Annotated in this window: 47 protein-coding genes and 1 riboswitch (1 of these 48 running past the window's edge); of the genes, 35 read left to right on the top strand and 12 right to left on the bottom strand. The window is 50.0% G+C overall.

Features of this window, described 5'->3' with window-relative positions; all coding sequences use genetic code 11:
• From GC097_RS23180 to GC097_RS23140, 9 genes are all read left to right on the top strand, one after another.
• Window positions 1–312: the 3' portion of a DUF402 domain-containing protein gene (locus GC097_RS23180; RefSeq protein WP_171685678.1), read on the top strand. The gene continues 243 nt to the left of window position 1, outside the view; 312 of the gene's 555 nt are visible here — the last part of the coding sequence; its start codon lies off the left edge, out of view; the stop codon is at window positions 310–312.
• A complete protein-coding gene (gene lepB, locus GC097_RS23175) occupies window positions 313–918 on the top strand; it encodes a signal peptidase I (RefSeq protein ID WP_171685677.1) in 606 nt (201 codons plus the stop codon). It abuts the gene before it with no gap.
• Window positions 919–2,109: a tRNA epoxyqueuosine(34) reductase QueG gene (gene queG / locus GC097_RS23170; RefSeq protein ID WP_171685676.1), complete on the top strand. Its 1,191-nt coding sequence runs from the start codon at window positions 919–921 to the stop codon at window positions 2,107–2,109.
• On the top strand, window positions 2,106–2,678 hold the full coding sequence (locus GC097_RS34795; RefSeq protein ID WP_281364329.1) for a methylated-DNA--[protein]-cysteine S-methyltransferase: 573 nt from the start codon (window positions 2,106–2,108) through the stop codon (window positions 2,676–2,678). The genes queG and GC097_RS34795 overlap by 4 nt, the downstream gene beginning before the upstream one ends.
• A 16-nt stretch (window positions 2,679–2,694) precedes the next feature.
• On the top strand, window positions 2,695–3,726 hold the full coding sequence (locus GC097_RS23160) for an HD-GYP domain-containing protein (protein ID WP_171685675.1): 1,032 nt from the start codon (window positions 2,695–2,697) through the stop codon (window positions 3,724–3,726).
• 91 nt (window positions 3,727–3,817) lie between these two features.
• Window positions 3,818–4,027 carry a YneF family protein gene (locus GC097_RS23155; protein ID WP_047687552.1) on the top strand — a complete coding sequence of 70 codons (210 nt, stop codon included), beginning with the start codon at window positions 3,818–3,820 and terminating at the stop codon, window positions 4,025–4,027.
• Between the two features lie 135 nt (window positions 4,028–4,162).
• Window positions 4,163–4,741 carry a TetR/AcrR family transcriptional regulator gene (locus GC097_RS23150; RefSeq protein ID WP_171685674.1) on the top strand — a complete coding sequence of 193 codons (579 nt, stop codon included), beginning with the start codon at window positions 4,163–4,165 and terminating at the stop codon, window positions 4,739–4,741.
• A gap of 27 nt (window positions 4,742–4,768) precedes the next feature.
• Window positions 4,769–5,359, top strand: a complete 591-nt coding sequence (gene folE, locus GC097_RS23145; RefSeq protein WP_171685673.1) for a GTP cyclohydrolase I FolE — start codon at window positions 4,769–4,771, stop codon at window positions 5,357–5,359.
• A gap of 248 nt (window positions 5,360–5,607) precedes the next feature.
• A complete protein-coding gene (locus GC097_RS23140) occupies window positions 5,608–6,927 on the top strand; it encodes a deoxyguanosinetriphosphate triphosphohydrolase family protein (protein WP_171685672.1) in 1,320 nt (439 codons plus the stop codon).
• A gap of 73 nt (window positions 6,928–7,000) precedes the next feature.
• On the opposite strand, the gene GC097_RS23135 is transcribed toward GC097_RS23140, so the two are convergent.
• Window positions 7,001–7,993 (bottom strand): alpha/beta hydrolase, encoded by a 993-nt coding sequence (locus tag GC097_RS23135; protein ID WP_171685671.1) that lies wholly within the window; start codon window positions 7,991–7,993, stop codon window positions 7,001–7,003.
• Between the two features lie 312 nt (window positions 7,994–8,305).
• Here GC097_RS23135 and GC097_RS23130 point away from each other — a divergent pair, with 312 nt between their 5' ends.
• Both GC097_RS23130 and GC097_RS23125 read left to right on the top strand, forming a co-directional pair.
• Window positions 8,306–9,049, top strand: a complete 744-nt coding sequence (locus tag GC097_RS23130; protein ID WP_171685670.1) for an IclR family transcriptional regulator — start codon at window positions 8,306–8,308, stop codon at window positions 9,047–9,049.
• 94 nt (window positions 9,050–9,143) lie between these two features.
• The gene (locus GC097_RS23125) at window positions 9,144–10,034 is read left to right on the top strand and encodes a cation diffusion facilitator family transporter (protein ID WP_171685669.1); all 891 of its coding nucleotides are present in this window, start codon (window positions 9,144–9,146) and stop codon (window positions 10,032–10,034) included.
• A gap of 86 nt (window positions 10,035–10,120) precedes the next feature.
• Here the strand turns inward: GC097_RS23125 and sleB are convergent, their stop codons facing one another.
• A complete protein-coding gene (gene sleB / locus GC097_RS23120; RefSeq protein WP_171685668.1) occupies window positions 10,121–10,780 on the bottom strand; it encodes a spore cortex-lytic enzyme in 660 nt (219 codons plus the stop codon).
• Window positions 10,781–10,965: 185 nt separating this feature from the next.
• Window positions 10,966–13,680 (bottom strand): aconitate hydratase AcnA, encoded by a 2,715-nt coding sequence (gene acnA / locus GC097_RS23115; RefSeq protein ID WP_171685667.1) that lies wholly within the window; start codon window positions 13,678–13,680, stop codon window positions 10,966–10,968.
• Between the two features lie 289 nt (window positions 13,681–13,969).
• On the opposite strand from acnA, the gene GC097_RS23110 reads away from it, so the two are divergent.
• The 11 genes from GC097_RS23110 (at window position 13,970) to helD (ending at window position 25,852) form a co-directional block, all read left to right on the top strand.
• Window positions 13,970–14,989 carry an amidase domain-containing protein gene (locus GC097_RS23110; protein ID WP_171685666.1) on the top strand — a complete coding sequence of 340 codons (1,020 nt, stop codon included), beginning with the start codon at window positions 13,970–13,972 and terminating at the stop codon, window positions 14,987–14,989.
• Between the two features lie 42 nt (window positions 14,990–15,031).
• On the top strand, window positions 15,032–16,174 hold the full coding sequence (locus GC097_RS23105; protein ID WP_171685665.1) for a D-alanine--D-alanine ligase: 1,143 nt from the start codon (window positions 15,032–15,034) through the stop codon (window positions 16,172–16,174).
• Between the two features lie 6 nt (window positions 16,175–16,180).
• Window positions 16,181–16,498: a hypothetical protein gene (locus GC097_RS23100; RefSeq protein ID WP_171685664.1), complete on the top strand. Its 318-nt coding sequence runs from the start codon at window positions 16,181–16,183 to the stop codon at window positions 16,496–16,498.
• 600 nt (window positions 16,499–17,098) lie between these two features.
• Window positions 17,099–17,401, top strand: coding sequence for a hypothetical protein (locus GC097_RS23095; RefSeq protein ID WP_171685663.1), 303 nt, complete (start codon window positions 17,099–17,101; stop codon window positions 17,399–17,401).
• 103 nt (window positions 17,402–17,504) lie between these two features.
• Window positions 17,505–18,515 carry a UV DNA damage repair endonuclease UvsE gene (uvsE, locus tag GC097_RS23090; protein ID WP_171685662.1) on the top strand — a complete coding sequence of 337 codons (1,011 nt, stop codon included), beginning with the start codon at window positions 17,505–17,507 and terminating at the stop codon, window positions 18,513–18,515.
• 101 nt (window positions 18,516–18,616) lie between these two features.
• Complete coding sequence (fabI, locus tag GC097_RS23085; protein ID WP_171685661.1) at window positions 18,617–19,387, top strand: enoyl-ACP reductase FabI; 771 nt, start codon at window positions 18,617–18,619, stop codon at window positions 19,385–19,387.
• 224 nt (window positions 19,388–19,611) lie between these two features.
• A complete protein-coding gene (locus GC097_RS23080; RefSeq protein ID WP_171685660.1) occupies window positions 19,612–20,472 on the top strand; it encodes an inositol monophosphatase family protein in 861 nt (286 codons plus the stop codon).
• 151 nt (window positions 20,473–20,623) lie between these two features.
• Window positions 20,624–21,601: a sugar kinase gene (locus GC097_RS23075; RefSeq protein ID WP_171685742.1), complete on the top strand. Its 978-nt coding sequence runs from the start codon at window positions 20,624–20,626 to the stop codon at window positions 21,599–21,601.
• A 32-nt stretch (window positions 21,602–21,633) separates the two neighbouring features.
• A complete protein-coding gene (locus tag GC097_RS23070) occupies window positions 21,634–22,296 on the top strand; it encodes a bifunctional 2-keto-4-hydroxyglutarate aldolase/2-keto-3-deoxy-6-phosphogluconate aldolase (RefSeq protein ID WP_171685659.1) in 663 nt (220 codons plus the stop codon).
• Window positions 22,297–22,300: 4 nt separating this feature from the next.
• Window positions 22,301–23,182, top strand: a complete 882-nt coding sequence (locus GC097_RS23065; protein WP_171685658.1) for a VOC family protein — start codon at window positions 22,301–22,303, stop codon at window positions 23,180–23,182.
• A 252-nt stretch (window positions 23,183–23,434) separates the two neighbouring features.
• On the top strand, window positions 23,435–25,852 hold the full coding sequence (gene helD / locus GC097_RS23060) for an RNA polymerase recycling motor HelD (protein WP_171685657.1): 2,418 nt from the start codon (window positions 23,435–23,437) through the stop codon (window positions 25,850–25,852).
• 271 nt (window positions 25,853–26,123) lie between these two features.
• Here the strand turns inward: helD and GC097_RS34435 are convergent, their stop codons facing one another.
• The 4 genes from GC097_RS34435 to GC097_RS23045 all read right to left on the bottom strand — a co-directional run bounded on the left by GC097_RS34435 (window position 26,124) and on the right by GC097_RS23045 (window position 34,690).
• Window positions 26,124–26,249 (bottom strand): DUF6254 family protein, encoded by a 126-nt coding sequence (locus tag GC097_RS34435; protein WP_246294416.1) that lies wholly within the window; start codon window positions 26,247–26,249, stop codon window positions 26,124–26,126.
• A gap of 167 nt (window positions 26,250–26,416) precedes the next feature.
• Window positions 26,417–30,955, bottom strand: coding sequence for a glutamate synthase-related protein (locus GC097_RS23055; RefSeq protein ID WP_171685741.1), 4,539 nt, complete (start codon window positions 30,953–30,955; stop codon window positions 26,417–26,419).
• An 879-nt stretch (window positions 30,956–31,834) separates the two neighbouring features.
• Complete coding sequence (locus GC097_RS23050) at window positions 31,835–33,175, bottom strand: glutamate-1-semialdehyde 2,1-aminomutase (RefSeq protein ID WP_171685656.1); 1,341 nt, start codon at window positions 33,173–33,175, stop codon at window positions 31,835–31,837.
• Between the two features lie 522 nt (window positions 33,176–33,697).
• Complete coding sequence (locus GC097_RS23045; RefSeq protein ID WP_246294421.1) at window positions 33,698–34,690, bottom strand: LCP family protein; 993 nt, start codon at window positions 34,688–34,690, stop codon at window positions 33,698–33,700.
• A 242-nt stretch (window positions 34,691–34,932) separates the two neighbouring features.
• On the opposite strand from GC097_RS23045, the gene GC097_RS23040 reads away from it, so the two are divergent.
• The 5 genes from GC097_RS23040 (at window position 34,933) to GC097_RS23020 (ending at window position 39,964) form a co-directional block, all read left to right on the top strand.
• The gene (locus GC097_RS23040) at window positions 34,933–35,988 is read left to right on the top strand and encodes an ABC transporter ATP-binding protein (RefSeq protein WP_171685654.1); all 1,056 of its coding nucleotides are present in this window, start codon (window positions 34,933–34,935) and stop codon (window positions 35,986–35,988) included.
• Window positions 35,981–36,775, top strand: coding sequence for an ABC transporter permease (locus GC097_RS23035; RefSeq protein WP_171685653.1), 795 nt, complete (start codon window positions 35,981–35,983; stop codon window positions 36,773–36,775). The genes GC097_RS23040 and GC097_RS23035 overlap by 8 nt, the downstream gene beginning before the upstream one ends.
• Window positions 36,776–36,781: 6 nt before the next feature.
• Window positions 36,782–37,567: an ABC transporter permease gene (locus GC097_RS23030; protein WP_171685652.1), complete on the top strand. Its 786-nt coding sequence runs from the start codon at window positions 36,782–36,784 to the stop codon at window positions 37,565–37,567.
• Between the two features lie 147 nt (window positions 37,568–37,714).
• Complete coding sequence (locus GC097_RS23025; protein ID WP_246294415.1) at window positions 37,715–39,019, top strand: phytoene desaturase family protein; 1,305 nt, start codon at window positions 37,715–37,717, stop codon at window positions 39,017–39,019.
• A gap of 27 nt (window positions 39,020–39,046) precedes the next feature.
• Complete coding sequence (locus GC097_RS23020) at window positions 39,047–39,964, top strand: RNA polymerase sigma-70 factor (RefSeq protein ID WP_171685651.1); 918 nt, start codon at window positions 39,047–39,049, stop codon at window positions 39,962–39,964.
• 35 nt (window positions 39,965–39,999) lie between these two features.
• On the opposite strand, the gene GC097_RS23015 is transcribed toward GC097_RS23020, so the two are convergent.
• From GC097_RS23015 to GC097_RS22995, 5 genes are all read right to left on the bottom strand, one after another.
• Window positions 40,000–41,946, bottom strand: coding sequence for an FtsX-like permease family protein (locus GC097_RS23015; RefSeq protein WP_171685650.1), 1,947 nt, complete (start codon window positions 41,944–41,946; stop codon window positions 40,000–40,002).
• On the bottom strand, window positions 41,936–42,697 hold the full coding sequence (locus tag GC097_RS23010) for an ABC transporter ATP-binding protein (RefSeq protein ID WP_171685649.1): 762 nt from the start codon (window positions 42,695–42,697) through the stop codon (window positions 41,936–41,938). The genes GC097_RS23015 and GC097_RS23010 overlap by 11 nt, the downstream gene beginning before the upstream one ends.
• Window positions 42,698–42,795: 98 nt before the next feature.
• On the bottom strand, window positions 42,796–43,806 hold the full coding sequence (locus GC097_RS23005; protein ID WP_171685648.1) for a sensor histidine kinase: 1,011 nt from the start codon (window positions 43,804–43,806) through the stop codon (window positions 42,796–42,798).
• A complete protein-coding gene (locus GC097_RS23000; protein WP_171685647.1) occupies window positions 43,799–44,494 on the bottom strand; it encodes a response regulator transcription factor in 696 nt (231 codons plus the stop codon). Before GC097_RS23000 ends, GC097_RS23005 begins: the two co-directional genes overlap by 8 nt.
• A gap of 145 nt (window positions 44,495–44,639) precedes the next feature.
• Window positions 44,640–45,884: an S-layer homology domain-containing protein gene (locus GC097_RS22995; protein ID WP_171685646.1), complete on the bottom strand. Its 1,245-nt coding sequence runs from the start codon at window positions 45,882–45,884 to the stop codon at window positions 44,640–44,642.
• 158 nt (window positions 45,885–46,042) lie between these two features.
• On the opposite strand from GC097_RS22995, the gene bcp reads away from it, so the two are divergent.
• From bcp to rodA, 8 genes are all read left to right on the top strand, one after another.
• Window positions 46,043–46,525, top strand: coding sequence for a thioredoxin-dependent thiol peroxidase (gene bcp, locus GC097_RS22990; RefSeq protein WP_171685645.1), 483 nt, complete (start codon window positions 46,043–46,045; stop codon window positions 46,523–46,525).
• 371 nt (window positions 46,526–46,896) lie between these two features.
• Window positions 46,897–48,345 (top strand): polysaccharide deacetylase family protein, encoded by a 1,449-nt coding sequence (locus tag GC097_RS22985; protein ID WP_171685644.1) that lies wholly within the window; start codon window positions 46,897–46,899, stop codon window positions 48,343–48,345.
• A gap of 65 nt (window positions 48,346–48,410) precedes the next feature.
• Window positions 48,411–49,388, top strand: coding sequence for an AAA family ATPase (locus tag GC097_RS22980; RefSeq protein ID WP_171685643.1), 978 nt, complete (start codon window positions 48,411–48,413; stop codon window positions 49,386–49,388).
• Window positions 49,389–49,399: 11 nt separating this feature from the next.
• Window positions 49,400–50,614 carry a DUF58 domain-containing protein gene (locus GC097_RS22975; protein WP_171685642.1) on the top strand — a complete coding sequence of 405 codons (1,215 nt, stop codon included), beginning with the start codon at window positions 49,400–49,402 and terminating at the stop codon, window positions 50,612–50,614.
• Complete coding sequence (locus tag GC097_RS22970; RefSeq protein WP_171685641.1) at window positions 50,601–52,967, top strand: transglutaminase-like domain-containing protein; 2,367 nt, start codon at window positions 50,601–50,603, stop codon at window positions 52,965–52,967. The genes GC097_RS22975 and GC097_RS22970 overlap by 14 nt, the downstream gene beginning before the upstream one ends.
• Window positions 52,968–53,077: 110 nt before the next feature.
• A complete protein-coding gene (guaA, locus tag GC097_RS22965; protein ID WP_171685640.1) occupies window positions 53,078–54,616 on the top strand; it encodes a glutamine-hydrolyzing GMP synthase in 1,539 nt (512 codons plus the stop codon).
• A gap of 88 nt (window positions 54,617–54,704) precedes the next feature.
• A riboswitch (purine riboswitch) is annotated at window positions 54,705–54,805 on the top strand.
• 142 nt (window positions 54,806–54,947) lie between these two features.
• Window positions 54,948–56,351: an NCS2 family permease gene (locus GC097_RS22960; protein ID WP_171685639.1), complete on the top strand. Its 1,404-nt coding sequence runs from the start codon at window positions 54,948–54,950 to the stop codon at window positions 56,349–56,351.
• 117 nt (window positions 56,352–56,468) lie between these two features.
• Window positions 56,469–57,593, top strand: a complete 1,125-nt coding sequence (rodA, locus tag GC097_RS22955) for a rod shape-determining protein RodA (protein ID WP_312875722.1) — start codon at window positions 56,469–56,471, stop codon at window positions 57,591–57,593.
• The last annotated feature ends 78 nt before the right edge of the window (window positions 57,594–57,671 follow it).

The following is a 57,671-nucleotide window of genomic DNA, read 5'->3' as shown; positions in this document are numbered from 1 at the left end:
ATTGAAGATACAGGCGTGAGATATTACTGCAACGTGGCGTCTCCCATGTATGTCACTCAGCAAGTGCTGACTTATATCGACTACGACCTTGATGTGATTCGAATGCCGGATCGCTCCGTGCATATCGTCGATCAAGATGAATATGAACGTCATAAGCTAAATTATCATTATTCGAACCTTGTCGAAACGAAGGTAAAGGATGGGCTTGCCGCTGTCTTGGAGCTGGTGAACACGGACAAGTCTCCTTTTCAAGACGATTTGGTTATGCATTATTATGAGCAGTGGGAAAAGCATAGGAACGGAGGAGCCTGAATGAGCTTCTTTGTAGGCCGAAATGAATCGAATCAAGCGGCTTCACAGCCCAAGCATGTTAATCAAACAGAGGTAAGAAGCCTGACCCATGAGCTGTGGGATTGGACGAAATCCATTCTCGTAGCTCTTCTTGTCGTTATTCTTGTGCATCAATTCGGTTTTAACTTGTCTACGGTTCGCGGTCATTCGATGGACCCTACACTTCAAGAGGGAGAATGGCTGTTTGTGAATAAGGCCATTACGTACTTTAAAGCGCCTCAGCGCGGAGAGATTGTCATTCTCAAGGAGACGGAGGAGTATGACTTTACGCACCACCCTTTTTTGGTGAAAAGGGTTGTCGCCGTCGGAGGCGACGAGGTACAGGGCCGAGGAGGCGCTCTGTATGTTAACGGCGAGAAGGTCGACGAGCCGTATACCGATTCGGCCATCGAGGACGGCGACTTTGGTCCGACGCGCGTCGGGGAGGGCCGCGTCTTCGTGATGGGCGATAACCGCCATGCGGCGGCAAGTGCCGATAGCCGCAGGTTCGGGGAAGTTCCGACTAGTCTGATCCAAGGCCGGGCCGAGTGTGTGCTATGGCCATTCTCGATGGCCGAGAAGCTCTAAATGAGAGAGGAGAGGTGTTTGGCGGTGGACATCAGCAAATTACAGCAAGAGATCGTGGAAGCCGCGCCATCTCTCGGTATTGATAAGATCGGCTTCACGAGTGCGGAGCCGTTCACGGAACTGAAAGACATCCTTCTCCGCCACCGCGAGAAGGGGTTTGAATCCGGCTTCGAGGAGCCGAATATCGAGAAGCGGGTGCGTCCCGAGCTGAGCTTCGACGCGCCGCGCTCGATCATCTCCATCGCGGTGGCGTACCCGTCGAAGCTGGCGAACCCGCCACGATCCGAGCCTGGGGCGTATCGGGGAATCATTTCGCGCTCCTCTTGGGGGAGCGATTACCATGATGTGCTTCGCGATCGGCTCGCGAAGCTGGAGGCTTTCATCGCGGAGCGCGTGCCTGAAGCGCGATTGCAAAGCATGGTCGACACCGGCGTGCTGGTCGACCGCGCTGTCGCGGAGCGGGCCGGCATCGGCTGGTCCGGCAAAAACTGCGCCGTCATTACCCCCGAATGGGGCTCGTGGGTCTATTTGGGCGAAATCATCACGAATATTCCGTTTAGACCTGATACGTCGATGATGGACCAATGCGGCGACTGCACGATATGTATCGACGCATGTCCTACAGGAGCGCTCGTCGGACCGGGACAATTGAATTCGTCCCGCTGCATCTCTTTTATCACCCAGACGAAGGGATATGTCGAAGACGAATATAAGCTCAAAATCGGCAACCGGCTCTACGGCTGTGACACCTGCCAGATCGTCTGCCCAAAGAACAAAGGGATGAATTGGACGCATCATCCGGAGTTCGAGCCCGACCCCGAGAAGGTCAAGCCGCTCCTGATTCCCTTGCTCACAATGACGAACAAGGATTTCAAAGAACAATACGGACGCATCGCGGCTTCCTGGAGGGGCAAAAAGCCCATCCAGCGCAATGCGATCATCGCGCTGGGGAATTTCAAGGACAGAACCGCCGTGCCGGTTCTCAGCGAGCTGCTGCGGACCGATCCGCGGCCAGAGATTAGGGCAACGGCAGCATGGGCGCTGGGGCGGATAGGCGGCGAAGACGCTGAGGCTGCGCTGGGCAAAGCCCAAGGAGCGGAGCAAGAGCCGGCTGTGCTGCAGGATATTGAGAAGGCTGTCGCAGCCATCCGTCAAGCAACTTCGGACACAGGGGAGAAGGAATCAACATGACACAAGATCAGCAGGCTGTTTCGAACGTCCTGTATTATACGGAGGTCGCTGCGCCCATTGGGGCGTTAGTCCTCGTCACGACATCCAAGGGACTGTGCCGTGTCGCTTTCGGTACCATGGCTCAGAATCAAGAGGGGCTGCTTGAATGGGCAGCACGCTGGTTCGGCAAGATGACCCGGCTGCAAGAGGATGTGTCAAGTCTGGCGCCGGTAGTAGCGCAGCTGGAGGAATATTTTCGAGGGGAACGGCTCGTCTTTGACGGGGAACTGGATTTGCAGGGCACGGAATTTCAGAAAAAAGTTTGGACAGCCCTGCTTTCCGTCCCTTACGGAGAGACAGCTTCTTATAAACATATTGCGGAAGCGATTCAGTCGCCGAAAGCCGTAAGAGCGGTTGGCGGCGCGAATAACAAGAATCCGGTTCCGGTCATTATTCCTTGTCATCGCATCATTGGCGCAAGCGGCGATCTTATTGGCTATGCCGGGGGTCTGAATATCAAAACATCGTTGCTTGATCTAGAACGATTAAATCGATTACAACGCCTGAATACGGATCCAAACAATAACTAACAGTGGAGTGAATCCTATGAAATACGTACATTTGGATTCCGTTGAGTCGGGTCAATATTTGGGGCGCACGATATTTGCCAGCAATGGTTCTATTTTGCTTTCTGAAGGCGTGCAGTTAACGGTTTTCATGATCAATACGCTCAATCGCATCGGTGTCACGATGATCTACATCAAAGACCCGACCATGGAGGATGTGGAAATTCCGGAAATTATTTCGGATGAGACGAAACGTGTCGTCATGCAGCAAATGGGGCAAACCTTCGCCGCGATCCAATCGGGCAAGGAATTTAACTCTCGAGCCATGAGCATTTCGATCAACACTTTATTGGACGAGGTTATGAAAAACCGTGACGTGCTCGTCCAACTGACCGATATCCGGACGAAGGATAACGAGATGTACGTCCACGCGACGAACGTCTGCATGATGGCGGTGCTCATCGGAATTAATATGGAGTTCAATCCGACGCAATTGAAAGAGCTGGCCGTCGGTGCTCTGCTGCATGATGTGGGGAAAGTCGAGCTTACTTATGACGACGAGTCGTCCGACAGAAGGATGCACCATACATGGCGCGGATTCGAGCTTCTGAAGACCAAGCGTGAATTCAGCTTGCTCATCGCTCATGTCGCCTTCCAGCATCATGAAGCGTTAGACGGCGGGGGCATTCCCAGGGGCTTGACCAGCGACGAAATTCATATTTATGCCAAAATTACAGCAGTTGCGAATATGTACGACAACTTGCTTTTCGATACTTCCTTAGGGCGTCGGATGCTGCCGTATGAGGCTTGCGAGCATATGATGGCGCTGGCGGGAACGAAGCTGGACCGGGAGGTTTTGATTCATTTTCTGAAAACCGTCTCCATCTACCCCACAGGGGCTTCGGTTCGCTTATCGAACCGGGAAACCGGCGTCGTCGTCGGCCAGCACCGCGGGCTGCCAAGCCGTCCAATCGTAAGAATCGTCAAGCAGGATCAGGACGACAAGGAGCTTGATATCAAGGAGATAGATTTGGCTAAACATACGACGGTTTTCATTGAGCAGGTCCTTTGATTTCGTCGTAAAGTCATTTGTAAAGCCGTAAGCAGAAATGGTATGATAAGGCAAGCAATCTAACCAATTAACACTTGCAGGGGGCAACTTTATGTGGAGTTATCTTATTCCCATTCTCACTTTAATTGTGGGCTTAGTCGGCGGATTTTTTATCGGGGTATTTTATTTGAAAAGGCAGCTGGAATCTATGCAAAACAATCCGGAGATGCTGGCCAAAATGGCGAAACAAATGGGCTACAACATGAATAAGCAGCAGTTGAACAAAGCGCAGCAAATGATGAAGAACCAAAAGTGGAAATAAGACAAGGGTGAGATATCCCTTCAAAAGGGCTTTGCTGTCTTACCGTACAATCGGCGGGCAGCAGGAGCCCTTCCTATTATGGTCAGCGTTAGTAAAAGTAGGACATACCAGTACGATTCAGAGGGTGGCTAGTCGATGGCAAGCAACAAAGACCGAATCCTGGAGGCCGCGATGGATTTATTTCATGATCATGGCTACCAGGGGACGGGACTAGAGGACATTTTGTCGAGCAGCGGGGTATGTAAGAGCAATTTTTACTATCATTTTAAAAGCAAAGAAGAACTGGGATTAAAGGTCATTGAGCGCAAGGTCGATGAAATGCGGAAGTCTGTGATGGAGCCTAGTCTGGGCAATACTAAGCTATCGCCAAAGCAGCGTGTGCTGGCATTGTTTGAACGCATGTTAAGCTTTTGCGATGAGAACGAGTGTCGGAAGGGCTGTTTCTTCGGGAACTTGGCGCTGGAGCTTAGCGATAGCTCGGAGGAGCTGCGTAAGCCATTGAGCCGGTTTTTCACCGAGATGGAGACAGAGGTGGAAGCCTGCCTGCTTGAAGGCCGGAGGCAAGGGGAGCTGTCGCTTCAAGGACTGACCCCTGTGGAGCTGGCTGCACCGATCGTTTCGCTTTTGCAAGGCGGGATGCTGCTCACGAAAGCGCATAAAGACAGCAGAGCGATGAGGGAAGGCATCAAGGTATTGACAGTTTGCATGGGATAGCGGAAATGAAAGAGGAGTGTGGAGAAAATGGCATCTGTTGAATACAGAAATACGAGAGTAGCCGAAAACCGCGAGCAGATTGAAAAGCATGTGCGGGAAATTTTGCGATTGATCGGGGAGGATGTGGACAGAGAAGGTTTGCTGGACACACCTGCGCGCGTAACGCGTATGTATGAGGAAATTTTTTCGGGCTATGAGGCGAATCCCCAGGATGTTCTCGGCGTTACCTTTGACGAGCAGCACGAAGAACTGGTTATTATTAAAGATATTATTTACTACAGCCAGTGCGAGCATCATATGGCGCCATTTTTCGGTAAAGTGCATGTAGGCTACCTGCCAAGCGGTAAAGTTGCAGGGCTAAGCAAATTTGCCCGCCTAGTTGATGTGGTAACCCGTAAATTACAGGTGCAGGAGAGAATAACGTCCGAAATCGCCGACATTCTTGATGAGGTGCTGAAGCCGCACGGCGTCATGGTCGTTGTTGAGGGAGAACATATGTGCATGTGCTCCAGAGGCGTCAAAAAGTACGGCAGCGAGACGATTACATCAGCTGTGCGCGGTTCTTTCCGGACGGATTCGACGCTTCGTTCCGAATTTTTATCATTGATTAATAGGTAGAATAACGGCAAAGGGGTGTGCATAGGGACAATTGTCTTGTGCATCATCCCTTTTTTTTGTACGGAAACGTGTTTCATGACTTGTTGCCGAACAGGCGAGTATAGTATTCTTTTATAAATATATAGCACCGGGGTGACTAGCGTACATGCTATAGCATAAACTGATAACAGCAGGAAGAGGCTTAGAAACGGCTTATTGCTAGCTGTACAAATCCGGGAGTTGGCAAGAGTACCAGAGGAGGCAAGCTGATGAATAACATACGGAAATTTCGGCCCGGTGAGGCCGCTTCCTCTAAAGTGAGCGAAGAACGGGATGAATTTGAGCGGGATTACGCAAGACTGATCCAATCACCGACCTTTCGTCGGCTGCAGGGGAAGTCACAGGTGTTTGGAGCCGGTTCCGGCGATTATTACCGGACGCGGCTGACCCATTCGTTAGAGGTCGCCCAGATTGCCAGGGAAGTAGCGAAACGTTTGGAACGGACGAACCCTTTTTTACAAAAAAGAGAGCATCCGGGTCTCATTATTGACCCTACCGTTGTCGAGTGTGCGTCCATTGCGCACGACTTCGGCCACCCGCCGTTCGGCCACAAAGGGGAAGAGGTGCTAAACCATATCCTGCTGAAGGATCATGGCTTGAAATATGAGGGCAACGCCCAAAATTTCCGCATCCTCATGTTCCTCGAGAAACGGGCAGGCAGTGAGAGCGGACTGGATCTTACCGCGGCGGTCTTGCTGGGCATCAATAAGTATCCGTATTTGCTCGAGGAAGAAGGCCGGCTCAAGGGGGTATACGCCTCTGAGTGGGAAATCATCCGCGAGCTGCGGAGGGAGTGGAACATGCCGGAGGGGTGCTCCACGTTAGAGGCGCAATTGATGGATTTATGCGATGATATCGCGTACTCGACGCATGATATTGAAGACGGGATTCGCGCCGGCAAAATCCAGATGAACGCTACGTTCTTCGAAGATCAAAGGCTGATCCGTCATGTGGTCATGGAAATTTTGAATGATCCCAACAAGCATAAATTCGGCTGGGAGCAAATCGATATCGAGCAAATGGTCAGGAAGGTGCTGGCCGACTACTTGGAGCAGTGGCAGCAGATTTTCGCCGAATGCAACCGGGAGGAATCGCGGACGCGAAGGGAGATGAAAGCCCGCTGGGTAAGCTCTTTTGCAAGCCGTTTGGACATTCTGGACGACCCTGTACGAGGTTGGAAAAAGGTTGCGCTCGTGAAAGACGGAGCGGAGGATATGAATCTGCTGCGGACGATGGAAATTCTGAAGAAACTGGCGTGGGTCACGCTGATTAAGGATTTTCGAGTGCTTCGTCTGCAGAAACGCAGCGAGATCATCGTAGAGCGCCTCTGGGAAAGCTTTATCGATCAAGACAGAGGAATGTGGATCATACCTCCCGATTGGATCGATAGCTACGAGCGCCGCAGGGGCAGCTGGAGCTGGCCGCGGTTCGTTGCGGACTATATCTCCGGCATGACGGATGCGTACGCGGAGAAAGTCTATGCGGAGCTGTTTGCGAGCAAGTCCGGCTCGATTTATGAGATGGATTAGATGCGAATATCCCCCGCAAAAAAATATCGACCCCGCAAGGGGTCGATTTTATAGGGAGGAGGGAATACCTGAATCAGTTTGCAGCCACAGCCTTCGGTGTCAGGCCGTTAAGGAAGCTCAGCGTAGTGCGCACGTACTTTTTGGGTTCTGCGCGATATAACAGCTCATGCTGCGCTTTAGGAATGATCCAAAGCTTCGACTGGGCATCATTCTGCACTTTATAAATGTCCTCAACCATTTCATAAGGAGCCTTGGAATCCTCTGTCCCATGAATGAAATAAATGGGCATGGAATAAGCGGTCGAAGTTACCTTCTTATATGGAACCTCGTGCAAGCTCACCCCGTTCAGAAGAGGGAAAAATAAACGAACGAGCGGGAGAGAAGGGAATTTCGGGACATTTACAACTTGCTTCATATTGTGATAGAGCGTATCTGGATTGAGCATAAACGTGCTGTCCAGAATCATCCCCGAGATATCAGTACCATTTTGAAGTGCGGCTTGAAGGGCAGTTCCTGCACCCATGGAGAATCCCCAGATATAGATCGGACCGCCGGTTAAATGTTTAATGTAATTAACGGCTCCGAGCAGCTCCTGCGATTCTTGGATACCTCCGGTCATAACATGTTCGTTGCCGGGATGAACATACCCGTAGTCAAACATCAGTACATTGTAGTTCTGCAAGTGAAGCTCGCGGGCCAGATTATAAATCGGGACCCACAACTCTTCGCGATTGCCGCCGTAACCGTGAGAGAATATGACGGTTTTGTCGGAAGGAGCAGGGATGAACCAACCGTCCAAATTCGAAGTGCCGTTGATACTTGGAAACGTAACGCTGCTGTAGGGAAGGCCTACCGCCCTCATCGGATCCGAATGAAGCGGGTCAATATGAGGCCGTGCCAACGTCCAGGCAATATAGGCGTGAAAGCCCAGCAGGAGAGAAGTGCATAGCGTTAGGAATGAGATCAGGATGGTGAGAACCAGCCTTCTTTTGCGTACAATCGGACGGGTAACGACTTGATCGAGCGTTGGTTGAAGTGAGCCTGGGGATAGTGATGTGGTTGACATCGCAGTACCCTCCCTCCATAGAAAGTAGTGTGTTCAAATAGGCTGCTCTGAGATGTTATAGGGAGAAAGGAAATATTATCTAAATTTTCAGATAAGTAATCTATTATCTTAATAGTATTCTGAATGCGCTTTCAAGTCAATGCAGATGCGGCAATTGTAAAGCCTTTGTAACCGTTCTGTAACAATAGAAGAAACAGATGTTTGACCTTTACGCATCGTGGGAGTTTGGTTATACTAGATATAACTGGGTTTCATATAGTGAAACAATTTGATGCTTCCGCAGGCATAGCGACAATGAAAGTGGTGTTAGTCATGGAAGATAACAAGCTGACGGTGCGAGCAGTGGAACGTGCCTTAGATATTATGCTCTGTTTTACCGAATCGACCGAGCTGACGTTGACTGAAATTGCAAGTCGTGTGGAATTACATAAAAGCACCGTACATCGCCTCTTGGCCTCTTTGGAGGGCAAGGGCTTCATTATGCGCGATGCGGCCACAGATAAATACAGACTGGGCTACCGGCTTTGGGAGCTATCGGCGAATCTCTCCCAAGAGGGCGACCCCGGCATCATCCTGCTGCCGGAAATGGAACGACTGCGCGATCTCCTCGGCGAGACGATCTCGCTGTACGTGCAGGACGGCATGGAGCGCATCCGCATCCAAGCCGTGCAGAGCAACCACGCCATTCGCCGCGTTGCCCCTGTAGGGGCGCGAATGCCGCTTTACGTCGGCGCCTCGAGCAAGGTGCTCGTCGCCTTCGCTGAGCCTGCCGTGCAGCAGCAGCTTCTGGCTTCGGCCGACTGGCCGGCTGCATTGGATCAGCAGGCGTACCTGCAGCAGCTCAGCGATACCAAACGCGCCGGCTTCGCCACGAGCGTGGAAGAGCGCGAGCCCGGTGCGGCGGCCGTCTCCGCACCGATTATAGACCGCGGGGGCCGGCTTGTAGCCGCCCTCGCCGTATCAGGCCCAGCGAACAGGCTTACGCTGGAGCTGATGCAAGAGCAGGCGCCGCTCATTATGGAAGCGGCGCGGCGCATGGGAACGATGCTGCGCTAGCGCATCGTCTTGCAATCCCCTATCCTCGGTTTCAGGATAGGGGATTTTTTGCTTCTAGGAAGCCATACTAGAAGAGGGAAAGGAAGTGGCAAGCATGAAGAAGACAGCCTCGATGCTGGCGATCTGGATCAGCCTTGCCAGCAATATCGTGCTGACCGCCATCAAAATTGCCGTCGGTCTTCTATCGGGCAGCCAAGTGCTCATCGCCGACGGTATTCATAACGCGGGCGATGTGATCGCGACAGCGACAGCTTATAGCGCCATGCGCGTATCCTCGAAACCGGCGGACAGCGATCATCCGTACGGGCATGGCAAGGCCGAGGTGCTTGGCGCCTTCATCGTTGCAATCATTTTAGGCGCAGCAGCCATTTATATGGGGTATCATTCTATCCACGCGCTATTTGAGCCTCCGGGCCATGCGGCTCTCATTGCTTTTGTGGCGGCGGTCATTTCGTTAATCTGGAAGCAAATTCTCTATGTCTACACGATGCGCATCGGACGCAAACTCAACAGTAAAGGCTTGATAGCAACAGCCTTTGATCATTTGGCAGACGTTTATGCGTCTATCGCAGCCTCGGTCGGTATCGGTCTAGCCTTAATCGGGGACCATTACAACTTTGGAATTTTGGCCTATGGAGATCCTATAGCGGGAATCATCGTTTCATTTCTGGTGCTGAAGCTTGCCTATGAAATGGGCCGAGAATCGTTCGATGTTCTGATGGAAAGAAGTGTAAACGAGGTGCAGATTGAACAATACGCGGCATTGATCCGTTCTGTACCTGAAATCAAGCGGATTGACCGCTTGCGGGCTCGGGAGCATGGACACTATATTCTAGTCGACGCCAGGCTGGGTGTGCCCGGAACCCTCACCATCCAGGAAGGTCATGACATTATCCGCCGCATTAAGCATAAAATCCAATCCGCCCATAACGATGTGGACGAGGTCTTGGTGCATTTGAATCCTTGGTACAAGGAGTCCAATTAACTTATTTCATTGCATGTAAAAAAACACCTCTTCACGAGGCGGCTCCAACGAAGGAGCAGCTGTGTGAGAGGTGTTTCTTTTGTGTCTTACTTGGCAAAAATATGATTGCCGATCTTAACCGTTTGCGGTCGCGACCAAATCCACTTGCTTGTTGCTGTTGCCGGATTGAAGTAATAAAGAGCACCACCGCTTGGATCCCAGCCGCGCACAGCATCCTGTGCAGCTTGGTAGGCTGTGCTGTCCGGCGTCAACCAGTATTGCCCGTCAGACACTGCGGTGAAAGCCCCTGGTTCAAATACAATCCCTTCGATCGTATTCGGGAACTCACTTGATTTCAAGCGATTCATGACTACTGCTCCAACGGCAACTTGTCCTGTATAGGACTCGCCCCGCGCCTCGCTGTAGATGACTTTCGCCAGTATATCAAGGTCCGTTTGATTAACCGAATACTTACGTAAGCTTTGCCACGTATTTGCACCAACAATGCCATCAATCGTTAAGCCATAATTATATTGAAAATTACGCACAGCTGCGGCGGTTACTGGACCGTACACGCCATCTACCGGCTGCTGGTAATAGCCTAACATTTTAAGACGGAACTGAGCATCCCAGACGTCTCCGTTTTGAGAACCTGCCTGCAAAGTAGCCGATGCGGCAGAAGTTGGTTGGCTCCATGCGCTTACAGATAGACCTAGACCAATCGAAGCGATCAGCATGACTAGGACGAGCCGTTTTAATGAGTTCATCTTCATCTCCCCTTTCGCTGTTATCCATTATAGGCGGGGAGGAAGGCGGGCTCAACCCGCAGTTATTACCAATGGAGTGCAATTCCATGGGGCTCTAAGGATGAAGCCGCCTCAAAAAACACAAAAAATCCGAGAAAGCCACATGGCAATCCCGGATTTTTTCATTGTTATGATGGGAAATGAGATTAGTTTTTCTCAGCCAAGATTTGGCGAAGAACGGTTTGCAGAATACCGCCATTACGGTAGTAGTCCACATCAACCAAGCTGTCCAGACGCACCAGGGCGCTGAATTCGAAGCTTGTGCCGTCTTCGCGAGTCGCTGTTACTTTCACAGTCGAACCCGGTTGAACGTCGTTGCTCAAACCTGTGATGTCGAATGTCTCGCGGCCTGTAATGCCGAGGGACTTCCAGCTCTCGCCGTTCACGAATTGCAGCGGCAGTACGCCCATACCGACCAAGTTACTGCGGTGGATACGTTCGAAGCTTTCTGCGATAACCGCTTTGACGCCAAGTAGGAACGTACCTTTTGCTGCCCAGTCACGGGAGCTTCCAGTTCCGTACTCTTTACCCGCGATAACGACGAGGTTTTGGCCGTTTTCTTGATATTTCATGGATGCATCGTAGATGGACTCAACTTCGCCAGTTGGTAGGTAAGTGGTTACGCCGCCTTCTGTTCCTGGTGCCACTTGGTTACGAATACGGATGTTCGCGAACGTTCCGCGCATCATCACTTCGTGGTTACCACGACGGGAACCGTAGGAGTTGAAGTCTTCTCTTTTTACACCATGGTCGATCAGGTATTGACCAGCCGGGCTGTCAACTTTGATGTTACCTGCAGGGGAGATGTGATCCGTTGTAACGGAATCGCCCATGAGCGCAAGTGTTTTCGCAGCTTTGATGTCTGCGATATCATCAAGCACAGTACCGAGATCTGTGAAGAAAGGAGGCTCTTGGATGTACGTGGAGTTCGTGTCGAACTCGTACAGGTCGCCTTCTGGAATCGCGATTTGGTTGAAACGCTCGTTCGCGCGGAATACGTTGCTGTATTTGTCGCGGAACATGTCTGCGCTCATCGCGGAGTTCAACGCGTCTTGAATCTCTTGGTTTGTAGGCCAGATGTCTTTCAGGTAAACTGGTTGGTTGTTTTGGTCGTAACCGATTGGATCGTTCGCCAAATCAATGTCCACTGTACCTGCAAGTGCGTAAGCCACAACAAGTGGAGGTGAGCCCAGGTAGTTCGCTTTGACTTGCGCGTGTACGCGGCCTTCAAAGTTACGGTTACCGGAGATCACAGCCGCAACTGTCATGTCGTTGTCTGCGATCGCTTTGCTGACTTCGTCAGGAAGCGGACCGGAGTTACCGATACAAGTTGCGCAGCCATAACCTGCAACGTGGAAGCCAAGCGCTTCAAGGGAAGGCAGGAGGCCTGCTTTTTGCAGATACTCAGTAACAACCAGGGAACCAGGCGTCAGGGAGCTTTTCACGTAAGCCGGTTTTTTCAAGCCGCGCTCAACCGCTTTTTTCGCTACCAGACCGGCACCGACCATTACGCTAGGGTTGGATGTGTTCGTACAGGAAGTGATCGCTGCAATTACGACAGCACCAGTACCCATTTTAACGGTTTCGTTCGGGTAAACCACATCGACAACTTCAGCTACTTTCTCTTCGGAGAGGCCGTAGCCGCCTTTTTCGATTGGCTGACGAATGATGTTGTTGAAGGATTCTTTCATGTTCGTCAGTTCAACGCGGTCTTGCGGACGTTTAGGACCAGCCAAGCTTGGTACTACGGAGCTCAGATCGAGCTCGAGCACTTCTGTAAACACAGGATCCGGCGTGCTGTCCGTACGGAACATGCCTTGTGCTTTATAGTAAGCTTCAACCAGCGCGATTTGGTCTTCTTCGCGGCCAGTGGAACGCAGGTAGTTCAATGTTTCGTTATCTACTGGGAAGAACCCGATTGTTGCGCCATACTCAGGAGCCATGTTCGCTACAGTTGCACGGTCAGCCAGGGAAATGTTGCTCAGACCAGGACCGAAGAACTCAACGAATTTACCTACAACGCCTTTTTTACGCAAAATTTGTGTAACGGTTAGAGCCAAGTCAGTTGCTGTAGCGCCTTCTGCCAATTGGCCTGTCAATTTGAAACCGACAACGTCCGGAGCTACGAAGTAAAGCGGTTGTCCAAGCATACCGGCTTCAGCTTCAATACCGCCGACACCCCAACCTACAACGCCAAGACCGTTGATCATTGTTGTATGGGAGTCTGTTCCTACGAGGGAATCCGGGTAAACAACCGTTTCGCCATCGATAGTTCTTGTAGCTGCAACAGAAGCAAGGTACTCCAAGTTAACTTGGTGAACGATACCTGTTGAAGGCGGAACCGCACGGAAGTTATCGAATGCTGTTTGCGCCCAGCGAAGGAAACGGTAACGCTCTTCGTTTCTTTCGAATTCTAAGTTAATGTTCATTTCAAGCGCATCCGGGGAACCGAAAGCGTCAACCATGACAGAGTGGTCGATTACGAGATCTACAGGAACAAGCGGGTTGATCCGTTTTGGATCTCCACCTTCACGAGCCATCGTCGCACGCATTGCCGCAAGGTCAACGACGACAGGTACACCCGTGAAATCCTGAAGAACGATACGAGCTGGAATAAAAGGAATTTCTTTGTTATCGTCACGGCCTTCAGCCCAGCCGGCGATTTGTTTCACGTGTTCGCTTGTAATTGCACGACCGTCGAATTGACGGATAGCGGCTTCAAGCAAAACGCGAATGGAAACAGGAAGGTTGCTTACAGTACCGTGACCTTGGTTTTCAAAGTCAGGAAGACTGTAGTATTGGAACGAATTTGTTCCGACAGTTAACTGCTTACGCACAGAAAAAGTGTCCTTGTTGGACATAGGTTATTCCTCCTTTAATATCTTCATCCATTGGTTTCATCTAATGAAACTCAATTTCATTAATCCCCTACTTCAAGTATAGCGTTTCGCTGTGTATGAGTAAAGATTTATTTCAATCATTTTTGCCGTACAAATGTCATATATTGAATCAATTCAAAGCAAATCGGGCTCGTCCTAAGATGACAGTTATTTTGCCGCAAAAACGTTCTTTCCATAAATAAAGTTTCAACCGAGCAAGAAATCGCTCACCTGACTTTCTCAGCCAAAACTTTTTAGGAGGGTAACCCCGATGTCCTGGAAAACAGCGCTCTATAATTACGTCCACGCCAAAAATCAGTCAGAGCTTGAAGGCTCTGCAGCTCCAATGGAAGCTTATGTTTCAGACAGCGCTTATGTAAGCCGACAGGATGTGAGGGTACGCAGGCTCCTGGAAAGCTTTCGCGATCGCGATGCCCAGCTGCTGCGCGGGGAGACGAAACTGCGTCTCGCCGGTGTCAGAGAAGCAGCGCAAGGGATTATTGTGGATGTTAAGCTGCACCGCTTCATACACTACCGGATCGGTTCCGCCACCCATGTGGAGGAGCGCATTGAGCCTGAACGAATCCTCATTGACAGCACAGCGAACCGCTGGCAGGTGAGAAGCTCAGAGTCCCTTCATGGGGAGAAATCGTCTCCGAACATGCATCGGGGCGTCTTTTTCTCTGAGCAGGAAGGTTTTGAGGAAGGTGTGCGCAGAGCGCCGTCGCTTCCTTATATCAACCATAGTATACTCAACAGCGGAGCTCAGGAATTCGTTCCGCGCAAAATCATTTATAATCGCGCCAAAGCCGTCCAATATGCGGAAACGTGGTGGCAGACGCCGAACCCGAAGTATGAGGAATTCAAAGTGGATTGCACCAGTTATGTATCGCAATGCCTCTTTGCAGGCGGGGCTCCAATGGACTATACTGGGAAAAGGGATCTAGGCTGGTGGTACGCGGGCAGAAGAGGCCATCAAGAGCTGTGGAGCTTCTCCTGGGCAGTTGCCAATAGCTTGCAATCCTTCCTTGCGCACAGTCGTAAAGGGTTGCACGGACATATCGTTCAAGACCCGAGAGAACTTCAACCGGGAGACACCATCAGTTATGACTGGGACGGCGACGGCCGTTATCAGCATAATGTTGTTGTGACGGGCAAAGATGCCAACGGCATGCCGCTCGTCAATGCACACACGTATAATAGCCGCAATCGCTATTGGGCTTATAAAGATTCACCTGCTTGGACGGGGCGGACCAGATACGCATTCGTTCGAATTGCTGACGAAATGTGACAGGTATTTTGAAGGAAAAGAACGACTAGACGGAGGTACGCAATGAGCGGCAAAATAAGAGTTGGACTAATTTATGGAGGGAAATCAGGAGAGCATGACGTGTCCTTGCAAACAGCAATGGCCGTTATGAAAGCCGTAGACTTCACCAAGTATGAAGTTGTGCCGTTTTACATCTCCAAGAAAGGGGAATGGAAAAGCGGTGCGCCTCTATTGGCTCCTATTGCATCAAAAGAGGTATTGACGTTCAACAGCGTTGACTCCGCACATGCACCTGTTTCAAATGCTTTAGCGCCTATTTTTGGAGCGGTTCAACCGAAAGGCGATGTAACTCTCGCTTCCGCCGCTGCGGCTGGAACGAAGGACGGCATTGATGTCATTTTCCCGCTTTTACACGGTACGTTTGGCGAAGACGGAACCATTCAAGGCTTGCTGGAAATGGCGAATGTCCCCTATGTAGGAGCAGGTGTACTGGCTTCTGCCGTGGGCATGGATAAAGTCATGATGAAAAAAATATTTGCGCAAGAAGGACTTCCGCAATGTATTTTCCGCCACTTCACCCGGACAGAATGGGAAAAGAATCGCGCTTATCACCTCGTGGAGCTCGAAACGGCCATTGGCTACCCGTGTTTCGTGAAGCCGGCTAATTTAGGTTCCAGCGTTGGTATTTCCAAAGCAAGGAACCAGGCGGAGTTGATTCAGGCGGTTAATTTTGCCTTCCAATATGACCGTAAAGTCATTGTGGAAGAAAATATCGATGCCCGTGAGATTGAAGTTGCGGTACTCGGAAATGATGAGCCTCAAGCGTCTGTTGTGGGTGAAATTGTTTCCTCGAACGAATTTTACGATTATAAGGCCAAATATGTCGACGGCAAATCCGCGATGGTGATCCCGGCCGATATTCCGGCTGAAACCGCTGAGCAGGTCAGACAGCTCGCGCTTCAAGCCTTCTTGGCTGTGGATGGCAGCGGCTTGTCCCGCGTGGACTTTTTCCTCGGTAAGGCCGATCAAAAGATCTATATCAACGAAATCAACACGATGCCTGGCTTCACGCCTTACAGCATGTACCCATTGCTGTGGCAAGAATCCGGCAAGCCATACGCAGAGCTGCTGGATGATCTCATTCGTCTGGCAATAGAACGGCATACAGCGAAGCAAAGTATCCAATATTCTTTTGATGTGGAGTAGATGCTAATGGGATTCCAAACGGAGTTTAATTCGGTCTGTAAATTTAAGTCCTCGCAGGAGCTTTTCGAGCTTCTGGAATATGGCCGCGGCAAAATGGTGAAAAGCGGCTTCCGCGTCTTCCCGACAGGGCAGAAGGTTATTGCGTATACGCCAGATAATGAAGCGATCGCCATCGTCAAAATCGTCGCTTCCATCGCGGAGATCAATTTCCAAGGCGAAGAAGTGACGCAAGTGGAGATGGAACTGGTACGCCGTTTGACGGAGGAAGAGGCGAGTGTTCAGACGAAGCTTGCTTATGAGATGTTTTTTGGCGAGCAAGTGTAATTGGCAGGTAAAGGGAGACAGGTAAAGGGAGACATCATCCGGTGAGGACGGTGTCTTTTTTCTGTCTATAGGTGGGCTCCTGAGCCAACTGGGTTTTGCTTGGTTGTATTTTGTGCAATTTGGAAGCGGTTTGCACTTCGCAAACGCAATCTTCATTGCAAAAAGTGCAATCATTTTGGCGCCGTTGGTGCGAGAACGGCGGTTTTTGGCCCAATTTGTTGTACAAAGTACAACATAGGGGAGGGCTGGGCACGAATTGCAGCCATAATGTTGTACAAAGTACAACGTAGGGATGTCAATTGTACAGCAAGACCGGTAAGCACTTTGCATTAGAGGTCTTGCCCGGTTTTTGGTTTGGTGAGAAGTGCGAAGGCAGCGAGAATAATTGTTCATTGCATCAGTTCCAGGTTCCAGATTCCACACATTCCACCCCATCCAATCTCTCCTACCGCGCCGCAAACGTATCACACAGCACAGAAAGCGACCTCGCGTCCAATCCTCGGTCATGTCCTTCTACGGCAAACGGTACTATATGAAATTAGTACTTATTCTCCTCAATCCCCACAGCTACAATGTAGTTAGCAATCTTGCAACGAAGGGATGAGTAGGATGAAATTTACCGCCTATTGGCTTTTTAATATCGTGCTCGGTATACCGACACCGTTTGTGCTGATCTTTATGATATTCGGTTTCTACGGCTTCATGGCTCCCTCATCGATCAATGACAAGTACATGGCTGCCGGATCGCTGCTCGTGTACCTTCTTATCTGGCTGTTTGGCAATTTGCTGATCCTGCGGAAAGAAGACCGGGCCACCAGGATTGGCATGCTTGCGCTGAGTCCATTGCCTATTGCAATAGCCGCTTTTTGCAGCTTCAAAATAATAGCTACGGTTTCGTCCTAATAACGCTCTGCCAGGCGGAAACGGCTAAAAAATGAATGTGCCGAATGGCCTGCGGGTAACCTAAGTCGGGATTATACCTTAATTTCTTGGGGGTTACACATGCATGATTATTCGCCTTGGGTATGTGGCGATGTCGACCGTAGTCAAGAACGCCTCGCCGTCCAAAACAATGACCGCCACGAGATTCAGTAAACTGTTGGATCGAGAAGCTGCTATCCGGAAGCTGGAACGCCTTGGGGCGGAAAATTTGCATAATACATTGCGATTGCTGCGCCATAACCGGGCCCACGATATCATGGTTTTCCGCTTTTCCTCCAGATTCATCCCCCTCATCGGGCATGAGATGCTGGGCGATTGGAATCCCATTCCGACGCTATCGGCTGAATTCGAAGAGCTAGGCACCTACGCTAAGCAGGCAGGCATGCGCGTCAGCTTTCATCCCGATCACTTTACCGTTCTGAGTACGCCTAAAGCAGACGTTCTGCAGAAATCCATTCTGGATCTGGAGCGGCATAACGCGATGCTGAACGCAATGGGGCTTGGCTCGGAAGCGAGATGCAACATCCATGTAGGCGGTTCCTATGGGGATAAGAACAAAGCGGCAAAACGGTTTGTTCATAACTTTTCCACGTTGCGACCCGAAATTCAAAGGCGGATTACCTTAGAAAACGACGACAAAACATTCAACGCGCTGGAGACGCTGAACATCGCTGAAACAGTAGGGATTCCAATGGTTCTGGACGTTCATCATCACGCGGTGAATAACGAGGGCGAAGATGCTGCGGCGTTATGGCCGCGTATCCAACAAACGTGGCTAAACCCTGCCTCGCAGCAACAACAACAGCCACAGCAAGAGAGTCAGCAGCCCGACGAGGCGCTTCCGCCCAAAATTCACGTTTCAAGCCCCAAAAGCGAGACCGACCCGAGAAGTCATGCCGATTACGTGGAGGCAGGCCCTCTTCTTGCTTTTCTTCGAGCCATAGCCCCTGTTACCCCAAGGCTTGATATTATGATTGAAGCGAAGATGAAGGATGAGGCGTTATTTCGTCTGATGGAGGATTTTAAGCTACAAGAGGGTGTAACGGTGCTCGATCAAGCTTCTGTCCGGCTATAACGATTCATATTTATTCCTTGAAATGTTTGGCAAAATGGGGTACTTTGGAGAGTGGGTATGAATGACGCATAATCCATTGTTGAGAGGGGTTTTTAACGACCATGAGTCAACTATTAACAGGAAAAAATATACTGGTCATGGGTGTTGCCAATGATCGCAGCATCGCGTGGGCAATTGCACAATCTTTAGCGGCGCAAGGAGCGAATTTAGTATTTACGTTTGAAAATGAACGAGTCGAGGAACGTGTTCGTAAACTTGCCGACACCATTCCAGGTTCAACGCTTATGCCTTGTAACGTAACGGTAGATGCTGAAATCGATACGTTGGCTGAGACGCTCAAAACGAAACTCGGTGTCGTTCATGGCCTTGTACATAGTATTGCTTTTGCCAGAACGGAAGAGTTGGACGGACTGTTCGTTGACACATCGCGTGACGGCTTTGCCTTAGCGCATGACATCAGCGCTTACTCGCTTGTTGCGGTTTCCAAACGTATTTATCCGCTAATGACGGAAGGCGGCAGCATCATGACCATGACGTACCTTGGCGCTGAGCGCGCAATGAAAAACTACAACGTCATGGGCGTGGCCAAAGCTGCGTTGGAAGCATCCGTACGCTATCTGGCGGCTGACCTCGGCCAATTTGGCATTCGCGTAAACGGTATTTCCGCCGGACCGATCCGTACCTTGGCTGCCAAAGGCATCAAGGATTTCAACTCGATCCTGCGTCAAGTCGAAGAGAAGGCACCGCTGCGCAAAACAACCGAAACTGCTGAAGTGGGCGACACAGCGATGTTCTTGATGAGCAACCTGTCCCGCGGCATCACGGGAGAAGTCATTTATGTTGACGGCGGTTATCATATCGTTGGAATTTAAGGGAAGAATCCATATTTGATACGAATTATTTATCCGTATTGCCTACTCGGCAGTGCGGATTTTTTATTGGTTGATAGTCAAAAATATCTTTATTGTTTTTAATAAATGTATGAATGTACGAATATTTTGGGATGAAACGCACTAGTAATTAAAACGTATAATTTACTATACTTAACTAATACTCCTAAATCTAAATCTAAATAAAAAAGAAAGAGTTGATATAAGTGGTAAACAGTGGGGCGGAGCCGTTCGTCGTCGGCAGTAAAAATTTTACGGCAGTGGCTATTAATACGGCAGCCAAGGCTGGGCAATGGATCAAAATAAAGATGGGGGATATCAACCGCATTGATACGAAGTTCTCCCCGCAGGATCTGGTGACGGAAGTGGATAAGGGCTCGGAAAAACTCATCCGCAACTTGATCATGACACATTTCCCCGATCATTCCATTCTGGGTGAAGAAGGGGTGGAACCGGGGCCGGAAGCATCGGCTAAGGCGCTGCAAGCCATGAGTGAGGAAGAGTACCTCTGGATCGTAGATCCTATTGATGGAACAACGAATTTTGTTCATGGGTTCCCGTTCTTCTCCGTTTCGATTGCGCTCGCTCACAAAGGTGAGATTATTGTCGGCGTCGTTTATGACCCTTCCCGTGACGAGCTGTTCGTTGCCGAGAAGGGGAAAGGCGCTTACATGCACGGTAAAAAGACAGTCGTATCGCTGGATGGACAACTATCGGGCAGTCTGGTGGCCACGGGTTTCCCAGCGGACCGCAACGGGGCGCTGCCGGTTAACCTGAAGGGCATTCAGGCGCTATCTCCCCAAGTGCGCAACCTAAGGATCGCAGGCTCAGCCGCGCTTCACTTAGCTTATGTGGCCTCAGGACGCCTTAGCGGCTTCTGGGAAATCGGTTTGAATGCTTGGGATATAGCAGCGGGTGCTTTGCTGATTCAAGAGTCAGGCGGTAAGGTGACGGACACGGAAGGCAGACCTTACAATTTGGCTGTTCGCAATGTGCTGGCTACCAACGGCCATATCCATGATGAACTGAGACAAGAGCTGGTGAAAGCGGAAGCAACCGGATTTTAATTGAAACGTTATTACGAAGAAACCTGAGACGCAAGTCTGAGGTTTTTTTGATTCTTACTATCTGGTACAATCGCTGATAATACACTATAATATGAAGTATAATCATTGTTTAAACGTTTCAATTAACGATCAGGAAATGGATGGAGCTAATATGACGACGAACACACAATCTCAATCGGTTGCCGGACCTGATATTATTACTTTTGGAGAAACGATGGCGCTTCTTATGCCTTCCAACGGGAAAGGGCTGGAATATTCCTCTGAGCTGCACAGCTTGTTTGGCGGTGCGGAGAGCAATGTAGCTATCGGTATTTCCCGGCTTGGAGGGAAAGTAGGCTGGTTCGGACGGTTAGGCAAGGACCCTATGGGCCGTCTGATTTTCAAGAAAATTCGCGGCGAAGGCGTCGATGTTTCCCGTGCTGAACTAACAGCGGAAGCTCCGACAGGGCTTATGATGCGCGAGGTCATCATGGGCAAAACCTCCGTGTACTATTACCGTAAAAACTCGGCGGCGAGCCGGATGAGCGCAAAACATTTGGACGAGGACTACATCGCCGGGGCTAAAATTCTTCACATCACTGGCATCACTCCGGCCTTAAGCGAGTCTTGCAAAGAAGCTGCGTTCGAAGCGGTCCGCATAGCCCGCAAACATGGCGTCAAAGTCAGTTTCGATCCTAATCTGCGGTTGAAACTGTGGAGTATCGAGGAAGCGCGTCCCGTGCTGCTTGAGCTTGCCAAACTGTCTGACATTTTCCTGCCGGGCCTTGATGAGTTGAAGCTGCTTTACCAGACGGAAGATTGGGATGTCATTGTGGGCAAGCTGCGTGAATTGTCCGCTGTTTCCATCGTCAAAGGCGGAGAGAACGAGACCTACGTCGTAACGCAGGATTCGATCACAGCTGTTCCTTATTTCAAGGCGGAGCAGGTGGTTGATACCGTTGGCGCAGGAGATGGCTTTTGTGCCGGGTTTTTGGTAGGTTTGTCCAAAGAGTACGAGTATGCGGAAGCGGTGCGTATCGGGAATTTGGTGGGCTCCTTGATCGTTCAAACCGAGGGAGATTGGGAAGGCACTCCAACATGGGAGCAAGTAGACGCTATTCTTAACGACGTTAAACATATAGAACGCTAAATACATGCTCGCAAAAGAAGGGGAAGATTCCGTTGAAAAAATTGAAGCTTGTTCAACAAATATCCAATGAAGGCGTCGTTGCCGTACTGCGTGGCGAAACGCCGGAAGAAGTCGTCGAAATGGCGGATCAAGCCATTGCAGGAGGCATCAAAGTCATCGAAGTCACGATGACGGTGCCATTCGCGCTGCGCGCCATCGAGGAGCTGGCGAAGCGCTACTCGAGCACGACGCAGGACGCGTCCAAGTACGCGATTATCGGGGTGGGCACAGCCCTTGACCCGGAGACAGCGCGTGCCGCGATCCTAAGCGGGGCCGAGTTCGTCGTCGGCCCGTCGCTTAACCCGAACACGGTTGCGCTTTGCAACCGTTACCGTGTGCCCGTCATGCCGGGCTGCATGACGATTCAAGAGATTCAAACGGCGCTGGAGCTTGGCGTCGATATCGTGAAGCTCTTCCCAGGCAATCTCTACTCGCCGGCGATGATTAAGGCCATTAAAGGTCCGCTGCCGCAGGCGAACATTATGCCAACCGGCGGGGTCTCGCTGAGCAACCTCGGCGAATGGATCAGCGCCGGCGCCGTTGCCGTCGGCATCGGTTCTGATTTGACCAGCGAAGCGGTCAAAACCGGCGATTACAGCCTTGTCGCCAAGCGGGCTGCGCAATATATCGAGGCCTATCAAGCGGCTAAGAAGTAAAGCGATGGCACATAGCGGGGCGAAGCTGCTGCTGCAGGTAGATGATCTTCAGGCATCGATTGCGTTTTATACGAAACAGCTGGACTGGGAGCTGCTCGAAAGAGCAGCGTCCGGTCCAGCTGCGCTTCTGAGAATCGTCATGGACTATAACGTTTTATTGATACAGCGAAATCCCTCTGTTCAGCCGGAGACGGAAGTGCAGGAGATGCAACTATCGCACTGGCTGCAGCCTAAATACTCCTCGCCAAAAGCGGGAGATCTTATCTACGTCGGCGTATCCTCGGTGAACGATGTGGAGCAAAGCTTGCAAGCCAAGGGCTGCAATGGGCTGCGGAAAGAAGAGGACCCCGGACATATTCGGAAGCTTTTTGTTCCCGATAGCGATGAATATACGTTTGTGTATTGGGAGGAGTTAACCGCTGCCCCTGCTGAGATTGTTGCGATGTATGCGGCTGGAGCCGATGAGCTGGAAAGTGCAGTAGCCGGCTTGACGGAGGAGCAGCTGAGCTTATCGCAGGCCCCGGGCAAATGGTCTATTCGCGAACAGGTCCTGCATCTGATCGACTTAGAAATGGTCACGATGCATAAAGTGAAATTCGCTTTGGCAGAGCCGGGCCGCACTTATCAAGGCAATAGCTTTTCGCAGGATGATTGGAGCACAGGGCTGAATTACCGCAATCGGCCGATTCATCCGGAAGTACAGCTCTTCCGCGCTATGCGGCAGCATATCCTTGGATTGTGCGAACATTTGCCGGATGCCCTCGAGAGGACCGTCATCACGAGGGACCGCGAAGAGTCCGTTGCCAAATTGCTGAAAATGATGGCGGGTCATGCGAAGCATCATATCCGAGCTGTGCAGCTCATTCGGGAGCAGCATGGTTGTTGAGAGGCTGGAAGCAAGAACTGGACTAAGAACCTGCAACGAGAAATTAACCCCCAGAATCCAAGTTGCAAAATAACGCAGTAAAACCCCGGTCAAAAGACTCGGGGTTTTTATTGATTTTGGGCGGAAAACTTGCTAAAATAAAGATTGATTCAAATATTTAGGATAAATAACAGTATTATCCTAATATAATTATAGCACCAAAACAACCTCCATGTCAAATCGTTATAAAATGGTAAGAAAAGAGGCGTTGTCATGAGTCTATCAGATCAAGCATGGGCAGCAGAAAAGCAAAGAGTGCAGGAAGTAACAGCAAAGATATCGGTCAAAATAGCAGAGTTGGAAGAGCAGGCTGGCCTGGTTCAATCCGACGTTACGGAGATTCGCAAACATTATTGGGACGAAGTGACGATGGATATGAGTACGACGGAAGATGCGGTGGAATCCATTGCGAGTATGAGGCAGCAAGCAGAAGTGCTCTCTGAGAGGGAACGAACCTATCGACAAGCGGCAAAAGCTTTAGGCAAGCTGCGAAGGCTCGTTCACTCTCCTTATTTTGGCCGAATTGATTTCATTGAACGCGGTGAGCGGACAGAAGAGGCTGTATATTTGGGCATTGCTTCTTTTCTGGATGAGGAAGAAGGCCAGTATCTTGTTTACGATTGGCGTGCTCCCATTTCCAGCTTGTATTACGATTTTGCGCCGGGAGAAGTAGCCTTTACTACACTGAATGGCACCGTAGAAGGGCAGATGGTTTTGAAGCGTCAATATGTGATTCGTGACCGTCAAATTCACCTCATGTTTGATACCGGAGTGACAATTGGGGATGAATTGCTGAAGCAAGTGCTAAGCCGGAGCTCAGATGCACAAATGAAGACGATCGTAGCGACTATTCAAAAAGAACAAAACCGCATCATTCGCAACGACAACGCACACATGTTAATTGTGCAGGGCGCTGCTGGCAGCGGTAAAACGTCGGCCGCTCTGCAAAGAGTCGCGTACCTTCTTTATAAACACCGGGATAAGCTGAGCTCCGATCAGATGGTTTTGTTTTCGCCAAACCCGCTTTTTAATCATTATGTGTCCACGGTGCTGCCGGAGTTAGGCGAAGAAAATATGCAGCAAACGACCTACCAGGCTTATCTGGAGCATCGTTTGGGCGAGATGTTTGAGGTGGAGGATTCTTTCACGCAGTTGGAATATATTTTGATGAGGGGCAGCTCTTCCAGTGAGTCCGAAGGAACGCCTGTGACTGAAGAGGCTTATGAGGCTCGTTTGAGCGGAATTTACTATAAATCTTCAACTGCTTTTCTTACCGTTATTGAAGCTTATAAAAAGCAGCTGGAACACACGGGGATGCTGTTTAATCCTGTCCATTTTCGGGAAAAAGAAGTGCTTAGCGCGGCCCGTTTGGCGGAACGCTTTTATAGTTATGATGCATCCATTCGGCTGCCGAATCGTTTGGTATTGATGAAAGAGTGGATAGTGGAGCAGCTTGAGAACTTTGCGGAGCTTGAAATGGAAGAAGCCTGGGTGGACGAGGAGATTGAACTCCTCAGCAGCGAGGACTATCATCGTGCTTACTTGCGGCTGCTCAAAATGGAAGGCGGTCTGGGAGCTTCATTCGACGATTATGATCAAGAAAGGCTGCTTCTGGCCCGAATCGTTATGAAGGAATACTTAAAACCTGTTCGTAGTTGGGTAAAACAGTTTAAGTTCGTTGATCTGACTGGTCTTTATGGGCAGTTGTTTCGCGATGAGAAAGAGGCGGAAGAGGGAGGACGGATAGCGGAGAAGCCGCGCTATTGGGCTGAAATCTGCGGGCGGACGCTGGAGGAGCTGGCACAGGTCAGGCTGCCGTACGAGGACGCTACGCCGTTCCTTTATTTGATGGAAGCCGTCTGCGGCTTCCAGACGAACGCTTCCGTGCGCCATGTCATTATTGACGAGGCGCAGGACTACTCTCCGTTTCAGCTGGCTTATCTGAAACGGCTGTTCCCACGCTGCCGCATGACAGCGCTCGGAGATCTGGGCCAGGCGATCTATTCGCACGCTTCCGCGTACAGCGAAATCGATCCGATCGCCGCTTTGTATGGGCCGGAACAAACGGAAGTCATCCGTTTGTTCCGCAGTTACCGCTCCACGCGCGAGATCGTGGAGTTCACCCGCGGCATCGTGCCCGGCGGCGATGCCATAGAGCCCTTCACCCGCGCCGGCGCTTTGCCGCGGGTGGTAAAAGCCAGCGATCGCGGATCGCTGCATAGCCTCTTGGCAGCCGAAGTGGCGCGGCTGCTGGGCGAGGGCTATGCCTCCATCGCGATCATTACCAAGACCGCGAGCGAGAGCGAGCTCGCGCATCAAGCCCTTGCGCCCCTGCTGGAGGTACCGCTGGGGCGCATCACCAAACATAGCCCGACCTTCGAGTCGGGCGTGCTCGTCATCCCTTCGTATCTCGCGAAGGGGGTGGAATTCGATGCCGTACTCATCTATGATGGTTCCCATCATCAGTACGGCCATGAAAACGAGCGCAAGCTGTTTTACACCGCTTGCACCCGGGCGATGCACGAATTGTGCATCTTCGCGCTCGGCGACCCGTGCCGGTTTATAACGAGTCAGCAGGAGGAGACGTATGTGCTAATGGACACAGATGGAGCTATTTGTGACAACAGTTAGCCGATGAAGTTGTAACGGACACTGCAGCCTTTATTGGCCATATTGGATGGCGCCAAGCTTCTCTGAAGAGGAAATAAAGGCGCTCGTGTCCATAAGGATCTGATATGGAGCATTTTGGCCGCAATAGCGACTTTCAGGTCCGTTATGCGCTGGGAAGGGGGAAGTTGTGCCTGAGACTCCCCCAAACTCAAAGAACCCGAAGATCACATATATGCGATCAACGGGTTCTTTGAGTTGGTCCCTCATTGAACGTTGGAGGGAGGTACCTTCGTTACTTGTTTTGTCCCGCGTCGTACTCACTGGCGAATTCGGCCAGAGACTTCACCTTACCATGTGGATGTCTAGCTTGTTTGCGGCTTTTCCATGCAGCTTCTTCGCGGCGTTTCGATTGGCTCATAGCACAAAACCTCCTATGGTATGCGGATGGGTGTTGCTCTAATAAAGTGTGATTTGGACGTCCCTTTTATGCAAGGCTATTTGTGGTTCCCTTCCCCACAAACCATAAAACAAAAAGCTGCCCCTCCGTCATCTGCGATGACTTCTGGGACAGCTTCTTCATTTGATCTATTCCGTAGCGACGGATTGATCAGCTTGCATATTAACCGGAGAAATACGGATGAAATTAGTTTCCAGATTGCTTAGCAGACCGTCGATTTTAGCCGCTGCTTCCGGTTGACCGGAGTTAGCAAGCTCTGTGCGGTAAGCGCTCAGCAGTTCTGTGAGGTCTTTTTTACTTTGTACGCCAATGGACTCGATTTTAACTTTAGCGCCCTTAGCGATACGACGTTCGATAGCTGCTTGATCCAGACCCATTTCAGGTACAAGGCGCTGGTAGATCACGCCACCTGTCATCCCTGCACAAATCCATGGACCCGGATCGCCCATAACAACGGCACGACCGTTGGTCATGTACTCGAACGCGAAGCCTTTGAGGTTCGCACGAGCAGCCAATCCGCCAAGCTCATCTCGGAGAGGCGTAGTGATTTCGCCGCCGAATACGACGTCTGCACCCGAGAAACGGATACAAGCGCGCGTATCTGCACTGCCTTGAATCAAGAACAAACCTTTTTGTGCGCCGTAACCGAACGATTTACCGACGCTGCCGTTGATGAAGGTGTTGTTTTTGCCAAGTGCTTTCACGATGGCCACTTTACCGCCGAACGCCATTTTACCAAGACCATCCTCGGCACCACCTTGAACAGTGATGTCAACGCCGCGGGCATTGAATGCAGCCAAGCCGTTACCCGGAACAGAACCGTCAATGAGGTTCAGAGCGATAGCTGGCAGTTCATCGTAGCTGCCGTCGAAACGGTCTCTTACGCGATGGCTGGAGTAACGAGTTCCAAGAATACGGGACTCTGCATCCACTTTGGACCAATTGCGAACGATCGGAGCATCAAGCGCCAAGGATTCTGGGAAGAATTCAAGACCTTCTGCGCCAGCCGCGATACGGATATCAGAGGATACCGCTGCTTCTTCCATGGCTCTTTCAGCGTCAGAAATGAACTGAAGCGGAGCCGGACGAAGAATGTCAGACAGATCAATGCGATCCAAGTGGCTAACTTGCTCAAGCAGGTCAGAACGGCCTACAAGATCCTGCAAGCTTGTGAATCCAAGGGATGCAACAACTTCACGCACTTCTTCGCCAATACCGCCGAACAAACGAACCAAGCTGTCTACGGCTACGTCGAATTGACGAGGTACGAAACGGCGAAGACCTTTTTCTTCTGCTTCTTCCATGGAATCGATTTGGGTTGCGATACCTACGTGGCAAGTGTCCAAGTGACAGCCGCGGCAAGTTGTACAACCGATCGATTGCATAGCGATACTTCCGAAGCCTGCGCGGTTCGCACCGAGCATAACCATTTTAACAACATCCGCACCTGATTTCAGACCGCCATCGGACCACAGTTCTACACGGTGGCGAAGACCGGCTTCGATCAGAGCAACGTGAGCAAGTTTCGTACCGATTTCGGTAGGAAGACCTACGTGTGTCAAGGAGTGGATACGAGCCGCACCTGTACCGCCGTCGAAACCGGAAAGGGTAATAACGTCAGCGCCTGCTTTGGCAACACCAACCGCAATTGTACCGATACCCGGTACGACAGGGATTTTTACGATGATTTTGGCTTTACGACCGCTTGCTTCTTTCAACTCGGAGATGATTTGGGCCAAATCCTCGATCGAATAAATATCATGGTTATTCGAAGGGGAGATCAAGTCGGAACCGATTGTCGCGTTACGGGCTGCCGCAATTTTGGCCGTAACTTTGGAACCTGGCAAGTGACCGCCTTCGCCCGGTTTAGCGCCTTGACCGATTTTGATTTCAAGGAATGCTACTGCGTTAGCAAGTTCTACGTTAACCCCGAAACGTCCGGATGCGACTTGCGCGCCGCGCGTTTTTTTGTAACGTCCAAGCATATCTTTGATCTCTCCGCCCTCGCCGTTCATGGTGACCATGTTCAGGCGTTCGCCGGCTTCAGCGTAGGCACGGAAAGCTGTTTCGTTCTGTGAACCGAAGGACATGGAAGAAATCAGCATCGGCAAGGAATGATCGCCAATGGAGATATCAACCTTCGATGGATCAAGCGGCTTGCGGCCGTCGGCCAGCGCTTTCTCGACATTGAATCCAGCGATATGACGAATGGAAATCGGGTTTTTCTTCTCTTCTTCACGCAGCTTGTCGCGGTAGTCTTCATAAGAAGCAGCCCCCGAAGCGGCATCGCCTAATGCTTTCCACATACGTTGGAAGAAACGGAAGTTTTTCGCTGCTTTCGCCTTCGGATTGGTGAAGTCGTTGTAACGAGCTTCCGCTTCCACTTCAAGCTGGGCAAAGCCGGTTCCGGCTTTTTCGCTGCCGAGGTAGTTCACGATATCCAGCACCTCAGCCACTTCCGGATGGAAGCCGATGGAGGAGAAGAAACGTGTATAGCCGCGAAGCTCATGCGTACCGATCGTGGAGATCACTTTCTCCAGACCTTTGGTCAGAGCTGTATATACTTTGCGTGCTGCTGCCGCATTGCCTTCTTTATCAGAAGCCGTAGAGAACAGCAGGTAAGGTGAAATGACATCTGCGCCTAGACCGCAGGCTACAGCGATATCATGCAGGTTGCGAATAGCAGCCGAACGCAGGACCAATGTAACGTGACGGCGCAGGTTATCGCCGAAAGTCAGCTTTTCTGCACGCAGCGCGATATCGATTTTGGATACGACTAAGTGAGGCTCAAGCCACAAACGATCGTTCTGATGAGCTTCCGCATCGTCAAGAACGATGAGTGCAGCGCCAGCACGGGCAGCGGCAATAGCGTCAGCGGCCAAAGCGTCCAGACCTGCGCTCAGAGACGTTCCTCTTGCGAAGGTCGTGGAAAGCACAGCCACCGCATTCTCACCTTGCGCACGGAACAAAGCAACTAATTGCTCAAAGGAAGGCTGGGACAGATGCTCTTCGCTGTCTACGCCGTTCGTACCTTCGAGTACAAGCGGAGCCAGAAGCTCAAGACGCAGGTTTCCATCAACCTGTGAGTACACGGGCGTGCGCGCACCTGCAATAACACGAGTGGAGAAATGCTCCATTTCACGGTCACGGTCAATCGCCGGATTCGTAACAACCGCAACGCTCTCTTTAATGAAGTCAGGCACATTTTGACGTTCCCAAGCAATTGCTGCGTGAGGCGAGTCGTGGCCCAGGGAGCGAATTGGCTCGGCGCCAGTTTCAGACATCGTTTCGATATGGGAAATTCCGTCGCGATCCCAACCAAATGCACTGTACAATTGATCTGTTGCTACCATATTTTCATTGAGCTCAGCTTGCGTATCCGTTTTTGCAGGATTCAGATATTTGCGAAGACCGCTAATATTCAGACGTTTGCTTGCGCGCTCATACACTAAAGTTTGTACTTCATGGTAAGGAATAACTTGGACATGCTCACCCGGTGTCAGCACAACGCCGACTTTCTCGCCTGGTGCGATAGGTTTCGGATCGGCAACCATTTCGCCTACCGTAATGACACCTTGCTCGGAAGAGAAGTACAAGGAAGAATCGCTCTCAACCATCCAAACCGGACGAAGACCTAGCGCATCTACGCTGAAAATACATTCGTTGCCGTAACGGGAAACGATACCTGCAGGACCTTGTGCGAAGTGGCCCCATACTTGGCGGTAATAAACATACAGATCTTGAAGTTCAGGACGGAATTGTTTCATTTCATTAATAATAGGAGGGAAAACCATTTCCATGGCTTCGAAAAGGGATAAGCCAAAACGGTGAATGAACGTTTCAATCGTTCTGTTCATGTCCTGGGAGTCAGAACCGCCGCTAACAAGCGGTACGCCGACCATGTCAGCTTCGATACGAAGTTTCTTAACAGTATTGATTTCACCATTGTGCCCTAGCAGGGAGAACGGTTGAACGCGGAAAAAGCTGGATAGTGTGTTGGTGGAATAACGGTTGTGACCAATAGTGACTTGGGAAGCGAAAAGCGGATCGCGTGTATCGTTGAAATACTTAGGCAGAATGCTTGCTGCACCCAATACCTTGTAGGCAGAAGTTACATTACTTAGTGTTGCAACATGAACGTTGTAACGGTCTTCGATGGCAATATGCAGTTCAAAAAGGTGATCAGCCACTTGGCCTTCCGTTCTGTTGCTGATAGCAGCAATTTGCCAGAAAGTGGGCTCATCGTTTAATCCGTTAGGACCAAGGACATGGCTATCGACTTGGTTTTCCTGCTCGAGAATGATGGACACATCGTGGGAGGCAAACAGCTCACGGATGCCATTCTGAATCTCGGTAACGGTCAGGTCAAGTTTGCGCGGAACAAAGATATGCCCGACAGAAAAACGGTTATCGTAGGCAAGCTTGCCGTCCAAACCAGCGTCTGTTAATTTCTTTTCCCAAAGGGCGCGTGGGATGTCAGTTAAAATACCACAGCCGTCGCCTTCGCCGTTAATAAATCCGGAGCGATGTTCCATTTTTACAAGGGCATCAATCGTCTTTTGGATGTTTTCACGGGTAGGATGACCGTTTTTTTCAATAATACAAATAATTCCGCAACTGTCATGTTCGATTCCTAGTAGATCTTGAAAACGGCCTTCATTACGCATAATTTCATTCATTGCTCGGTCAGTCGCCTGACCGTCACCTCCCATACATAGTTAAACTCCTCTTCCTACTTACGCTTTTTTGCATTTTGGCTTTATGAGCCCGCAACTCTTAGCATTTTCAATGGATGACCGCAAAGTGGTCAAAAACGAATATGCGAGATTTTGAATAAAAATGCAATTTAACTGAATAGCATGCCAATTTCGAGGAAATGGCTCCCTTGAATTCAGTCAAGAATCGACCCGTTATAAAGTAGGGCACAGCATACAAAAAACGAACGTGAAATTGTAAATCATGCCCTAACTTTCTAGGAGAATACTGCGAAAACAAGACTTTTCGTGAAAAGGGTAAAAGTATTCTTAGAATAGCATGAAAAAGTTCATCCGACAATAGTTGTAGAGCGAAAACAAAAATGTAAGCGCTACCTTTTTTGTATACTGGTGAATAAAACCAATTTATTCATAGCTTGGATTAGGCTTAAAATACGAACGAACTATGATTATGATAGGATCATAGTTCGTTTCTGGGACATGCTGGGTGTGGGAGGCAGCAAGTATTTCCTGCTGCTGCAGAGAGGCGAACCACGGATATTTTCGAACAAAGATGCAATAATTGTTTGTATTTTCTAACAAATTTGCGCTTATGAATCAGACGCGGATTGGCGTTGAGTAATGGTAAGAGTTAAACGTACGATTTTTGTTCTTGCATTGAGAATGTTAACATTTCGTCGTTTCGCTTGATTGGGCTATATGAGCTGATTTCGATGTAACTTTCTTTTACATGATTTATATATAAATAGATTTATTAAGAGTAATTGTCCTAATAGGTTACATCAAAATTAGAATTATGCCTAATATGGATTGTTCTAGTCTCTTGAATATTTATCTCGTTTTCATTGTTTTGAATGCGTTGTCGACTGCATCCAGCGTCTTCGCGATGTCTTCTTCCGTATGGGCGATGGTCATGAACCATGCTTCATATTTGGAAGGTGCAAGATTGATGCCTTGCTCCAGCATGAGGCGGAAGAAGTCCGCGAAGCGTTCGCCGTCCGTATCCTGCGCTTCGTCATAGTTGGTGACGGGATGATCGCAGAAGTGGGTAGAGAAGGCGCCGCCGATCCGGTTCAGCGTCAAGGCGATGCCATGTCTCGCGGCGGATTCCGCGATGCCGCCGGCAAGCGTCGCACCAAGCTGCTCGAGCTTGGCGTAAACGCCTGCCTGCTGGAGCACCTCCAGGCAGGCGATGCCGGCCGAGATGGAGGCGGGGTTCCCCGCCATCGTGCCGGCTTGGTACGCAGGTCCGAGCGGAGCGACCTGCTCCATCACGGCTTTGCGGCCCCCGTAGGCCCCGATCGGCAAGCCCCCGCCGATCACTTTGCCAAGGGCCGTCAGGTCCGGCTCGACGGCGGCGAAGCGCGCCGCCGCCTCTTGGGCCTCCGCAAGCGGGAGGCCGGGGTAGGTCTGTGCCGCTCCGTAATGGAAGCGGAACGCTGTGATGACCTCGTCGTAGATGACGAGGGCGCCGTGTTTGCGAGCAGCCGCGCAGAGCTGCTCGAGGTAGCCGGCATGGGGCATGACCATGCCGAAGTTGCCGACGATGGGCTCGATCATCACGGCGGCGATGTCTTCACCCCAACGCGCAAGGGCTGCTTCTAGTGCCGGAATGTCGTTGAACGGCACGGTGATGACCTCTTGCGCGATGCTCGCAGGCACGCCGGCGCTGTCCGGCGTGCCGAGCGTGGACGGCCCGGAGCCGGCCGCCACGAGCACGAGATCGGAGTGGCCGTGGTAGCAGCCGGCAAACTTAATGATTTTGTTGCGCCCGGTATAGGCGCGCGCGACGCGGATCGTCGTCATCACGGCCTCGGTGCCGGAGTTGACGAAGCGTACTTTGTCCAGCGAAGGAATCGCGGACTTCAGCATTTTGGCGAACTCGATCTCGAGTTCGGTCGGGGTGCCGTACAGCGTGCCGTTCTGTGCGGCACGGCAAATCGCTTCGGTCACGTGCGGGTGCGCGTGACCGGTAATGATAGGGCCATAGGCGGCGAGGTAATCAATGAAGCGATTCCCGTCTACATCCCAGAAGTGTGCACCCTGCGCACGCTTCATGAAGACGGGAGCGCCGCCGCCGACGGCTTTGAATGAGCGGGAAGGGGAGTTGACCCCGCCAACGATGTGCTGCAGTGCTTCCTGATATAATTGCTCGGAGTTTTTGCGTTCCATAAGAAAAATCATTCCTTTATTATGTAGTATTTGTTTGTCTTTTGTCTTTTGGTCCTTGACCTTAGTCCTTGACCTTAGTCCTTGACCTTAGTCCTTGACCTTAGTCCTTGACCTTAGTCCTTGACCTTAGTCCCTGTCCCTGTCCTTAGTCCTCGTCCTCAGTCCTTGACCTTAGTCCTTGACCTTAGTCCTTGACCTTAGTCCTTGACCTTAGTCCTTGACCTTAGTCCTTGTTCTTTGTCCTCAGTCCTCAGTCCTCACGCCCTCTGTACCGCATCGGACTCACAGGACGCTATTTACCTCTTTTGAGCGAAAATGATGATGTAACGGACAGAAATAACGTTATTCGATGATACCGCCACTATTTCTAATGGAAATAGGGCTAATAACGGCCGCGGAGTCCGATAGGAATCTCTAGTCGCCTTAGAAGCTCAAATAGCGACCCCGGAGTCCGTTGCGGACATCTCACAAAAAGCCTCTACTTGCGGGGCTCTAAGCCCTGCGCCAAGTAGAGGCATGTTCTTACTTCACCGTTGTTTTCACGGATGACTTCGGTGTAGGGGATGGGGACGGCTTCGTTGGGCCGGTGTCCGCATCCGCCTTGCCAGCAAACAGATCCTTTACATATTGCTGCAGTTTATCTTTGTTCGCTGTAATCACCGCAGCGCCCCGGACATTTTTCTCAGCGAGGAGATCAGTCGGCGGAAGCTGGGAGGAAATGATGCCGTCCGCTTTAGCTTCATAGCCTAATGTAGCGAGCTTCAGCATGTCCGATACGCTTAGATTGGTATCAATGTAAGGGTCCATGGCGTTCAAAATTTTGGGCAGTTTAATGAGCGATGACGTAGTTTGCATTTTTTGGGCTACTGCCGTAAGAAACTTCCGTTGGCGTTCCGTACGCGAGAAATCCGATAAAGCATCGTGCCGGAAGCGCACGTACTGCAGAGCCGTTTTGCCGTCGAGATGCTGAGGCCCTTTTTTCAAATTAATATCATACACATGGTCATCTTCCGAATCGGAATATTTCATATCCTTTTCGACGTCGATATCAATCCCGCCAACCGCATCAATAAGGGCAATAAAACCTTTGAAATCCGTATAAACATAGTACTGGACGGGGATGCCGAGCAAGTCGCTGACGGTTTTCATCGCCAAATTCGGACCGCCTGTCGTAATCGCTGTGTTGATGCGGTCTTCCCCTTCGCCTGGAATCTTCACATACGTATCGCGAAGGATCGAGAAAAGATGCGCTTTCTTGGTCACAGGATCGATCGATGCGAGCATAATGCTATCGGAGCGGGGCAGCTCGTTCTTCACCATGCCGCGGGAATCTCCGCCTAACAGCAAAATATTTACACGCTGCTTGCCTTCCCATTTGGGCGGCGTATACTTTTCGCCTTTGTCTTTGACCGTCTGAGCGATAAGAGGGGTGCTGCCCTTCGGATCCTCCGATTTATTGGAAATGTTTTGTGCAAAATTATAAAAGGAATAGGAGTAATAACCGGCCGCCACCATCAGGAGCAAGCCGATCAGGAGCAAGGTTCGTTTGATAATTCTCAAGTTTCTGCGCTCCTTTCTTATGTAGGGATAATCTGTACTTTTTTTTCTTACAGAATTCATGTATCATGTGTTTGATGCATCTGTTTTACAATTTAGCTTTATGATCCATATTATAGATGCTATGAAACTTCGATAGCAAGTTACGGCGATTTTTGCCGTTATATGTAGCCGAGTCTACAGGGACAGGGGGGAAATTCATGTTAGCCATAGATGTAGAAATGCTTCGCAAAGAATTTCAAGTTCAACAGAGCCGCGGTGGCCTAAAAGGTGCCTTTCAAGATTTGTTTCATCGGGAATACAAGCACATTACAGCTGTAAAAGACATTAGCTTTCAAATTCCCAAAGGCGAAATTTGCGGTTATATCGGTGAAAATGGCGCCGGTAAATCGACAACGATCAAGATGCTGACCGGTATTCTTGTCCCAACTTCAGGACATATCAAGGTCAACGGCTTCGTTCCTTTTAAAGAGCGCGAGAAGTTCGTAGCCGGAATCGGCGTCGTGTTCGGTCAACGCAGTCAGCTGTGGTGGGACATCGGCGTAGTTGAATCTTTTCAGTTGTTGAAAAAGGTGTACCGCGTCTCCGAAGCCGACTACAAAAAGCGTCTCGACGAACTTGTCGATCGCCTGCAATTATCCGATTTATTATCACGACCTGTCCGTAAATTGAGTTTGGGGCAGCGGATGCGTTGTGAGCTTGCCGCTTCGCTGATTCATAATCCGGCGATTCTCTTCTTAGACGAACCAACCATCGGTTTGGATATCGTCGTGAAAACAGAAATTCGTGAATTTCTGAAATCACTCAATCAGCGCTACGAGACGACAATCCTGTTGACTACGCATGATTTGCAGGATATTGAGGCGCTTTGCTCGCGTGTTATTATGCTCGATGACGGCCGTATTATTTATGACGGCGGTCTGGAGGAGCTGAAAATCAAGTGGGGCAAGGGCAAGGAAGTGGTGCTCCAGTTCGAGCATCCGATCACACTGCCGCGACTTCAGGAGCTGACGCAGGGTCTGGATGTGGCGTGGCAGCTTGAGAACGAACTGTCCGCCAAAGTGTTTATCCCTTTCGAGCGTGCCAACGTGTCTGAAGTGCTGGGCCGCGTGGTCGGCGTTGTGCAAATTCAGGATATCAAAATCAATGAAACCAACACAGATGACATTGTACGAGAAATATATAAAGCAGGTTCAGCCGATGTGAAACGTCCAGAGGAAGCCAAGCAGCCAGAGGGAGTCGTCACACATGCTTAGCGCGTACTTGGAAGTTATTCGCATGCGTTTCCTCATGATGCTCGCTTACCGGGTGAATTACTACAGCGGCATTTTGATTTATGCCCTCAATATTGGGTCCTACTATTTTGTGTATAAAGCGATTTATGGCGGGCAAGAGATGATCGGCGGCCTGACACTGGGGCAAATGACCACCTATGTAGCGATTTCCTGGATGGGGCGCGCATTCTACTTCAATAACTTAGACCGGGAAATTGCCAATGAAATTCGCGACGGCAGCGTAGCGATCCAATTCATTCGGCCGTACAATTATGTGTTTGTGAAAATGATGCAGGGACTCGGTGAAGGTGTCTTCCGTTTGCTGCTTTTCACGACGCCGGGCATGATTTTCATTTGGCTGCTGCTGCCGATTGAATTCCCAAGTGATCCCAACCTGTGGCTGATCTATTTCGTCATGTTGTTTTTCAGCTTCTTAATCAATACGCAGCTTAATATCATTACCGGGTTGTTTGCGTTCTTCCTGGAAAATAACGAAGGCCTGATGCGCATGAAGCGCGTTGCGGTCGACCTGTTTTCCGGCTTGATTATTCCGATCTCCTTTTTCCCGGGATGGTCCAAATCGGTTCTGGAATGGCTGCCGTTTCAAGCAATTACGTACTTGCCGAGCGCAGTGTTCACTGGAAAAATTTCAGGCTCTGCGATTTTCCAAAACCTTGGCGTGCAGGTGTTATGGTTCGTGCTTCTGCTCATCCCGATGGCCGTCCTCTGGATTAAATCCAAAACGCGTTTATTCGTACAGGGGGGTTAACAGAAGATGTTCTATGTCTCCCTAGTTGTCGATTATTTGAAAAACTACATGAAAACCCGTCTCACCTACCGATCCGACTTCTGGATTGAAGTGCTTTCCGATCTGATGTTCAATGGGCTTAACTTATTCTTCATTCTCGTTGTCTTTATGCAAACACAATCGCTGGGCGGCTGGAATCAAGAACAAATCTTGTTCATTTACGGTTATTTTATGATCCCGTATGGCATATTCATCACTTTTTTTAATCTGTGGGGATTCAGTGAACGATATATTGTTAAAGGGGAAATGGACCGTATCCTGACCCGGCCGGCTTATAACTTATGGCAGCTGATGATTGAAAATCTGGATCCCGCGTCTCTCTTCAGCGCGCTGGCGGGGCTGATTGTCATGATTTACTCCTGGGTGCAGCTGGAACTTCCGTTCCATTGGACTGATCCGCTGATGTTTATCGTGATGGTTGTGGGATCGATTCTGATTTATGCGGGCGTGTATATCTCGCTGACGTCGCTTGCCTTTTTCTCCGATGCTCCGACGGGCATTTTGCCGCTGATCTGGAACATCCAGAACTATGGACGCTATCCGGCGACGATTTACAACAAGCTGCTGCGCAGCATTTTGACGTGGATTTTGCCGTTTGCTTTCGTGGGCTTTTATCCCGCTGCGTATTTCATCGATCCGGCGAATTGGAAGTGGTTTGCGCTGCTGACACCGGTCATGGGAATTGTTTTCAGTTTTATTGGCATTACGGTTTGGAATATTGGCGTGAAGCGGTACCGCGGCGCGGGATCGTAATCAGGTCTTGGCCTTCGACTCTGTGAGTCGGAGGTTTTTTGTTGTACGGGTCTGCGTTAACACCGAAAAACAAGCTTAACTTTTGTCACAAAACCATTGCCTCATTCGCCTTATATATCGAAATGAGAAAACGGAGGGTGATGCAGGATGATGGAGTTGAATAAATCTGAGGTAAACCAGTACGATACAGCTGTCATAGGCGGAGGCTTGGCGGGACTTATCGCGGCGATTGATTTAGCGAAAGGCGGGCAATCCGTCGTTATATTTGAGAAGTCGGGGCGCTTGGGCGGCAGGGCGAAGACGAATAAGAAAAATGGCGCCTTCCTTAATTTAGGCGGGCATGCGTTATACCGTGCGGGCCAGGCGCACGCGATTTTGGCAGAACTGGGCGTTCGACTGGATGGGGGCAATCCGCCCTCTAAGATGAATGCCATGTGGAACAATCGAATCGTTCCCATGCCAGCGAACTTGAGCAGTATGCTCACCTCGAAGCTGCTTAAATGGCCCAGCAAAATCCAGCTCATACAGCTTGTGATGAAGCTTGCCAAAATGGACGCAAACCGCATTCCTGACATGAGCTTGAGAGCATGGGCCGAGGCGGAAATGCCGGATCCGATGGTACGTCATATCTTTTACTCGCTATGCAGGACAGCCACTTATGCGCAGGATCCTGACTATCAGCTTGCAGGAATTGTATTGGCACAGGTGAAGCGTTCTTTAAAAGGCGTTCTCTACCTTCATGGAGGTTGGCAAACGATTGTGGATCAGCTGAAAGACAAGGCGATTCAAGCAGGCGTGCAAATCGTGAATGGCAAAGACGTGAAAGAAATCCTGCTGGAGAATGGCAAGGTACAAAAGGTTAGGCTTGCCGACGGAGAAGAGGTCAGGGCATCGAATGTCATCAGCACGGCTTCTCCTTCCGAAACGTATAAGCTCGTCAGTGATGCAGCGGACCGCACCCTGCTAAAGCAGTGGAAGGATCAGGCTCGTCCGTCCATGGCAGCATGCCTGGACCTCGGATTGAGAAAGCTGCCTGAACGAGGCCGGGACTTTGTCATGGGCCTTGATCAACCGATTTTTTTCTCTCATCATACCGTGAATGCCCGGTTAAGTGACAATGGTATACGGGTTGTGCATTTGGTGAAGTACAACGGACCTGGGGAGAGCGATCCGAAGGCTGACGAGCGACTGATGATCGATGTGATGAATACCCTCCATCCGGGATGGGAACAAGAAGTGGTGGCCCGGCAGTTCATGCCCAATATTACCGTTGTCCACGACACCCTGCACATCGGTAGAACGATACGTTTCACGGGACCGGCTGTTGAAGGAGTGCCCGGCCTCTATGTGGCCGGAGACTGGGTCACGCATGGCGAAATGCTCGCCGATGCTTCAGCGGCTAGCGCCAAACGAGCGGCAGCAGCTATTTTAAAGAACAGCCGCATGGCGTAAAATGCAAATGAAGAGGAGGTGCGTACTATGGAGATAACCGGGGATGCTGGGCAGATGTATACCGCGTATAAACCGCTGTTGTTCTCGTTGGCTTATCGGATGCTGGGGAGCGTCATGGATGCGGAGGATATCGTACAAGAGGCATTTCTCTATATGAATGAGAAGAATCCGCAAGGCATTCACAATGCTAAAGCGTATTTATGCAAAATCGTGACCAATCGCTGCATCGACAAGCTGCGTTCCGCTAGCAAAACCCGCGAAGTTTATGTAGGCCCGTGGCTGCCGGAGCCACTGATGAAGGCGGAGGGCCTGGACGATGCGCCGGATCGGTTTTATTCGCAAAAAGAGTCCTTATCCACCGCTTATTTGCTGCTGCTTCAGCAGCTCTCTTGGGTAGAGCGCGCGGTTTTCATATTGAGGGAAGTGCTGCAATACGAATACGAGGAAATCGCTGAGATTGTCGGCAAAAGCAGCACGAACTGCCGTCAGATTTTCCGCAGGGCCAAAAGCGCGATCAGCACCTTCGCCGAACAGGGCGGCGCTTCTGAAGGGGCTTTGCCGCACCGGCAGCCGGGAAATGATGGAGCCAACGCTGTCGTTGAACAATTCGTGCATGCTTTAGTTTCCGGCAATATCGAGCAATTGCTGCGTATCGTCAAAACGGATGCTGTCCTATACTCAGACGGTGGAGGCAAGGTCAGAGCGGCCGTGCGCCCTATTGAGGGAGCGGAACGCATTGCGTTGTTCTTATCCGGCCTGCTCGCCAAAGTTCCGGTTGGTTTCAGCTACGCCTTAATGAAGGTGAATGGACAATTGGGCATTGTATCCTATGAGGACGGGCAGCCGAGCAATGTGATAACATTCCAGATTGAAGATAATCGGGTTGCGGCTGTTTATATTGTGTTGAATCCCGATAAACTCAGACATGTAGCGGTGGCCCACTAGTTCCCTTTGCTACAGGAATGTGCTGTCTGTCCAGATCAAAGCGCTCTGCGGATGACTTTCTTGTAATGTTGGACGGACAGGAATCCGAAGACGGAATACAAGGCGGTATAGAGCGCCATGACAATCATCATCGGCGTCCACAGCTCCGCTCCGAACAGGAACCAGCCTGACTGGACGGCGAAGTAGCTATGGAAAAGTCCCACCACAAGCGGAATTCCGAAGTTAAAGAGCTGCTTGCGGCGTATGCCTGCCAACAAATCCTCTTGCGAATACCCGAGTTTTCGCAAAATGGTATAGGTCGGTTTCTCGTCCTCGCTCTCATCCATCTGTTTGAAATACAGAATGCAGCCCGATGTAATCAGGAACGTAAGTCCGAGGAACCCGACGATGAACATAATGAGACCCATTCTGTTTTTCTGGCCAAGGGTCCTATCCAACCGGGAATCATAACGTTCATTATGGTTAAAGCCAAGTTCTCCGAAAATCTGATTGGCTGTTTTCAGCTCCGCTGGATTCACAATATCGATTCCCTGATAGGTGGAGGATTGCTTCTGAAGCGAAGGGATCAGATCCTGCTTCAACCGTTGGAAGACAGAATCGTCAACGATCGCTGTCGGCAGGCCGCCGTTTGTGAAGTACCAAGAGACAATCGACTGTTTTTTCGAGCCTAAATAGGTTAAAGGGATATTGACTCCCTGTCCGCCTAACTCGATTCGCCCCGAATCTTTAAAATTCATAAAGTTACTCAACAGATCGTTAGTGCCCGTAAACATCGTTTGTTCAGGCGTCATATCGTAGGAGGGCGTATGTTTGTCGCTGATCACGGAAAGCGTCATGCTGCCCGGATCGGTCATAAGCCCGCTCATATTGGTTGCAAGGATTCCCTTTAAGTTAGCTTTCGCCTGTATCACATCAATGGTCGTATCTTTGTGAAGAATGTGACGGGCATCCAGCGCCGCTTTGAACTTGTCGGCATCCTCCTTCTGTGTGATAGAAAAGTGGGCAGGGACGTCGTTTTTTGCTGTTTTTTCAGCGGAATAGTAAGAGATGTAGCTGAGTGACAGCAGTGCAATGGCCAGCGCGGAAACGGTTGTAATGACCGTTAGCAGCAGGGCATTGGATTTCATGCGAAACATGATGGAAGAGAGCGAGAGCACTTCACGTACATTCAAATAACCGTTTTTCTTCTTGCGGATGACGTTAAGCAGCAAACGAACGGAGCCTCTATAGAACAGATAAGAGCCGATGATAACCGAAGCCAGAATAAAGATCATGGCTGTGAACAGCTCGACCATTGTTGTGAAATCACCACTGAACAGCTTCGACGAAACATAGTAACCGAGCAGGACGAGGCAGATTCCGATGATTCCGAGGATGGCCTCTGTGAGAGACATTCGTTTTACTTTGATTTCGGTGGATGTGGAGACACGGAACAACGACAGAATCGTTTGTCTTTTAATAAAAGCATAATTGACCAGCATGATAAACAAGTAGACGGCTCCGAACACGACAAGAGTCTGAACAAGGGCTTGGGTGGAAAAATGCAGCGTTGCGATGGCATCGACACCGGTAACATGGAATAAAATCATGAGAATCAGCTTGGATACGGAGAACCCGATAAAGCTTCCCGCTAGCAATGAACCGAAATACAGGATGAAGTTCTCCGTGCTCAGGATACGGAAAATCGCTGTTTTCGTCATGCCGATCAACTGCAAAAGACCGATTTCCTTGCTGCGCCTTTTCACAAAGATGTTATTGGCATACAGATTAAAGATGGCGACAATCGCGATCAGCAGGATAGAGGCGGCTTTGAGGGCGGCGGCCCCTTTAATCGAGCCCTTGGTCTGGTCCAAGGCAGGATCGTACTGCAAGGTGACGAAAGCGAAATAAAGCGCGACGCTGAACATTAAAGCAAACACATACAAATAGTAATGCTTGATGTTCGCTTTTAAATTTTGAACGATCAGTTGGTTAATGCTCATTCTGCACACCGCCTAGAACTGCTTGTGTTTTCATGATGTCCTGGAAGAAAGCTTGCCTGGATTCCTGCCCTTTATAAAGCTGTGTGTAGATTTGTCCGTCTTTGATGAAAATGACACGGCTCCCATAGCTCGCAGCGACCGAGTCGTGCGTGACCATGACGATCGTCGCTTTCCGCCCCTGATTCATGCCGCTCAGCTTATGCAGCAAATCCGAAGCGGATTTGGAATCGAGCGCTCCAGTCGGTTCGTCCGCGAAAATGATGCCCGGCTCATGAACAAACGCTCTGGCCGCGGAGGTTCGCTGTTTTTGACCGCCTGAAATTTCATTCGGATATTTATCTTTGATTTCATAAATGCCAAGTTCAGTGGCGACGGCTTGGAATTTATGTTCGGCTTCCACCTTCGAAGTTTTGGTAATGGAAAGCGGAAGGAGAATGTTTTCTTTTACCGTCAAAGTATCGAGTAGATTGTAATCCTGGAAAATAAACCCCAAATGCCGCTTGCGGAAATCGGCCAGCTGCTTCTCCTTCAAGGCTGTAATCTCCTTGCCCTCGATCTGAATCGAGCCTTGGCTGACCTTGTCGATGGAAGAAAGCACATTCAGCAAGGTCGTTTTCCCCGAGCCGGATGCCCCCATGATGCTGACAAATTCCCCTTTTTCAATCCGGATATCCAGACCTTTCAGCACCTCTTGCTTGTTGAATTTGTTGCCGTAGCTTTTATGGATTTTGGCTGCTTCCAAAATTGTCATGACACACACTCCTTTATTCGTTAGCTTTATTATAAAAAGCGCCGCCCCGTTTTTCCTGCGATCGGGCGAACAAAGAAGAAAGGCATGTGACAATGTTGTCACATGCCCGTGATACGCACGGCCTCATTCGGCTGAGGGAAGGTGAGGGTGAACGTTGAGCCCGAGCCGGACTCCGATTTCACGGCTAGATGAATGAGCATCGCCTCGGCGGCTTTCTTCGCCAGATAGAGGCCCATTCCCGTAGCTGCGCTATCCTGATGCCAGGCTGTGGAGGTAAAGCCGCGGTCAAAGATGCGCGGCAGATCTTGCGGCTCGATCCCGCGGCCGTGATCGATCACCTCAAGGACGATCCGCTCTTTGCAGCAGCGGCTTCGAATAAGGATATCCGCAGCGCCGGGATCGCTGTATTTCACAGCGTTCGTCACAAGCTGCCGCAGAATGAAGGCGAGCCACTTGGCGTCGCTCAGAACTTCTGTCACTTGGAAATCGACATCGAAGCCAATGCCTTTTTGAATGCACCATGTTTTTAGCAGCTTAATTTCCGTATAGGTCAATGATTCCAAATCTACCTGTTCAATATACAGGTCATTCTCCATGAACGGGAGTCTCTTCTGGTGAAGCTGCCTGTCCAAGAGCAGGTGTATTCGCAGCCACTCGTAGGTTAATGCGGTTTTCATCGTCTCATCCGCCATACGGTCCATCATTAAACGCATAGCGGTGAGTGGTGTCTTAACTTCATGAATCCATGCCAGCAGATCATCCTTTTCCTGCTCCAGCGCGACCTGATGCCGGGAAGCCGACCTGCCTAGCTGTTCGGCCAAATTCGTCATACTGTTCTCAACGATACTCTCGAAGGGACTGCCAGCGCCATCTATGCTGGAAAGGTCCAAGTTGTTGTCCCGTTCTTCCAGCTGCTTATAGAAGCGTGTTTCCTTGTTGTAGCGAAAAACGAGAAATATCAGAAATAGCGTCGTCGATAGAAAGACCATATATAGAATGGACCCAAAGGGAATGGTATGATCCAAGAAGGCGATAAGCAGAAACAGAGCCTGCACGGATAAAAAGAAAAGCAGCCAGCTTCTTCTTTCGGCGAGGTAGCGTCTAATCATGGAAATGAGCCTCTTCCGTGGCCATATAGCCTTGACCGACCTTCGTTTCGATCAATGAGCCCAGCCCCAGCTCGTCCAGCCTTTTCCGCAGCCGGTTGACATTGACCGTTAAAGTGTTGTCGCTGACAAACCGCTGATCGTCCCATAAGCTGTTAATGAGGATTTCTCGGCTTACGATCGTGTTTTTGCGTTCGATGAGTAGTTTGAGAATGAACATTTCATTCTTCGTTAATTCAATCGTTCCCGCCTCGTTCACCACCGTGCTTTTCTCGTAATCAATGGTGGCGCCGCACCAAGTTTTCAGCTTGAGCGGTTCTGTATTGTAATTATAGACACGCCGGAGGATGGCCTGAATTTTGGCGACAAGCACATCGAAATGGAAAGGCTTCTGGATAAAATCATCGGCGCCGAGCTGCATCGACATGACCATGTCGGTCGGATGATCGCGCGAGGATAGGAAAACAATGGGCACATTGGAGTGGGTCCGTATCATGCGGCACCAATGGAAGCCGTCAAATTTCGGAAGTTGGATATCGATAATCACAAGGTCTGGTTTGAAGGCGGCGAACGTTTCGATCACCCGGCCAAAATCCGTTATGCCATGGACATCGTAGGACCACTGGGCGAGCCGGTCCCTAACTTCTGCGAAGAGCGTGGCATCGTCTTCGATCAGCAATATTTTAAACATTAAGAATCACCCGCTTGCGACAAATTTCTAACATTCATTGTAATGGAAAAAAGCGGTGCGCGCGAATGGACGGTCTCAACCGCTCAAAAAAGAACCTCAATTCCAGAAAAGCGGAAATCAAGGTTCTTTGCATGTTGCATGGCTATTATTGAGCAGGCACAGGGAGCGGCTTTGCTTTCTTGGCTTCTTCCGGCAATTGAATATCTACCGGCTGATTCACATCCTGGTAAGTCATGGACATGGTCATATCCATATGGTCAAGCGGAATATTCGGATCTTCGCCATAGGCAATGATATAATCACCATCCATGCTGACAGGGAGCTTAGTTTGCTCGTCGACCGTGAGTACGGCAGATAAGGAAACGCTCATTCCTGCGATGGCAGGCGAGTTAAGAACATCTTTAAATGCATCTTGACCGCCGCCAAGTCCGCTCAATGTCTTGACGATATCGGCGGTATTGGTCAATTTGCCTCGGACAGAGACCTTGCGCAGCTGTTTCCCATCTTTCTCGACCGTGCCGAGATCTTTATAGAAGAAATATGGCGTAACCAAGGTTTTGTTAATGTCCATGCTTTTCTTCTGCAGCTCCATCAGCTGTTCGAAGGTAAATGGCACCTGCTTGGACAAGTCATACCATTCGAATCCATCATTCGCAGCATTCGGCATCGTCATGAAAGTGCCTTGGCTGACCATATATTGTTCCATTTGGATTGTCCTTGTTACCATATCCGAGCCTGGTGCCGTGGTCGTGATGGATTGATGAATGCCTTGATCTTTATTAAAACTGATGTCCGATTTTACGGTTGTTTGAAGCTTATCCAACGGATATCCTGCATGGGGTTTAAAAAGAATATGCATGTCCATTTCCATGTGACCGCGGAACGTCTTCAAATCTGTCGGCGAAGCCGGATCTGCAACTAACCAAGAGGACACCGAGGGGTCGTTCGCTAGTGCTTTTTTGATGGCAGCCCCTGCAGCATCACGGGAAATGCCGGAAGCTTGACCTAAATCGACACCGAAATCACTTTGCAATTCGGCGAGTGCCTTGCTGTCGGCCATGCCGAGGAATCTGCCCAGAATCAGCGCAGCTTCAGCGGGGCTGACAGGTTGATCCAAACGAAAGGATCCGTCGGAGTAGCCTTGCAGAATGTGGCGTTCAAGCATGACACGTACCGTATTCGCATAAAGAGACTCGGCGCTTACATCCGAAGGCAGAGCGGCTTGATTGTTCAGAGGTGCCAGTTTCAGCTCATCGGCAATTTGTTTCACAAATTGACCGCGAGTCACAAGCGAGCTTTCATTCACCGTTGCGGCAGAGACAGATAGAGTAGGGACGGCCAGGGTTAATCCCAAGACGGAGAGCAGTGACATACGTTTGATAGGAAGCATGACGTTTCTTCACTCCTTTTAAGGTTTATAGCTTCCTATTAAACCTACCATATATTTCTTACCCTATGCTAGTTTTGGACATGCCGGTTTGATGTGATGCTTCAAATACCGCATAATGGAGGAAGAAAAGAAGGAATGGATAGAGGAGAGTTCAGAGAATGGCTAAGAAAAAAGAGCCGGAGACAATCAAACGTCTTGCCCCCGATTTTACACTGCCTGCATCCAATGGGAGCAGCGTATCCCTGCACGATTACAAAGGGAAAAAAGTCGTCATTTACTTTTACCCGCAAGATAACACGCCGACCTGCACACAGCAATCCTGCGATTTCCGCGACTATAACGGGAAGTTCGCCGAGCTAGGGGTGGAAGTCATCGGCATCAGCCCTGATGAGTTGAATGCCCATCATAAATTCATCACCAAGTATGAGCTGCCGTTCCTGCTGCTTTCTGACACGGACCACCAGGTGGCTGAGCAATATGGCGTATGGGCGCTGAAGAAGCTGTATGGCCGTGAGTACATGGGCATTGTGCGCTCGACTTTCCTCATTGATGAGGAAGGATACATTGTGAAGGAATGGAGCAAGGTGCGGATTAAGAACCATGTGCAATCGGTGTTGGATGCGGTTGTGGCGTTGGAATAGAAGGGGCTGTCGAGATGTGATCTCGGCGGCTTTTTTGTTTTGAAGAGTAGAGGGGGTGGAAAGGGAACTATAGTCCGCTATTTTCTCCAAAAGTGGAGTTTCGGTACATGAAACGGAACTCTGATCCGCTATTTCCCACCATTCTGCGAAATTGCTGCACCCTAGAGTAAATAAGACCCTGTAGTTCCGCTTAATCGGTAAAAGCTGCCGATTTTGCCTGAATAGAGGACTGTAGTTCCCTTTGCAAATCGGCAGGCGCTGATTGAACAACTCTTACAATATTTGTTGCTACGCAAGAGACATACTCCCGGCTTTTCTCCCATATACTCTATCAGTTACCAAAATGATAGAACAAGCGGAGGGATCATCGCATGCGCTTTCAAGTTCACCATGCAACCAGTAGCCGAAAAGGAATTCAACTCACAATGGTCATTCTATTACTAGTTTCACTGTTTCTCTCTGCTGTTCCCGTAAAGGCTTCGGAGGAGGAAGGAAACTCCGAGAAAGACGGTCAAGACATCTATCAAAAGCTCAAAAACGGCAAACGCGTGCAAGCAGAAAAAACCTATGTAAAACCGGAGCAGCCCACAGTTTATTTAACCTTTGATGACGGCCCCAGCAAGCTGACTGGCAAGGTTTTAGATATTTTAAAAGAAGAAGGCGTGAAAGCGACGTTTTTCGCACTGGGTGAACAAGCCAAAGAACACCCTGATTTGGTAAAGAGGATTGTGAAAGAAGGACATACCTTAGGCAATCATTCCTATAATCATGTATATAACGAGCTTTATAGCGATTTTCAAACGTTTTGGGATCAAATTCAGAGCAGCGAGGATGTGTTCGCCGATATCGCCGATGTCCGCCCACAACTGGTGCGCGCTCCTGGAGGAACCTATACGAATTTTGATTCCTATTACTACTATTTAATGGATCAAGCGGGCTATACCGTCGTGGACTGGAATGTGGACAGCGGAGATTCGAAGAGACTCCATGTCCCTGCAAGCGAGATATGGCAGACCGTGAAGGCATCGCCGCTGGAGCATGAATTAACGGTCCTGTTCCATGATGGCACGGGGCATGAGTCGACGGTAGAGGTACTGCCTAAAGTAATCGCCTATTACAAAAACCTGGGTTACGCTTTCGCACCTCTGACAACAGATGTGAAACCCGAACAGTTTCGGGTCGGTAAATCCAAATGGTCGAGAAGCATGAGTGCGGCTCATTTTCAACAGCTATTGAAGGAAACGCAGCAATATGCTCTAGCGCACGGGCATCTGGAGCCGCAGAAGACAAAGGATGAGCTTAAGAACACAGACGAGCAGCTTGTAAAAAAGGTAGCCTCTGCGGACGAAGAGGTGAAGTCGCTCGCTGCACAGTCGGCTCTGCCGCTGCAGATCCGCTTGTTGGAAGGCAGCAGCTTTACGCTGGGGCCTGCGGAATATCAGCTGCGGTCGAATCGGATTGAGCTTCCGCTGCGTTTGCTGATTGAGCAGATAGGCGGAAAGGTGCATTGGCAGGAGAAAACGAAGACGGCTAATGCCCATTATGGCGTATACGATCTTGAATATGATCTGCCTGCAAGAACGATCCGTGCCTATGTATTGGGCAATAGCGTAGCAGATTACTACTTAGCGGATATGGAGCTACTGGGAGGATCGATTATCGTTCCGCTGCGCAAAACGGTGGAATCCCTGGGCGGGCAAATTACAGAGACGGTTATGGAGCCCGACAGGCGAGAAGTGTCTATGACATTCCGGCATTTGTATATGCTTAGGGACAATAATAGTAGTCTGAAAAACTCTCTATTTGCCATGGCAGGCTAATGTCTAAAATAGTAGAAGACTGGAAAAACTAGAAGCATACCCTTATATAAGGAGGCTTCTTGACTATGCAGTCGAAGACCCGAATATTCGATCAGCCGCAGCCTCTCGTGGAACGGATGATCCTGAACGTGGAGAAAGTCATTGTTGGCAAAAGACAGACGATCGAGCAGGCGTTTATAGCCATGTTAAGCGGCGGTCATGTCTTACTGGAGGATGTGCCAGGCGTGGGCAAAACGATGCTTGTGCGCGCTTTGGCCAAAACCATTGGTTGCGAGTTTAAGAGAATTCAATGTACGCCTGATTTGCTGCCGTCGGATGTGACGGGGGTGTCTGTTTTTAATGCGAAGACCGGCGATTTTGAATTTCGCCCCGGGCCATTAATGACGCCGGTCGTGCTGGCGGATGAATGCAACCGCACCTCTCCGAAAACACAGTCTGCTTTCCTGGAGGCAATGGAGGAGAAGCGGGTCACGGTGGACGGAGTGGGATATGAACTGCCCAAGCCTTTTGTCTTGCTCGCAACTCAAAATCCGGTAGATTACGAGGGAACTTACGCGCTTCCTGAAGCTCAAATGGACCGGTTCATGATGAAGCTGTCGCTTGGTTATCCGACGCCGGATCAAGAGATTTTGATGCTGGACCGACTCCAGGACCGCCATCCGATCGATCAGGTGAAGCCCGTTATTGTGCAGGATGAGTTTGTGCAATTGCAAAGAGAAGCTGCAATGATTCATGTTGATAATACGTTAAAAGATTTCATTGTTCGCCTTGCGTTAGCAACAAGGGAACATGCTGATTTGTACCTCGGCGTTAGTCCGAGGGCGACCCACGCGTTGATGCGTGCCGCGCAAACATCTGCTTACATGAAGGGCAGAAGCTTCGTCGTGCCTGACGATATTAAGGATTTGGTGCTTCCGGTGTGGACGCACCGGCTGATTCTGACTTCCGAAGCCCGGATGACGGGCAAGTCGGCGGAACTGATTTTGGCAGAGGTATCCGCTTCTTTGCAAACTCCAGTGCTTCGCTATGTTTCGTCGAAGTAGGAGGCGCACTCATGAAAAGCTGGGGTAAAACGTCGCTGCTCTTTGTGGGTTGTGTGCTGTCGGTTCTGCTGGCCTATCGGCAAGGCGGTTTCGCCGCCTGGTATTTAGGCATTTGCTTGACCTTGATCTGGATGCAGGCCGGAATCTTTTATGTCTTTGCGTTCAAAGGACTGTCGATCAACCGGCAGTTGTCAAATGAGGTCTTTGTTTCCGGGGAAGATATGAAAATTACGCTGGATATCAGGCACCGCGCACAGATCCCACTGCCTTGGATGGTTATTAAAGAAACGTGGGTGCATGAAGGAAGCGGTGCGCAGCTGATCTACAGCAAGCTGCTTTTTCCATGGTTTCAGTCCACAATGTTATTTCATTATAAAATAACGGGGCTTATGCGCGGCGTCTATCGATTCGCGGGGTGTGAAGCGGTCAGCGGAGACTTGTTTGGCTTTGCCGTACGCAGAGCTCGCCGGGACGATCTTCACCGCTGCATCGTCTATCCGAAGCCGGATACGCTTGGCCACTCCGGCATGACTTTTCAAGCGGACGATGGCGAGGTGTCCACCGCCCGAGGCCCCAAAGCCGAGACACCGCTCATCAGCGGTGTCCGCGACTATGCCAGCGGTGATCCCTATCACCGCATTCACTGGAAATCCACAGCCCGGCTGAACCGGCTGATGACCAAAGACCCCGAGCAGGCCGCCTCCGCGATGCGGATGCTGCTGCTCGATGCGGCGCCGGCGGCCGGCGCGGCAGAAGCGGCTCAGCCGCTTCTGGAGAAGGGCGTCGCCCTCGCGGCCGGCTTCTTTGAAGCCGCCGCCGGCGGGCGCGAGAGCTGCGGCTTCGCCAGCAGCTCGAACGGCAAGCGAATCGCGCCGACGATTCGCCCGGATCTGACGCTCGCGTACGAGGTGCTCGCGAGCGTGGGCGGCAAGCCCGCCTTGGCCTTTCCTGACCTCGTCAGGAAAGAGGCGGCGGCCTTGCCGCCGGGTGCGTCGATGCTGTGCATCACATCGACGCTGGATGCGGCGCTGGTGCGCGCGATGTTCGATGCGCGCGCCAGGCGCCGCTCCGTGCACGTGATTTACGTGCACGCCAAGCCTTCTCTCTCGGTCGCTGAGCGAGAGATGGCTTCGCAGCTGCAGGGCGCAGGCTGCTCCTTCACGGAAGTGCCGCATCCCGTTCGCCAATGGCCGAAGCAAGGAGGTGTCGCGGATGCAACCGCTTGAGCCACGGCGCGATTCGCGCATGTTTTTTCAATCGTCCAAATCGTCCCGTACCACAGATGAGGTTTTACGCTCTTCGGGCGCTATCCCGTCAGGTCCTGTCTTCCGCGCCAGCGCGATTACCGGCGTGCAGACATCACCAGAGGTCGGCCAAACCTTTTTTCGAGACATCCTGATCTCGCTCTTACTTTTCTTGCTGCTTTCAGAATGGCTCAGTCCTTTGGCTTGGATGGCAGATATGTCGATTGAAACCGGACCGATTCTAGTCGTTTTTGCGCTCTGCATCGCCATAGATTGTTTCAAAGTTCCCTATGCATGGGGGTGGACCGCCAAAGGCGTGTTAATCCTGCTTTTCGTTGGTTTCATGTTCAACCGCGAAACTTTCGTAACCGGAGCATGGGGGATTGATTTGCTGAGGATCATGGCTCAGGATGCCGCTCACTTGATGCAGGGCCATTTCGACCTCATCAGCGGTGAACTTAGGACCTTGCTGTTTTTGCTGGGCTGGTCGCTGCTCATTTCCGTCATTCAGGCTCTCATGCTGCAAAGACAGCACAGCCTGTGGTTCGTCGCTGCCACACTGATTTATCTGGTTGTTTTGCAATTGGTTTTTGGTGCGGATACCGTTCAAGGCATCATGCGCACAATAGGATATGGGCTGCTGCTGATGTCGCTGCTCAATCTTTCGAGAATCGAGCAAACCTACGGCTTTGCTTCGACGCGGCCTGGCAGCGCTTTTAGATGGATGGCAGTTAGTTTGGTCGTAGTGGGGGCGCTGGCTGGTACAGCGTGGTTTTCGGTCAGGCAGGCAGAACCGGAACCGCTGATGAAGCCGGTAAGCTGGGCGTATGTGTCCGATCGTCTGTTTGAACTTTACAATGAGGAGAAATATCCCGGAGGGGCTGCAGCCAAATCGGGTTACGGTCAAAATGACACCTCCCTGGGCGGTCCGCTCCAAGTGGACACGACTCCGGCTTTCGCAGCCAAAACCTCCGAGCTTACCTACTGGCGCGGTGAATCCAAAAACTTTTACAACGGCAAAGGTTGGACCCAAACGAATCAAGGGCTCGAGGCTTATGCTTCGCCTGTTCAAACCGGCGCAAACCGGCTTGTCACGCAGGAAGTTTTGTGGAGCGGCAAGGAGCAGAACAAGCAATTGTTCATGGGAGGCAATCTAGCAGGGGTAGACTCGCTTCTGACCGAAAGTGGGAAGCCGTTGACGCCAAGTCTTCTGCTTGCTTCTCCGTTCAGCGGCAAAGTGGTTCTGCCCGATATCTCGGATCCGCTTTCGTATTACAAAATAACCGTGCAGCCCGTCAAGGAAGATCCTTCCTTGCTGAACTCGGATACAGGCAGCTACCCTGCCGAGATTGCAAGGGATTATTTGCAGCTGCCGGAGGCGTTCCCGCGGTCCGTTCGCAGCATTGCTGAACAAGTGACAGCGAATCGGGCGACGCCCTATGCCAAAGCCGTTGCGATCGAGCAATATTTGAGTCATACCTATACGTACAGCCTTGAGAAGCCTACGCCTCCAAGTCGGAGCGAGGACTTTGTCAGCCACTTTTTGTTCGTGGATAAGGCAGGTTATTGCGATCATTTTTCAACGTCGATGGTTGTTATGCTGCGTTCTGTCGGTGTGCCTGCGCGTTGGGTAAAAGGCTTTGCTCCAGGAACCCTGCAATCTTCCTCTTCCGGGGATGGTGCGGATTCGCTTCAAGAGGTGCTGGTACGCAATCAGGATGCGCACTCCTGGGTGGAAGTTTATTTCCCCTCTATGGGTTGGGTGCCGTTTGAGCCTACGCCGGGATTCTCCGGTCTTTCTTCCGATCATCCAAGAGAGACCCTGACGACAGCGGCTATGGAGCAATCTGCGATGACAGCTTCTCTCATGAACATTCCGATGCCGGGGAATTTTACGGCGAATCCGGGCGAGTGGCTGCTTGCGGCGAAAAATACGGTGCTTGATTATGCAAAATCGAACCGGAACCTCCTCATGGTGCTGATAGGAAGCATCCTGCTGTTAGCCCTTGTTTTCCTTCTTCTTCGGCGAAAAGGGTTCTTGGTTAGCGCGGCGCTTCTTCCCTTTTACAAAAACGGGCTCAACAATCCGCATCCTCTAATTCCTTTTATGGATCGTTTGTGGATGCAGTTATTTCGTAAGTACGGTGCCAAGCCTAAGGATCAAACCGTCCGGGACTACGTTTCAGCGCTAAAGCTCAAGCATTCGGGACAACAACAAGCACTGCTCAGGTTCGCCTTAATCTATGAAAGCATCCGCTATGACAGCGCTATCTCTGCTTCATACTCGAAGCGGGAGATATTGGCAATATGGAAAGCCATTCAAAAGACACATTAAACCCCTTTACATCCTAGGTACCTAATGTTTAAAATTAGTACCTATAAATAGCGATAAGTGGACAAGGGGACCCCCATAACCTTATCGCTATGAAATTAGGAGGTCGGATAATGAGTAAACCGAGTGAAATGATCGTCGTTTTAGATTTTGGAGGCCAATACAACCAGCTGATTGCCAGACGAATCCGTGATTTGGGCGTGTACAGCGAATTGCTGCCGTTTAACACAACAGTCGAAAAAATTCGTGAGATTCAGCCGAAAGGTATTGTGTTCTCAGGCGGTCCGTCAAGCGTGTACGGGGAAGGAGCTCCAGCTGTTGATCCGGAAATTTTTGATTTGGGAATTCCGATCTTAGGAATTTGTTACGGCATGCAGTTGATTGCCCACCAATTGAACGGGAAAGTTGAACGCGCCCATACGCGTGAATATGGCAAGGCTGATCTTTCGTTTACGAATGAAAGCCCGCTCGTGAAAGGTTTGGACGCGAAACAAACGGTCTGGATGAGCCATGGCGACCACGTTTCCGTTCTACCGGAAGGCTTCGTGATCGAAGCGAGCACAGATTCCCTTGAAATTGCCGCGATGAGCAACCGTGATCGCAACATTCATGCCGTGCAATTCCACCCGGAAGTCCGCCATTCGATTCAAGGGAACGAAATGATCCGTAACTTCATCTACGGCGTTTGCGGCTGTGAAGGCGATTGGACGATGTCCTCCTTTGTTGAGGATATGATCAAAGAACTCCGCGAAGAAGTCGGCGACAAAAAAGTGCTTTGCGCGCTTAGCGGCGGAGTGGATTCATCCGTTGTTGCGATCCTGCTGCACAAAGCGATTGGCCCGCAATTGACTTGCATGTTCATTGATCATGGCTTGCTGCGTCAAGGCGAAGCGGAAAGCGTAATGGATACGTTCGTTGGCAAATTCGACATGCATGTTGTCAAAATTGATGCGCGCGAGCGTTTCCTCGGCAAATTGGCCGGCGTAGACGATCCGGAGCAAAAACGTAAGATTATCGGTACCGAATTTATCCGCGTGTTCGAAGAAGAATCCGGCAAGTTCGATGACTTTACATTCCTGGCACAAGGTACGCTTTACACGGATATCGTAGAAAGCGGTACGGCGACGGCGCATACCATTAAATCGCATCATAATGTAGGCGGCCTACCGAAAGATATGAAGTTCAAACTGATCGAGCCACTCAAAACTTTGTTTAAAGACGAAGTGCGCAAAGTGGGCGAAGAGTGCGGTCTTCCTGCAGCGATCGTTTGGAGACAACCGTTCCCAGGTCCTGGTCTGGCTATTCGTGTACTAGGCGAGGTAACCGAGGATAAGCTTAAAATTGTTCGTGAATCCGACGCCATCCTGCGCGATGAAATCGCTAAAGCAGGCTTGGATCGCGAGATCTGGCAGTACTTCACGGCTCTTCCGGGCATGAAAAGCGTTGGGGTTATGGGAGATGCAAGAACATACTCCTACACTGTAGGTATCCGTGCGGTTACTTCCATCGACGGCATGACCGCCGACTGGGCGCGTATTCCGTGGGATGTGCTGGAGAAAATCTCGGTTCGTATCGTGAACGAAGTTGAGAATGTAAACCGTATTGTGTACGACATTACGTCCAAACCGCCAGCTACGATTGAGTGGGAATAGATAAATAGAAAAGACGAACATTATGGGAAAAATTAACCCAATAATGTTCGTCTTTTTTATTGACAAAGGGTTAGTTTCGCAATAAAATGTGAAATGGATAACAGTTTTTCGTATAATCTTGGGGATTGGCCCGAGAGTTTCTACGAGATCACCGCAAATGATCTGGCTACGAAAAAAAGGAACGGTATCTGTGTGAGTTACGACGTCTCTTTGCGTTATGCATAGAAGGGGCAGGCCTCATATGGAAGCTCCTTTTTCGTACCCGGAATCAGGCAACATGATTCCGGGTTTTTTGCTGTTCTCCACCATTCGCTTAGGAGGAGTAGGAAAAATGGATCGCTTTTTCAAATTGAAACAAAACGGCACGACTGTAAGAACGGAAATCATGGCGGGGATAACGACATTCATGACCATGGCTTACATCCTTGCGGTCAACCCAGACGTGCTGAGTGCTTTTAAATCGGGAGCTACCGGCGGGGACTGGACTTCGATTTTCTTGGCTACAGCGATTGCTGCGGGTGTCATGACGATTGCCATGGGGTTATTCGTTAACTTTCCTGTTGCGCTTGCGCCGGGAATGGGCTTGAACGCTTATTTTGCAACGATTATTTTGACATCGCAAGGTAAATTTACATTTTCAATGGCTCTAACCGCAGTCTTTATTTCGGGGATCATTTTTATCATATTAACCGTTACGAAAGTTCGTCAGATGCTGCTTGTGGCCGTACCTGACAGCTTGAAACATGCGATTACTGTAGGTATTGGTTTATTTATTGCCATGATCGGGTTTAAAAATAGCGGCATCCTAAGTGTTGCTGTCGAAAGCGGCAAAGATTTGAAAGCTCATCAGTATACGGACGTTCTTTCCTTTGAAACGATCTTCCATTTGGGTTCCTTACATGACAAAGGCGTTATTTTAACCATCATCGGGATCTTGCTGATTTCAATTTTTATGGTGCTTCGAATTCGTGGCGCGATTCTGATCGGGATCTTGGCAACAACGGTGATCGGTTATTTCATGGGTCTGGTTAACTTGAGTACGCTGAGTAGTGCAGATACAACATGGGTTCCGGATTTGTCCAAGCTTCGTTTTGCTGATTTTGATTTTGCAGGCATTATGACAACGGGGATTGTATCCGTCATTGCCACGTTTACGTTTGTTGAACTATTCGATACCTTCGGTACAATGGTTGGAACGGCTAACCGTGCAGGGATTATGAAAAACAAAGAAGAAGGCAATAAACGTGTAGGCAAAGCGATGTTCGTAGATGCTATCGGTGTTAGTGGCGGTGCGTTGGTTGGAACGAGTACCGTGACAGCTTTCGTAGAAAGCGCAGCGGGTGTAGCAGAGGGTGGACGTACAGGTCTGACATCGGTGACGACTGGCGTATGTTTCTTGCTCGCCTTGTTCTTGGCCCCAATTGCTATGTTGATTCCAGGCTCCGCTACAGCGGCTGCTCTGATCGTGGTTGGCGTACTAATGGTACAGTCCATCCGTGAGATTGATTTTCAAGACTTCGTAGTTGCAATCCCAGCGTTCCTTACAATCGTATTGATGCCTTTCACTTATAATATTGCGAACGGGATTTCCTTTGGTATCGTAACGTATGTGGTGCTGGCGGCTGCTTCTAACTTAAGCGGCAAAAGCTCGACGCGTTATCCGATTCATTGGTTAATGTGGGTGCTTGCTGTTCTAGTTATTGCTCGGTATGTGTTTATTGGAAGCCAAGGTTAAATACAAAAAGCTGCGTGAAGTTTACGCAGCTTTTTTCGTTCACATGAACTTATAATTTGTAACATGCCTATCAATTCATCTATGATGGAAAGAGAATAATGAGAGAGAGGCATAGACGTGTTACGAGAGATCCTATTTAGAGGCAAGAAAATCGATATTACAACGCTCGCTATCCTGCTATGTTTCATGGTTATTAGCACGATGGCCATTTATAGCGCTACCAACAACACTAAATACGCGGGAATTCACATTAACAACCTGGTTATGTTTCTCGTGTTTTTTATCGTTATGATTGGCGTAGCGCTCATTGATTACAATGTCATTATTCGGCACTTATCCATTTACTTATATGTTAGCGGAATACTCATGCTCATCTTTGTCAAATTCAAGGGGATGACGATCAATGGCTCCACACGTTGGATTGACCTTCATTTTATTCAATTTCAGCCGTCAGAGCTTGTCAAAATATTCGTTATATTGCTCCTTGCCAAAATGCTCGGTGATAAGAAGGGCGAGTACTTGCGCCCGGTTCGTGATATCTTGCCGATGATAGCTATTGTAGGCGTTCCTTTTTTAATGGTGCTGGAACAGCCGGATCTGGGTACTTCCATTGTATTTGTATGTATTTTAATCGGGATGATGTGGATCGGCAAAATTCCTATAAAACACGCTATCGTTGGGGTAAGTGCGATTGCTGGGGTAATTGGCAGCGTCACAGCTCTTTATTTTTACGATCTGTCGTTGTTCAATAAAATCGTCAAACCCCATCAACTGCACAGGATTCAAACTTTCCTTAACCCCGCCAGCGATCCGGACCAAAGCTATCATGTACTTAATTCAATAAAGGCAGTAAGCTCCGGACAATTGATGGGCGAGGGTTATCTGCACGGAACTATGATTCAAGGCGGCTATATACCTTATGATTATGCAGATTCCATCTATGTTGTAATTGGTGAAGAGTTTGGTTTTGCAGGATCGTCCTTGCTGCTCTTTTTATATTTTTTCCTCATATATCGAATGATCCATATTGCTATTTCATCTAAAGATCTGGCAGGTTCTTATTTAATTATTGGTGTAATCTCCATGTTTACTTTGCAGATCTTCGAAAATATTGCCATGCATACGGGCTTAATGCCCCTTACCGGGATTGCACTTCCCTTTATTAGTTATGGAGGTAGCTCCTTGATGACTAATATGCTCTGTATGGGCTTGGTGCTGAGTGTCAAAATTCATAAGGAATAAATTCAATAGAAGTGCGTATGTGAATACGTGCTTCTTTTAATTTTTAATTATATTAAAATAATCCTTGCATTCTTTTTC

This window comes from Paenibacillus planticolens, assembly GCF_013141725.1.
GTDB lineage: Bacteria > Bacillota > Bacilli > Paenibacillales > NBRC-103111 > Paenibacillus_E > Paenibacillus_E planticolens.
This window is presented reverse-complemented; position numbering and strand designations above follow the sequence as displayed.

What these genes read in the sequence shown, in the direction of transcription:
- lepB (WP_171685677.1), top strand. Translation starts at nt 313, where the DNA reads ATGAGCTTCTTTGTAGGCCGAAATGAATCGAATCAAGCGGCTTCACAG.
- queG (WP_171685676.1), top strand. Translation starts at nt 919, where the DNA reads ATGAGAGAGGAGAGGTGTTTGGCGGTGGACATCAGCAAATTACAGCAA.
- GC097_RS34795 (WP_281364329.1), top strand. Translation starts at nt 2,106, where the DNA reads ATGACACAAGATCAGCAGGCTGTTTCGAACGTCCTGTATTATACGGAG.
- GC097_RS23160 (WP_171685675.1), top strand. Translation starts at nt 2,695, where the DNA reads ATGAAATACGTACATTTGGATTCCGTTGAGTCGGGTCAATATTTGGGG.
- GC097_RS23155 (WP_047687552.1), top strand. Translation starts at nt 3,818, where the DNA reads ATGTGGAGTTATCTTATTCCCATTCTCACTTTAATTGTGGGCTTAGTC.
- GC097_RS23150 (WP_171685674.1), top strand. Translation starts at nt 4,163, where the DNA reads ATGGCAAGCAACAAAGACCGAATCCTGGAGGCCGCGATGGATTTATTT.
- folE (WP_171685673.1), top strand. Translation starts at nt 4,769, where the DNA reads ATGGCATCTGTTGAATACAGAAATACGAGAGTAGCCGAAAACCGCGAG.
- GC097_RS23140 (WP_171685672.1), top strand. Translation starts at nt 5,608, where the DNA reads ATGAATAACATACGGAAATTTCGGCCCGGTGAGGCCGCTTCCTCTAAA.
- GC097_RS23135 (WP_171685671.1), bottom strand. Translation starts at nt 7,993, where the DNA reads ATGTCAACCACATCACTATCCCCAGGCTCACTTCAACCAACGCTCGAT.
- GC097_RS23130 (WP_171685670.1), top strand. Translation starts at nt 8,306, where the DNA reads ATGGAAGATAACAAGCTGACGGTGCGAGCAGTGGAACGTGCCTTAGAT.
- GC097_RS23125 (WP_171685669.1), top strand. Translation starts at nt 9,144, where the DNA reads ATGAAGAAGACAGCCTCGATGCTGGCGATCTGGATCAGCCTTGCCAGC.
- sleB (WP_171685668.1), bottom strand. Translation starts at nt 10,780, where the DNA reads ATGAACTCATTAAAACGGCTCGTCCTAGTCATGCTGATCGCTTCGATT.
- acnA (WP_171685667.1), bottom strand. Translation starts at nt 13,680, where the DNA reads ATGTCCAACAAGGACACTTTTTCTGTGCGTAAGCAGTTAACTGTCGGA.
- GC097_RS23110 (WP_171685666.1), top strand. Translation starts at nt 13,970, where the DNA reads ATGTCCTGGAAAACAGCGCTCTATAATTACGTCCACGCCAAAAATCAG.
- GC097_RS23105 (WP_171685665.1), top strand. Translation starts at nt 15,032, where the DNA reads ATGAGCGGCAAAATAAGAGTTGGACTAATTTATGGAGGGAAATCAGGA.
- GC097_RS23100 (WP_171685664.1), top strand. Translation starts at nt 16,181, where the DNA reads ATGGGATTCCAAACGGAGTTTAATTCGGTCTGTAAATTTAAGTCCTCG.
- GC097_RS23095 (WP_171685663.1), top strand. Translation starts at nt 17,099, where the DNA reads ATGAGTAGGATGAAATTTACCGCCTATTGGCTTTTTAATATCGTGCTC.
- uvsE (WP_171685662.1), top strand. Translation starts at nt 17,505, where the DNA reads ATGATTATTCGCCTTGGGTATGTGGCGATGTCGACCGTAGTCAAGAAC.
- fabI (WP_171685661.1), top strand. Translation starts at nt 18,617, where the DNA reads ATGAGTCAACTATTAACAGGAAAAAATATACTGGTCATGGGTGTTGCC.
- GC097_RS23075 (WP_171685742.1), top strand. Translation starts at nt 20,624, where the DNA reads ATGACGACGAACACACAATCTCAATCGGTTGCCGGACCTGATATTATT.
- GC097_RS23065 (WP_171685658.1), top strand. Translation starts at nt 22,301, where the DNA reads ATGGCACATAGCGGGGCGAAGCTGCTGCTGCAGGTAGATGATCTTCAG.
- helD (WP_171685657.1), top strand. Translation starts at nt 23,435, where the DNA reads ATGAGTCTATCAGATCAAGCATGGGCAGCAGAAAAGCAAAGAGTGCAG.
- GC097_RS34435 (WP_246294416.1), bottom strand. Translation starts at nt 26,249, where the DNA reads ATGAGCCAATCGAAACGCCGCGAAGAAGCTGCATGGAAAAGCCGCAAA.
- GC097_RS23055 (WP_171685741.1), bottom strand. Translation starts at nt 30,955, where the DNA reads ATGCGTAATGAAGGCCGTTTTCAAGATCTACTAGGAATCGAACATGAC.
- GC097_RS23050 (WP_171685656.1), bottom strand. Translation starts at nt 33,175, where the DNA reads ATGGAACGCAAAAACTCCGAGCAATTATATCAGGAAGCACTGCAGCAC.
- GC097_RS23045 (WP_246294421.1), bottom strand. Translation starts at nt 34,690, where the DNA reads ATGGTGGCGGCCGGTTATTACTCCTATTCCTTTTATAATTTTGCACAA.
- GC097_RS23040 (WP_171685654.1), top strand. Translation starts at nt 34,933, where the DNA reads ATGTTAGCCATAGATGTAGAAATGCTTCGCAAAGAATTTCAAGTTCAA.
- GC097_RS23035 (WP_171685653.1), top strand. Translation starts at nt 35,981, where the DNA reads ATGCTTAGCGCGTACTTGGAAGTTATTCGCATGCGTTTCCTCATGATG.
- GC097_RS23030 (WP_171685652.1), top strand. Translation starts at nt 36,782, where the DNA reads ATGTTCTATGTCTCCCTAGTTGTCGATTATTTGAAAAACTACATGAAA.
- GC097_RS23025 (WP_246294415.1), top strand. Translation starts at nt 37,715, where the DNA reads ATGATGGAGTTGAATAAATCTGAGGTAAACCAGTACGATACAGCTGTC.
- GC097_RS23020 (WP_171685651.1), top strand. Translation starts at nt 39,047, where the DNA reads ATGGAGATAACCGGGGATGCTGGGCAGATGTATACCGCGTATAAACCG.
- GC097_RS23015 (WP_171685650.1), bottom strand. Translation starts at nt 41,946, where the DNA reads ATGAGCATTAACCAACTGATCGTTCAAAATTTAAAAGCGAACATCAAG.
- GC097_RS23010 (WP_171685649.1), bottom strand. Translation starts at nt 42,697, where the DNA reads ATGACAATTTTGGAAGCAGCCAAAATCCATAAAAGCTACGGCAACAAA.
- GC097_RS23005 (WP_171685648.1), bottom strand. Translation starts at nt 43,806, where the DNA reads ATGATTAGACGCTACCTCGCCGAAAGAAGAAGCTGGCTGCTTTTCTTT.
- GC097_RS23000 (WP_171685647.1), bottom strand. Translation starts at nt 44,494, where the DNA reads ATGTTTAAAATATTGCTGATCGAAGACGATGCCACGCTCTTCGCAGAA.
- GC097_RS22995 (WP_171685646.1), bottom strand. Translation starts at nt 45,884, where the DNA reads ATGCTTCCTATCAAACGTATGTCACTGCTCTCCGTCTTGGGATTAACC.
- bcp (WP_171685645.1), top strand. Translation starts at nt 46,043, where the DNA reads ATGGCTAAGAAAAAAGAGCCGGAGACAATCAAACGTCTTGCCCCCGAT.
- GC097_RS22985 (WP_171685644.1), top strand. Translation starts at nt 46,897, where the DNA reads ATGCGCTTTCAAGTTCACCATGCAACCAGTAGCCGAAAAGGAATTCAA.
- GC097_RS22980 (WP_171685643.1), top strand. Translation starts at nt 48,411, where the DNA reads ATGCAGTCGAAGACCCGAATATTCGATCAGCCGCAGCCTCTCGTGGAA.
- GC097_RS22975 (WP_171685642.1), top strand. Translation starts at nt 49,400, where the DNA reads ATGAAAAGCTGGGGTAAAACGTCGCTGCTCTTTGTGGGTTGTGTGCTG.
- GC097_RS22970 (WP_171685641.1), top strand. Translation starts at nt 50,601, where the DNA reads ATGCAACCGCTTGAGCCACGGCGCGATTCGCGCATGTTTTTTCAATCG.
- guaA (WP_171685640.1), top strand. Translation starts at nt 53,078, where the DNA reads ATGAGTAAACCGAGTGAAATGATCGTCGTTTTAGATTTTGGAGGCCAA.
- GC097_RS22960 (WP_171685639.1), top strand. Translation starts at nt 54,948, where the DNA reads ATGGATCGCTTTTTCAAATTGAAACAAAACGGCACGACTGTAAGAACG.